Here is a 57,671-nt window from a genome sequence, read left to right as displayed (position 1 = left end):
GCTCGTTCACGGCGGCTAGCAGCGAAGCGGCTTCATAGCGGAAGCCTTCGGCAAGCGGAACGGAGACAACGCGCGCATCCATCAGGTGCGCGCCGAATTCATATTCGCTGAACGTCGGGGAGGGCGCCACGATCTCGTCGCCGGGCTCGAGGAACGTTTCGGAGAGCAGCGTGATCAGCTCGTCCCCCCCGTTCGTCACAACCAGCTGCTCCGTCCGCAGCTGCAGCTCCTGCGCCAGCGCTTCCTTCAACAGCACCGACTGCGTGTCGGGATACCGGTGAATGTCCGGGAGCGCCGCTTGGATCGCCTCCAGCGCCCGGGGGGACGGACCGAGCGGATTTTCGTTGGAAGCGAGCTTAACGACGCGTTCGAGTCCAAGCTCCCGCTGCACCTCCCAAATCGGCTTGCCCGGCGAGTAAGGCTTCAAGCGGTCCAACACTTTGCGCGGCCGCACCTCGCCCTGTGCCGGCGCTTCTGCCTGCATTCGTTGATCGTTGTTCATAGCGTGATCGAGACTCCTTTTCGCATAATCTGCTTTATTGCTTTACTTCAATAAATAAATATTACATTAATGCGTTAATAAAGTAAAGCATTTGTTTATAGGCATACCCGGGAAGCAGACAACAAACACGCAGCGAAAGCCTCCTGCATATGATGTACCATCCGGTACAAGCAAAGGAGGGACATCCATGATTCCGGTACGTCCCAGTTATAAGTTCGGCATCATCGGTTATTTGCTCGCTTGGTTCGTCGGCAGCTTTTGGTTCGGGGGACTCCTTAAAAGCGGCACGGTAACCTCCGTACTCGGCGTCCATATGGCCGGTTTGGAGCACTACGCTTATTACGCATTAGCCGGCGCCATCGGCGGCACGCTGTACGCTTTGCGCTTGCTGCATGAATATTACGATCAACTGACCGAGCGGTGGCTGGTCTGGTATTTGCTGCGCCCGATCAAATGCGCCGGGGCTTCCGTCATGACGATCGTGCTGTTTCAAAGCGGCATTATGCTGCTGCAAACGGGTAACAGCGTTTATGCCAAAATCGGCATTGCGTTCCTGGTTGGCTTCGGCTACGGCAAGCTGATGGATAAACTGAAGTCGCTCACCGAAGCGCTGTTCAACGGCTCCAAAGAGCAGACTCCGGACAACAAGCCACCCCAGTGATAAAAGCTTTGAAAAACCGTTCGGACGAACGGTTTTTCAAAGCTTTCGCCACGAAGCACCTGAACACGAGGGCCGCAACGCCGCTCACGCTTGGAGCATTGTGCGGTTGCGACCGCCGCCGTCCTTGACGTTCCGCTCTTCGACTCACGCTATTTTCAGCCTATCATGGCGTTATTCTCTCGGCTGACGACATCGCTTCGTCCTTCAAACCCGCGCGAAACCATACGTTCCTGTAATCGGCCCAACCCAGCGCATTAATTGAAACCCCCTCCAGCTCCTGCGGAAAAGAGGCAGTCTGCCGCCAGCGGTACCAAGGTACGACAAACCGCTCTTCGATAAGCTTGGTCTCGATCTCCCTCAGTTCGCGCAAGCGCCGCTCCCGGTTCGCGTGCCGAAGCGCATATGTAACCCGCTCCCCGACCTCCCGTTCGGTCGAGACGGGCAAGCAGCGCCGGACCGGGCCGCCCGGATTCGCCAGAATCGTAAGCAGCGTCCATTCGGCGTCTTCTCCGACGGGCTGCTCCAATAAGAAAAGATCGGCGCGGGCGAGCGTTTCCTCATCCAGCAGGCGTTCGTATTCGACCTGTTCGACCTCTGCGGCAATTCCGAATTCCACAAGTCTGCCTTCAAGCCATTCGGCGTCCCGTTCGTGGCCGGCCCCCGGGTAGGTCACAATGCGCAAGGGGCGATCCGGACGGACAACCGTTGTTGCCGGTTCGATTTGTTCAGCCGGTTCGGCCTGCCGGGCTCCAACGATCCATTCAGTCTGCATACGGCCGGTTAACTCCGTGCCCGTACCCGTACTCGTACTCGTGCTTGTACCTGCATCGGTGACTTTACCCGTATCCGAATATGGAGCCTGTCCATTTGCTTCTTCGTACCGGATGAACGTATCGGCGAAATCGCCGCGGTTGCCGCCCAGCTGCCGAACAAAGGCCGGATCGCGGAGCGCGCGAAAGATGCATGCTCTCATTGCCGGATCGTTCAGCGGACCGGGCTTGCCCAGGTTTAGGCACACGTATTTGCAGCCGCGGTCTATCCGCTCCACCTCGCGCCACCGAGGGCCGAGCGCCGCCTCCTCCCGCTCCCGATAATGGCGAAAATTCAACTCGCCCACTTCGTTATCGCCCTCAAGCCTAACGGCTCCGTCGTTCGATCGGATCGGCTGCCACCGCCACATCTCCACCCGGTCCACATGAGCCGGACGCAAGTAATAATCCGCGAACGCCTCCAGAATCAGGCCGCGGGCGTTGGGCCGTTTTAACCGAAACGGCCCCGTTCCGACCGGCAGCGAAGCAAAGTCGGCAGGCAGCTCCGCCGGTACAATCGACGCGGCCGGAGAAGCCAGCAGCGAGCCTAGATAGGGCGCAGGCGCATGCAAGCGGACCAGCAAACGATGCTCGTCCAAACATTCGATGCCGCTCACTATGGCGAACAACGAGGCGTATGGAGACCCGGCGTCCGGATCGGTAAGTCTGCGCAACGTAAACGCTGCATCCCTTGAGGTGAACGGCTTGCCGTGGTGAAAGCGGACGTGCTTCTGTAAATAAAAGACCCATCGGTCTCCGGCCTCGTTTCGCTCCGCCTCGTGAGCCAGGCCCGGTCGGAATCGCCCGGAAAGTTCGTCGTAGACGAGCAGCGTATCGAACAATTGCCGCAAGAGATGCAGCTCCGTTCGCCGGGTCGTGTAAGCCGGGTCCAGCGCGGCGGGAATCCGATAAGCCGGAAAACGCAGCACGCCTTCGGCGCTTGTTCCGCTCCCCGGCTGCAGGCGGTAACCGAAAGCCTCCCGCAGCAAAACGTCCATTCGGGCCGCGCCCTCGTCCGTAAAAACCCCCCGTTCGGTCAATGCCATCACTTCTTGAAAGCGGCCTTCAGCCAGAAGCCGTTCCGTCTCCGCCGCCAGTATCGACTCCGGGTCGACCGCGAACGTCAGTCTGGAACGGTGACCGCGTCCTAACCCGGCGCGCCATTCGATCCACAGCCGCTCCCGCATACGTCGAAGCAGCAGCTTCACGTTCCGTTCCGAGCAATGCAGCAGCTGCGATAGCTCGGGAAGCGTCACCTCCGCCTGACGATCCGTCAACCGGAGCCGCAGGCCGCGATACAACTCCAGGTAATGTTCCTCCAGCCTCATACGCCGCTCAACTCCTTCACCGCCCTGCCGAGAAAAGGGGGAAATTATTTACGTTTAGTTTACCCTTTTCGTACCCTTTTTTCTACGTACAATAAACCATATCACTTCACGCAGAAAGCGGGTTTCGCCAATATGAACGATACACGACACGCGCCTATCGCGATCGCCTGGATTACGGGCGTCTGCTTGTTGGGCGACTCCATGCTGTACATTGTGCTGCCGGTCTACGGTATGCAGCAGTACGGACTGGATTCCTTCTGGCAAATCGGCCTCCTGCTGTCGGTCAACCGGCTGGTCCGGCTGCCGCTCGGTCCGTTGATCGGCTGGCTGTACGCCCGGATGCCCATCCGCGTCGGCATCACCGCAGCCGTCGCAGCGGCCAGCCTGACCACATTGGCGTTCGGCCTGGGAAGCGGCTTTGCCCTGCTGCTCGCGGCACGCGCCTTATGGGGGGCCGCCTGGTCGCTGCTGCGGATCGGCGGTTACCTCGTCATCCTCGATGCGTCCGCCCCCGGCGGCGGCGACAATCGCGGACAACTGCTGGGCCGGTACAACGGCATTATGGGCATGGGCAGCCTGGCCGGCATGCTGTTGGGTGGCATGCTGGCCGACGTGCTCGGCGTGCGCCTCGTCGCAGCGGCTCTCGGCGCTGTTATGCTGCTCGCTCTGCCGCTAGCTTGGCGCCGCTTGCCTGCGCGGGCCGCTCACAGCAAAGCTGGCGCGAAACAGCCCGAAACGCAGCCGCCCCAGCGAACGGCCGCCTCCCTGCGAAGCTCACGCTTTGCCGTGCTTACACTAAGCTCCGGCTTGGGGATGGGGTTCGTCTTCTTCGGCATCCTCCTGGCCGGGCTCAGCCCCCTGCTCGCCTCCCGCTTGCCGAATGGAACGGCGATCACGCTGTTTGGCGCGAGCTTGGGCGCCGCCTCCCTCGCCGGGATCGCGCAGGCGATCCGCTGGGGCTGGTCGCCGCTGCTCTCGCCGTGGATCGGCAAGCGCTCCGACGCCCTGCCCGACCGGCGCGGACTTTATGCCGCCGTGCTAGGCCTTGGCGCGGTCTCGTTCGCGCTGCTGGCCGCGCCGGTGCCGCTGCCGCTCTGGCTGCTCGCGCTGCTCGGCGTCATGCTGGCCAGCACCGCGATCACGACGCTGACCGACGCCATGGCTTCGGATGCAGCTGCAGGCCGATCCGCCGTTACCTTCATGACCACGTATACCGTCGTCATCGACGTCGGGGCCGCGCTTGGGCCGCTGGCCGCCGTCGGTCTGCTCGCTGCGCTCGGACCGGACGGCCTCAGCAGCGCCTGCGCAATCTGTTTGGCGCTGCTGACGGCGGCATGGCTTATTTTCGGCGGCAAGCGTGATGTGGTATAATGCCTGTCAAACACACGTTCGCTGGTTGAGAGGTCAGCCGGGCATCCTGCTCAGCGATTTTTAAGGGAAGTTCAGGAAGATGGGGAAGCGAGATGGAAAGAGGGAGCGAGGGAGATGCGCAAGATGGAGTTTGAAGCCAAGCTTCACCGACCGGAAGGAATCGGAACATGGACGTATGTGAAGGTGCCGTTTCAGGTGGAAAGCGTGTTCGGCGCCAAGGGCCAAGTCAAGGTCAAAGGAACCGTGAACGGCGTGCCTTACCGAAGCTCGGTCATGCCGCAGGGCGATGGCATACACTACTTGGTCGTGAAACGCGAGCTGAGGGAGGCTGCAGGAGCCGCATCCGGAGATACCGTGAAGGTATCTATGGAACGGGATACGGAAGAGCGAACGATCGAGGTGCCGGACGACTTGTCAGCCGCTCTGCGCCAGCATCCGGCAGCTGAGTCCAGGTTCGAGCAAGCTTCGTATTCCCATCGCAAGGAGTATGTCGACTGGATCGTCTCCGCCAAGAAACCGGAAACCCGTGCCGGACGGATTGAGAAAGCGATCGGCATGCTCGCTGAAGGCAGAAGGCTGAAGGGCTAATCCGGGTAAGGCTGCCGGACGACGTAAACCGGAACGCGGGCTAAACGTTACCGGAGAAGGAGCAGCATATCGCCGGTGCCTGTTATTCCTTGAAGCTTTACAGGATCTGGCGCTGGTGAGGATTACACCCGCTTGATGATCTCGTTAACCATGCTCAGCGGCAATCCGGTGTGCTGGCAAATGTCGATCAAGCTGGCTCCCGGATGCAGCTGCAGATAATGTTTGATCTGATGCGAAACCTCAATGTGTTTCTTCAAGCAATCTGTGCATAACGTTTCGAAACGGCCGGTTTGCAGTTTGCCGCACCCGCTGCAATTCGACAATTGCATATTATTAAAGCCCCCTCTTCGGACAAGCCGAATGTTGTTTTACAACATTCGCGGCCTTGTCGACGGTTGAGGGGGTTTCTTTTTGTAAAATATCGCTTTTTTTGCTATTTTTCTCATTTTAATCAAAACTTGATTCCTTAGGCCTATGTATTCATGGTATAAAAGATCTAGGGATACATAATTAGGGGAGCGGTGTCGATGAGCGCGAAGGTTGTCGTATTGGGAGGCGGAGTCGCCGGTATGAGTGCGGCCCAGGAATTGGCGGAACGAGGGTTTGAGGTAGCCGTGTACGAGATGCGCAGGCTGCCCGGGGGTAAAGCCCGTTCCATGCCGGTGCCGGGAAGCGGTACGGAGGGACGGAAGGATTTGCCGGGAGAGCATGGATTCCGGTTTTTTCCGCGTTTCTATAAGCATATTGTCGATACGATGGAACGGATTCCTTACGGGGATAACGAGCAGGGCGTCGCCGGCAATTTAGTCGAAGGCACACGGCTCGGACTGGCTCGGGTGGACGGGCCTCCGGTGGAGTTTCTCACCGAGTTTCCACATTCCATTGAAGATGTGAAGGACGCATTCAAGTCGCTGTTCGACAATAATCTCGGACTGACCGATGAGGAGATCCGCCTGTACATGGAGCGCATCTGGCAGGTCATGACCAGCTCCGACGATCGCCGGCAGCAGCAGTACCAGAACATCCCGTGGTGGAGCTTTATCAACGCCGATGAGCAGTCGGCCCAGTTTCGCCGTGTATTCGCCGGGATGACGCGCATTCTGGTCGCAGCTAAAGCGCGGGAAGCCAACACCAGCACGGTCGGGGCCGTTGGCGCCCAAATTATGCTTGACATGGTCGTGCCCGGCGGCAGCGCGGATCGGCTGTTGGACGGACCGACGAACGAAGTGTGGCTTCACCCGTGGCTTGAGTATTTGCAAAGTCTCGGCGTCGACTACCATCTGGAAGCCAAGGTCGAGCGCATTCATTGCGAGAACGGCGTCATCAGCGGGGCGACGATTACGGAGAACGGGCAAACCTGCGAGGTGCAGGGGGATTATTACGTCGCGGCTTTCCCCGTTGAAGTGATGGCGCAATTTGTCACTGACGAGATGCTGCACGCCGACCCGACGCTCGACGGAATTCGGCAGCTGGCGGAAGATGTCGATTGGATGAACGGCATCCAGTTTTATTTGAAGCGGGACGTTCCGATCATCCACGGCCATATGATCTATATGGATTCGCCTTGGGCGCTGACCAGCGTGTCGCAGAAGCAATTTTGGCCTGATTTCGATTTGGCCGATTATGGCGACGGCATGGTTCAAGGCGTGTTGTCCGTGGACATTTCGGACTGGGAGGCACCGGGCGTCCTCTTCGGCAAACCCGCGAAGAGGTGCACGCGCGAAGAAGTGATGCAAGAAGTGTGGACGCAGCTGAAGCAAAGCTTGAACGTGAACGGAGCCGTCGTCCTGGAGGACGACAACGTGCATTCGTGGTTCCTCGACGAGGATGTGCATTTGCCGAATCCGGACGGGGTTGCGGTCAATTTGGAGCCGCTGCTTGTGAACAAGGTTTACACGTGGAATTTGCGCCCGCAGGCATACACCGCCATCCCCAACTTGTTCCTCGCCTCGGATTACGTGAAAACAAATACGGACCTCGCCACCATGGAAGGTGCGAACGAAGCCGCCCGGCGGGCCGTCAACGCGATTATCGAACGCTCCGGGCTCGATGTGCACAAGTGCAAAGTGTGGGAGATGTACCAGTTCCCTCTGCTGACGCCGTACCGAATCCACGACGAGTCACGGTTTAAGAAAGCGCTGCCGTGGGATGGTAAAATTTTCAGTCCGATCGGGTAACCGGTAGGAGGACGAACGGGCCATGTCGAATTAGGGAGCTTGAGGTGAGGGGATGAAAGAAATCGTATTGGGCGCAGAGCAGCAATTTCAAAAGCTGCCTGTCGAGGTCGAGGTCGAACAACGTCCCTGCTTTCTTCTGAAAGACCGTGACGTTTACCGGCTCGTCTCCCGCAAATGCCCGCACGCCGGCCAGCTTGTCGACATCGAGGATGAAGAGTTGGTCTGCCCGATGCACGGCTGGTCTTTCGATCCGCATAAGGGCGCTTGTCTGAACGTACCTGCCCGCAGCTTGGCTGCTTATCCGGTCGTAGTCAGGGACGGGATGCTGATCGCTCAGGTGGATGGCTAACTTAGGAAGGCGCGCTTGGGATCGAGCTTGCGTACACTGTAACATCTCGGAAAAAGGAGATGTTGGTTGTGCCTACCTATCGTATCATTATAGATCTTTCGGATCGAAAGCTGCACGTGTTAGAAGGGAACCGCGTTTATCGGACGTATCCGGTCGGCATCGGCACCATGTTGACCGGCACGCCCAGCGGCGAATTTACCATTATTAACAAAGAACCGAACCCCGGAGGGCCTTTTGGCGCCTACTGGCTAGGGTTATCGAAGCCGCATTACGGAATACACGGCACCAATAACCCTTCCTCCATCGGAAAACTGTCCTCCCACGGCTGCATCCGCATGCACAATGCAGATGTAATCGCGTTATCCAGGCTCGTCTTCGTGGGCGACCGCGTTACGATTCGTCCATAGTCCGCTCCGGAAATTACTTCACGTCTTTTGCGCTGACGCTTGTCCCCCAGTCGTTCTCCACGCCCAACTCCCGGTAAAACTGCGCCAGGAACGCCTCCATATACCGATGACGCTCTTCCGCGAGCTCACGGGCGGCCGTCGTGTTCATCTTCGTCTTCAGCTTCAACAGCTTCTCGTAAAAATGATTAATCGCCGTACTCGGCTGCTTGCGGTACTGCTCTTGACTCATCGAATCGCGCGGGCGGAGGTCCGGGTCGAAAATCAGCTGCCCTTTCCAGCCCGAATAGGCAAAGGTTCGCGCGATACCTACCGCACCCAACGCATCAAGCCTGTCCGCATCCTGAACGATACGTCCCTCCAGGGTAGACAATTGCCCCCCATGTCCGCCGTTGTAAGACATATTGGCGATGATGTCCATCACATGCAGGCGATCCGGCTCAGCCGCGCCATTCTCGATCAGCCATGTATTCACTTTATCCAATCCGGCTTCCTTGCTCGGATTCAGCTTCTCGTCCGCAATGTCGTGCACGAGCGCGGCCAGCTCGCATAGGAAGGCATCCGCCTGCTCACGCTCTGCGAGCAGGCGTGCCGTGCGGGCCACCCGGGCCGTATGCTGCCAGTCGTGACCGCTGCTGTCTCGCCCCATTTCCTCCTGCGCATACGTTCGTGCGCGTTCCAGCAGTCGCTCTCGGTACGTTTCGTTCATTTCGTTCATCTCCCGTTCATCTTCCCTTCCTTCCATCAATCTCCGCCGCCGCCACCGCTGCTGCTTCCGGTATCTCCACCACCGCCGCCACCGCTGCTGCTGCTTCCGGTATCTCCACCGCCGCCGCCACTGCTGCTGCCATTGTCTCCTCCACCCCAGCCGCTTCCGCCGCCGTCAGCCCCGCCGCCCCTACTGCCTGAATCGGTGGAGCGTCTCGAATCGAGGTCGCCCGAACCGCTATAATGATGATGATGACGGCGGGCCATGTCGTCCTCCAAAGACGACGACACAGGCGGGAACATGAAGCTTTCCCCGCTGCGATGCCGCCTGCCCGGCCCGGAATGCCCGCTCCTTCTACCTATCGAGCTTACGATCACGACGATTGCGAACACCGCAAACAGGATAAAAATAATGCTCATGGATTCCGCCTCCTTCTGTACTTAGTATAGACTGCCGAAGCACGGAAAGAGTTTCGGACTTTTTACAAAAAAGGACAGCAGCCCCTTTATTTTGCGCAAAGCCTTTGAAATTGCCCAAGCAACGCACTATATTTCTTCTATATTTGCACCGGAAGGGGTGAAGAATTCCGTAGAAACGCAAAAAGCGCCTGTTACACAGACGTCGTTCGTGAGCAGGCGGGTGTGAAGATGGGTTCGACTGCCCATTTTCAATGGCTGCGCGGCATTCGCCCATCCAGCCGAATGCCCTGCGACATAGTATGATTATGTGTTAATGAGCTCACGCTCCACAACAACAACAACTCTAGAGGAGGAATGAACAATGGGTGGTTTCTCTTGTTCTTGCGGAGGTTTTACATCGACTGGTGTCATCTTGGTTCTCTTCATCTTGTTGGTAATCGTAAGCCGTGCATGGTTGATCTAATCTGACTAAAAGCACAAAACTACGGCCAAAGGGAAACCTTTGGCCGTTTGCATGTTACGGCGAAGACGTACATATGGTGGTAAGGTATAACTTTTGAGAGAGGTGAGGAGAATGCCTTCGGGTCACACAATCGACCGCAGCGAAGCGAAGGAGCTTTCGGTCAAGGATTGGATCTTGACGATGATCATTCTGGCCATTCCGATCGTCAACATCATCATGCTGTTCGTCTGGGGGTTCGGAGAAGGCACCAACCCGAACAAGCGAAACTATGCGAGAGCCGCCTTAATTATCGCCGCGATCGCGATCGTCCTTTATTTGATCTTCGCTATCGTGTTTTTCGTTGTGCTGAGCGCCTCGATGTCCATGTCATGACGAAGAGCCGGTCCTCCTCCAAGGGGAAGGCCGGCTCTTGAGCAAGTCTGGTCGTGGAAGTATCCCGAGTTGTTCAACCTATACGGCCGCTATTCATAGAGCGCCCCGGCCGTCGATCCGTCCGGATACACGATATGGGTATAAATATGCCGCTCTCCGTTATCCGCTCGGGACGTATACCACAAATCATAACGGTCTACTTGGCCTTCGCCGTTCCAACGAATGAACAGCTGTGCGTCCAAGTCTCCCCGCTTCAGTCCTTGCACGTCGGTCTCGTTCAAGCTCCCGAAGCGATAATCGGTCTTGGCTCCGAGATCATACCGCCAGATCTGCTGGCTCGAGCTATCGATCCACGTCACTTGAGACGGGTCGCCGAACCATCGCTTAACGTCCTTGCTCCCCATGCCCCGCTCCAACCTATACTGCGCAGCCCATACTTTCCGCTCGGCCTCCGTCCCGCCTACAGGCTCCTTCACGACGGATACGGTTCGCGTCTTCTGATCATAAGCGGCGCCCGCTCCAAGCTCTTCCGTCATCAAGCGCAGCGGCACATACGTATGCCCCTCGTAATTGAGCACCGTAAACCGGGACTCGATGTCACGGCTTTCGCCGTCGAATTGAAACTTGACCGGAAACAACAGCGCCCAAACCCCGTCTGCCGCATACAGCGTTGTGGAAGCGGTCAGCGCCGCACCGCACATCATGCCTAACAAGAACTTTTTCAAAGGCGTAAGCTCCTTTATTCTGATAGTCACCGATAGCTCTAGTATACATGACAACCAGAAAACGCGAAAACCGCCCGGCACAAGACCGGACGTCGCTTCGGAGTCCGGCGGTGCGCCGGGCGAGCTCCGACTTCTTATTTATTCAACCATTCGCAGCTGTCGGCACAGTCGCACAGCGCCTTCTTCACGGAACACCATGAACGCTTAGCGTAATAAATCGGCACTTCCTGATCCTTCGCCTGCTGCTTGATCACTTTGGTCAAATTGTGGTTGACGTAATCGGTCAGCACGAGCACCGCGTCAACCTTATCCGGAATACCTTTACGCACCATTTGGCACTTGCGACCCGACATATGCACCACATCATCAAATCCGATTTCCGCCAAATGTTCGGGCATATTGCCCAAATGATCGGCGCCTACGACCAATATCGACGGCATGCTCTAATCTCCCTTATCTATGTATTTATCATCAATGATAATCATTCTCAATTCCTTATAAATCAATGATAATGGTTCTCAACGCTAATGTCAACCTTACCCGGCTTATTTTTCTAGACTCCCTGGATAATGGCCAAAAAGCCGCATCGCGGGAAATTCGCGATGCGGCGAGGACAGTCTCGTCACTTAGATGAAATAGAGACCGGCAAACAAGATGATGACAAGCAAAATATAGAGAACCAAAATAACGCCCGTTGTCGTAAAGTAACCGCCGCCCCATCCGAAGCCTGCACCCGCAGCACCCATTCGCGATCCACTCCCTCTGTTGAGTTAGCCGTGGGTCACTCTCCCGCGAACATGGTTCAATATATGTCCTGAGCGGGAATCGGTATGGACAATTAACGGGGGGTCTCTAAATAATGGCCCGTTTTATAAGAACAGAATGAGGTAAAATACAATCGCTAACACAAAACGGTAATACGCAAACCACGATAGGCTCAGTCGTTTAATGATGTTCAGGAAGGTCACCACGGCGATCATCGCGACGATGAAGGAAGCGGCCAGCCCTGTAACGAAAAGACCTAAGTCGTCCATGGACAACAAATCCCGGCTTTTGTATAAATCCAGGAAGGTCGCGGCGAACATGATCGGCACGGACACGATGAACGTAAACTCAGCTGCCGCCTTCTGGCTCGTCCCGAGCAATATCCCTCCGGAAATGGTCGAGCCCGAGCGTGAAAAACCCGGCCATAACGCTAAACATTGAAATAAGCCGATCCCGAACGCCTGCTTATATGTAATGTCGTCCATCGTCTCGGCCGTCACGCGCACGCGGGCCCGATCGGCTATAATAATCAGAATTCCTCCGGCCACCAGGCTTATGAGCACAGTTCCCGGTCCGAACAAATATTTCTTGACCAAATCGTGCAGCGCCAAGCCCACGACGACCGCAGGCAGCATGGCCAGCGCGATATGAATCAGGTTGACTCGACCGCTGTTCGAGAGGCTTTGCTTCAAGTTGAGAAAGCCGAAAAACCTCCGCCAATACAAGACAAATACGGCTAGAACGGCACCCAGTTGTACAACGATCTCGAACGTCTTCGCCTTTTCGCCCGTGAAACCAATCAAGTGCGCCGTCAAAATCATATGACCCGTCGAAGATACGGGCAAAAACTCCGTCAATCCTTCCACAATGCCCAGAATGACGGCCGACCAAAAGTCGTTCAATTTCCTCACACTCCCATATACTCTCTATTGTCCACCATTCCTCATTATAGAGGATCGGGAGTCAAGAGAGAAGCGGAAAAAGACAGCTGATCCCTGGTTGGCCATTTTGCCAAGCAAAACCGGAACAGCCGGACCATCAAGGCCCGGCTTGTCGAAGGTGGGAATTAGAGCTTCATCCGCTGCAGGCGCAGCGCGTTCAGCACGACCGAGACGGAGCTGAGCGCCATGGCGGCTCCCGCGAGCCAAGGGGCGAGAAAGCCGCTTGCTGCGATCGGAATGCCAATCACGTTATAGGCGAGCGCCCAAAACAAGTTTTGGCGGATGTTGCTCATCGTTTTTTTACTTAAAAAGATGGCGTCCGGAATACTGTTAAGATCGCCCCGCATCAACGTTACGTCAGCCGCTTCCATGGCGACGTCCGTTCCGGTGCCGATCGCCATGCCGATGTCCGCTGTCGCAAGCGCAGGCGCGTCATTGATGCCGTCGCCGACCATCGCCACCTTGCGGCCGGCGTCTTGCAGCTTGCGCACTTCGGCGGCTTTTCCTTCCGGCAGCACCTCGGCCAGCACCCGGTCGATACCGGCTTTCGCGGCAATCGCCCGAGCCGTCCGTTCGTTGTCGCCGGTGATCATCATGACTTCGATCCCGAGCGCCTGCAGGCGGGCAACCGCCTCTTTCGATGTCTCCTTGATCGTATCGGCGACGGCCACCATCCCTGCATAGGTACCGTCCACGGCGACCAGCATGGCGGTTTTGCCAGCCTCTTCAAGCATGCTCATCGTCTCAAGCGCCGCGCCGGGGCTAACGCCAAGCTGCGTCATAAGCTTCCGGGTGCCGATGGCAATCTGCTTGCCTTCCACCTCGGCGCGAATGCCGAAGCCGGGAATCGCCTCGAATTGCCCGGCTTCCGGCAGGGCAAGGCCCTGCTCTTGGACGCCTGCCACAATCGCCTCGGCTAGCGGGTGCTCGGAGTTGCGTTCCGCGGCGCCCACCCAACGCAAGAAGCTGGATGGGTCGATGCCTTCGGCAGGCAGCACGTCGGTCAATTCCGGTTTGCCCTTCGTTACCGTGCCCGTTTTGTCCAGGACGATCGTGTCGATTCTGTGCGTCGCCTCGAGGTGCTCGCCGCCCTTGAACAGGATGCCAAGCTCTGCGGAACGCCCCGAGCCGGCCATGATGGAAGTCGGCGTCGCTAGTCCCAGCGCGCAAGGGCAGGCAATGACGAGCACGGCGATCGCCTTCTCCAGCGCCCCGGCGAATTCGCCCGGTTCGACGAAGAAGAACCAGACGAGGAACGTGACGAGGGCGATCCCGACAACGATCGGCACGAAGATGCCGGAGATGACGTCCGCTACCCGTTGAATCGGCGCTTTGGAGCCCTGCGCTTCCTCGACGACTTTAATGATTTGCGCCAGTGCGGTTTCTTTGCCGACTTTTGTCGCCTGGATTTTAAGCATGCCGTTCTTGTTTAATGTAGCTCCGATGACACGGTCTTGGGCGTTTTTTTGCACGGGAATGCTTTCTCCCGTCAGCATCGATTCGTCTACGGAGGACGTTCCTTCAAGCACGAGGCCGTCCACCGGAATTTTCTCGCCCGGCTTCACGATGATCACGTCGCCGGCCATCACTTCGTCCACCGGGATTTCCAGCTCTTGCCCTTGGCGGAAGACAAGCGCCGTCTTGGCTTGCAGCCCCATCAAAGATTTAATCGCTTCGGAAGAACGTCCCTTGGCCAGCGCTTCGAACAGTTTGCCGAGCAATATTAACGTGATCAGGACGGAGCTTGTTTCATAGTACAACTCGACTTGATGCCCGTGAGCGTTCAACGATTGGACCGTAAGATAAAGGCTGTAAAAATAAGCCGCTGAAGTGCCCAACGCCACCAGCACGTCCATGTTGGCGCTGCCGTTGCGCAGCGCTTTGTAAGCGCCGGTATAAAACTGGCGGCCGATCGCGAATTGTACCGGTGTGGCCAGCGCGAGCTGGAACCACGGGTTCATGAACAGAGCCGGCACCCAGATGAAGGACGTGAAGGAGAAGTGACCGACCATCGCCCACAGTAAAGGCAGGGAAAGGAGGGCTGATACGAGCAGCTTCATCCGCATCTTGCGGATCGCCTGCTGCCGGTGGTCCCCGCTTTCCCGGGACTCTTGCTTCAGGGCGGCGGTGTAGCCTAGCTGCTCGACCTTGCGCACCATGTCGGTTATCGACACTTGGGCCGGATTGTACTCGATACGGGCGGTCTCGAGCGCCAGGTTCACATTCGCGCGAGTGACGCCGCCGAGCTTGCCGAGCCCTTTCTCGATGCGGGTCGCACAAGCCGCGCACGTCATGCCGCCGATTTGGAAATCGGCCGTTTCTTTGACGGTACCGTAACCAAGCGCCTCGATTTTTTGCTCCATATCCTGGAGCTTTATTTGATCCGGGTCATACGTGACCGACGCTTGTTCCAGTGCGAAATTAACGGTTGCTTCGATGACGCCATCGAGCTTGCCGAGCCCCTTCTCAATCCGGTTGGCGCAAGCGGCGCAGGTCATCCCGGTAATTTGCAAAGTCGTCTGCTGCTGCGTTCCTGCCTGGTCGGTTTTCTCCATATCTCTGCTCTCCCCTACACACTTCCTGGCCTCTCTTGCAATCGCCGCTTTACATCCGGTTATGTCGATTCTGTTGTCGAGTTATATAGGAAAGAGAGAGCACACCAAGTTAATACCCAGGTGCTCTCTTTCGCGCGATTCGTCGTTACACGACATCATAGCCTTGATCTTCAATCGCTTCTTTAATCGCGTTCAAGGAAACCTTGCTTTCGTCGAATTCGACGGTTACCGATTTGGCTGCAAGGTCTACTTTGCCGACAGCGCCCAAATTTTTCAGCGCTCCCTCGACGGAATTTACGCAATGGTTGCAGGACATGCCCTCTACTTTCAACGTAACGTTCGACATGCGGTATCCCTCCTTCGCTGATATTATTTCATTAATTTGTTAACCGTAATCAGGAGTTCGTCGATCACGTTGCTTTCGCCGGCTTCGATCCGCTCGATAACGCAGCTTTTCATATGGGCCGCGAGCAGCAGCTTGCCGACTCCATTTAAGGCCGCTTGCACCGCCGCGATTTGGTTCAGCACATCGTCGCAGTACGCATCCTTCTCGATCATGCCTTTAACGCCGCGAATCTGACCTTCAATGCGGTTCAATCTCGCAGTCAGGCTGGCCTTTTCTTTCTCGAAATGATGGCTCTTTCTTTCATCGTCCGGCGGGTAGCAGAGAGTATCGCTGCAGGACATCGGATCTTCGACTTCGTGAGAACTGTTCATCATGGTGGGCACCTCCTGTTCCGATACCGATATCATACAGTACCCCCCTACCCTATGTCAACGGTTTTATAAAGTCGTTTATTTGACTAAATCTCCTCCTTTTACTGAAAAATAAGGGCTGACGACATGCAGCTTATCGTCAGCCTCCTCCTTTTATTCAGATGATTCACGGCGGGCCGGAATGAGCTTCAGCAGCGCCTTCATGTCGGACGAATCGACCTTCCCGTCCTTATTCCAATCGCTGAGACTCTTCGCCTGCCCGATGACATACTCCAATGTCGCCGCGGCCCGAACCGAACTGTTCCGTTTACCGGACTCGACCGCCACCACGTGTACAGGAGTCGTATGCCCGATTGTCGGCTTGGCTGCCGGATTGTAAAGAAGCGACTCTCGTCCCGGTTCTGTTCCGTCCAGCGAGTAATAATAAGATATGCCGCTCACGGAAGGCAGCACAAGCTGAGATTGTTCGTTGAACGAAACGATCGGCTCAGCCGCCGTATCGGCTTCGAACACCCCGTACGTGGAGAAGTGCGAGATGTGCACCGTGACTTGACGGGTATCCGGATCGATGGATGTTGGTAAAGCTTCCCATTGTTTTGTCGATTCGTTGTAGTCGAATACTCCGACTTTGGATAAGTCCGCCGCGGCATTCACCGGCAAGGTAAGGGCAACGGTACTGCCCGGAGCCAGCGTTACGTTGGACAGTGAAATATGTGCCACGCTGCCTGCTACTTGCATGCCTGGTCTCATATCGTCCGTTGCGCCGGCGGTCACCAATACGGTTGCACCGCTGCCCACGCTGGCACCGGCCAAATTAAGGATGATGCCGCCGTTAAATACCATAGGCCAGTTGGTATCCGCAGTTACAGGCTCACCCATAAGATACGGGGCCCTTTTTACAACGGTAACCGTAAATAGTTGTTGAACGCTTGCCCCGCCCCGGCTAATCGTAGCCGTTAAGGTAACCGTCGTATCGCCCGCGCTGTAAGCCGGTCGATTCACCGTACCGTCATTACCGACCACCGCCGTATGGCTCGAACTCCATGAAATCGATGAACCTTGCGCTCCTGTCGCAGGTAACTGCATATTCGTCGTAATACCGCCCAGGTTATAGGACGTATGGATGAACTCCGTCAACTCGACTTTCGCTCTCTCTACGGCTGTCTGGTCTTCCGCCCCTGTCGGCTCCAGCTTCAGCACCTTCACCGCAAAAAGCTTCTCGCTGTATGCTCCGCCGCGGCTAATGACCGCTCTCAGCGTTACTAAAGCATCGCCCTGGCTGTACGACGGTCGCACGACGGTTCCATCCAGCGCGATAACCGAAGGTTGGCTCGAGCTCCACTGAATCGTTGTTCCTTGTACACCTGCGGATGGGAGGTACACGCTTGACGTCACGCTATCGATGTCCGTGTTCGCCTGGCGAAGCTCCAGCCAAGTTAAGGCATGATAGGCCGCGTTTACCGCGACGGCATCCGTGTCCGTCGCCAGTTCTTCCTCAAGAACGGTAAGGGTGAACGGCTGCAGGGCGCTCGCGTTGCCCCGTGTCAGCTTTGCCGTCAGCGTCACTGTAATGTCGCCCGAACCGTAGGCGGCTCTCGTGACCGTTCCGTTTGGTGAAATGACGGACGATGCGCTGGAGCTCCATGTAATCATCGTTCCCCTTGCGCCTTTCGTAGGGAGGGCGAGATTCGAAACCACTCGATCCGGCGCGCTGTTCCAGCCGCGGATCGACTCCCACGTCAGCGCCGCCTTCGCGGCTGCGACCGCCGCTTCATGGTCGGCCGTTGCCGGCTCGGCCTTCAGCACCGTTAACTCAAATGTCTTTGTCTGCCATGCGTTTCCTTTACGAATCGTCGCTGTCAACGTAACATTCGCGTTTGTCCCGTAAAAAGGCGGGCGATGGACGGTACCGTCCACGTCCACAACAGCGGTCTGATCGCTTTGCCATTCAATCGTCGTACCGTGCAAACCGATAACCGGCAAATGCACATTTTGCGTGACGCTCGCCAGACTCAAGTTATCGCTTTTAATTTCGTTTTCGTCTAATGCCGCTTTCGCTTCCAGCACCATATCCAGCGCGCTCAGCGCCGGACGCGCGATGCGAACGTCATAGTGCCTGGTCGTACCGTCCGTCGCCGTTGTTGTCAGATGAAGCGTCGAAACGCCCTTCGGAAGCGGATCGATCGTAATCGTTTTATCGTTCACCGTATAACTCAAAGCAGCCGGCGATGTATCGTGGACCCTAAACGAGCTGCTGCTGTCGCTCATGATAACCGACAGCATGACGCTTTCCGCCTCCACCTCTGCCGACCAAGCCGGGGGCGTCGTGCTTGCATCGTATTCGAAGTCGTTTTCCCCTACCCGAACCTTGGCGATATCCGCGTTGCCCGCCACTTCGGCCAGCAGGTAAGGATCGCCGGCAACGCCGCTGCCGGTCGTCTTGCTAACACTCGGCTTCAAATACACAACCGGACGAACCGCGGACGGGGCGTCCGAGTAGCGTACATGGCCCAATGGATCTACGGCCAATATGAAATGAGCATTTTCGGACTCCGCCCGAATCGGATTCATCAGAAAATACGTGAACTCCGATTCGTAAGCGGACAGCTCCGCCTTGAGCGCTTCATACCGTTCAACCCCCAGCAGGCCTACATTCGCTACAACCTTACTTTCGAACGAGCTTCTCGTCATGTCGGCAAGCGGAGCTTCGTAATTTAGCAAATACAGGGTTTGATCGAAAGGATGACGCTGAACCAGGCTCTGATCGGCACCCAGCTCCCCCCAGAACATATGGTTCAAATAATGGGCGATACTCCCCGGCTGCTCGGGCCGGAACACATAACCATCCGCTTCTGCGCCCTCAAAGTACCATGAAGAACCGCTGACGCCCCAATGGCAAGTACCGTCATTGTCCGTCGAGTCAGGGCAGCCCGTATCGACCTCTTTCAACAAAAGCTCGCGGCGGTCTTTATCGACGACGATCCATTCTTTGGAGCCTAGAGACACGATATCTCCATTGTTGATGCCGATCAGCGGAGACGATTCACGGAAAACCGTCAGTCCGTATACGTTGTGATCGGCACCCTTGGAAACCGTAATCGTGATTTCGTTCGAGCCCGGCCTCAGCGAAGGCAGCGTAATTCGACCGTTCGCATCCAGCACATCGGGCGATACCGAGAGAACGGCGTCTGGATCGTTCGTCTCGGGCGTCAAACTTAGGGTGCTTACATCGTTCGGCACCTGGATATAGTAATGCTGAGCCTCATCCGAAACTTCGGGAAAAACAGCGTAACCGCCGTCCACAGCCAACGAAGACAAGTTCAATTCGCTGTACTGGATAGTTGCCGTATAAGGGTCGCTTTCGTTCCCCGCCCAGTCCGAAAATTTCAGATAAAGGGTGTGAACCGGATCGCTCCCTCTGAGCAAATAATCAATCTGAGGCACATACGGGTAATTAGCCGTATGCTCAAATTCGGGATCCTCCGATACGATGACGCCGGACACGCCGGACCCCGTTCCATCCGTTGCGCTCAAATCCAAGGTTACCCGGCGGGAGAACGTCTTGGCCGCTCCGCCATTCACCGTAAAGCCGCCGGTCGGTTTCGTTTCGTCCAGCTCATAGATAACGGGGAAATAGTCCAAAACCTGTTTTTGATCATCGGTGCTTACCCCAATCAGCAAAGGCTCTGCGCTTTGCCAGCTGTTGGCAATGCCCGCCGCGGGGCTAAATTCCAGCGATACCGGGCTGTCGGCTGCAATGATCTGATCCTTCGCAGGCGTTAAATAGTACACGCCGTTCCCATCCGATCCGATGTGCTGCAGCGCCGTATCATTTAACCGGACCGTTTCGGCCGCCTCGTTGCTTATATGGAACGGCACTTTCAAATAAATCCGGTTATGCTCGCTGATTTCGCTTCTCGCCGTATAGGTCAACCTATAGGCGACGTTCTGCGCACTTGCCGTCAGATTGGAGGCTGCCACGTTTAACGAGCTTGGCGCTATCGTACCGTAAGCGACAGCCGGAGTCGTGTCCTTGCTCGTCGTCACTTGAAATTGAACGCTGCCCATCGTCGGCGGGTTACGAAGAGCTCCTTGCTTCAAGACAACGTTAGCCGTCGAAGAAGCAGGCATCTCACCGAGCCAAATTTCCAGAACGTCCTCGTTCGAAGTGTTTGTCGTAAGGATGACGGCGCTGGCAGGAATGTCGTTCACCGTCACCGCAGGGAGGCCGCTCCAATAAATCCTGTTGTTTTCTTTGAAATTGAAAGTAAACCCTGGCGTCAGGGCCAAATAAATCTTATCTTCGTGCGTCAATGGCTCCGTAGGCGTAAAGGAGAGGCTCCATTCGGTCTCGTTATACACCCTTGCAGTTTCCGGCGACGCCGTTACGCTCAAATGATCAACAGCGCTCGGAGCAGCACGGTGTACCCGGATCGTATAGGACACATGCAGGTTGCCGTCATTCGAAGTCGTCGTGATGACGAATGTGTTGGATCCGCTTGTCAACGACAAATGGTAAGGGATGCCCGGTTCCATCGTTTCCGTACCTAAATGCAAAGTGATGGTCGACTGCAACATGCTATATGCGGTAATGTCGATGCTCTCCTGACCGTACGGGACGTCTACATCGAATTCAAAATGCGGATCGAAAGCATTGAGACGAGAAGTCAGATCTTCGGTTCCGACGATTAATCCGGTCAAAGACGGATTTTCCACGATGCTGACGGGTTCCGATTGCCTGTTTACCTTGAAGGCATACGTGCCCGCTCCCGGGTTGGTTAATCCGGCTGTCGGCAGCAGCGTGACATCATTCTGCTCGTGCGCTGCGATCGGCAAATCCGTACCCGTTCCGCCGGAAATCGAAGCAGCCGCGGATTTATCGGACACGGCCATCGGCAAAATCAACAGCAGCGCGAAGAAGAACGGCAGCAGCCACCTCATCCGCATCCGCGGCTTTCCTCTCTGCCGTATGTAATGAAACTCATCCCCAAACATGCGAGCTTGCTCCCTTCGGATCGATAAATAGTAGTATAATTATACCATAAAAGGAGAGATAGGGATTGACTTTCGAACTATTAACGGGCCGAATTGACCAAGCATATAAAGTTTTTCCCGGTGCCGCCCATGACGACATTCCGTCCATCGCCCAAACCATTAACTGCGTCAAACTTTAATCCGATTAAGGATGAAAGGGGATGCCGGGCATAGCTTAACAGCTTAAATATTCATGTACGTTATGGTTACTGTAAATGATTGTTAAACAAATGAAACGTGTGCCCTCCGGCAAGAAACTCTCCATGGCGAACAGTACAAGCCGCTTCCGGGTTTCAAGGAAATCAGCCTCGAACGTCGAAGGATATAGCACGACCTTCCCGCAGCTGTTCCATCGGGTAAGCCGATGCCGGTTGCCGGTTTAACCGGTCGATGAATTGGAGGCTTGTAAGGATGAACCGTATGCTGCATTCCCTGGATTTATGGAAAGGTGACCGGTATTTGGCGCCGCTGGCCAGAGACGGTACGTACGAAAAAATAGAAATGCTCAGCCTGGATATCTTCGATACGCTGCTGCTGCGGGCGTGCGACCATCCCACCGACGTCTTCAGGAGAACGGCCGAACGCGCGGTTTCGTCCGGCTCGTTGAAGCGGTCCGTCAGCCCGCACGAATTCCGCTCGATGCGCGGAACGGCCGAACGCCGGGCCCGGGATAAGCAGCTGCGGCTGCAAGGCCACGACGAGATTACATTGAGCGACATCTACGCCGAAATGCCGGCGCATCTCGGCCGTCCGGAGGAGGTTCTGCGCATCGAACTCGCCACGGAGGCCGAGACGTGTTATTTGAACCCGAACGTGGCCTCCCTGCTGCGTTGCTGCAAGGCTGCGGGCAAACGGATCGCCCTCCTGTCGGACATGTACTTGTCCTCGGAGCAGCTGCTGGACCTGCTGGCGGCGGCGGGGCTGGAGCGCACGGAGATCGACGTGCTGCTCGTCTCAGGAGAGCAGCGCCGGAATAAGTCGACGGGCGGCTTGTTCGAACGGCTGCTGGAGCTGTGCCCCGGCCTGTCGCGCGAAGCGATTGTACATATCGGGGACAACGAGCGGGCGGACGTGCGAGGCGCTGCGCTGCAGCGCATTCGCGCCATTCACTATGCGGTCGTGCCCGAGTCCTTCGACAGCGCTTACCATTGGGAGGCGGTCCGGCATCGCGACGTGCTGCCGCCGTTGAAATCGCTGCGCAAGCTGGCGGGGGTCAGTCAGCGTCAGCCGGAGACCGGGGCGCCTGCCGCTGCTGAGGCGGCAGCCTTTCACGAGATCGGCGCGGGGATGGCCGGTCCGTTCTTGACGGCGCTGTGCGACTGGGCGATTGACGTATGCATCGCGGAGAACCGCACGGAAGTGCATCCGCTGATGCGCGAAGGGGTGCTGCTCACACCTATGCTGGAGCAGGCTGCTCGTTCGCGCGGCATTCCGCTGCGCGTTGTGCCGCTTTACGTATCGCGCCAAGCGACGTACTTGGCTTCGCTCAGGCGCTTCGACGAAGCCGAGCTTGAACGCTTGTTCCGTTCCGGCGACGCGAAGGTCGGCGAATTGCTGCAGAAGCTCGGCCTGGCCGAGGAGGCGCACGCGTTCGGGGAAGCGCTGGGCCTCTCGCTGCAGGAATGCCGCACGATGAAGGATGAGCAGGCCGGCACGCTGCTTGAGAAGCTGCGGCGGTTTCTGCTCGAAGCGCGAACACGCGCGAAAATCGACGCCGGCATCGCGCACCACCGGCAGCTGTTGTGCGATTACTTGAAGCAGACCTGCGAAACGCCGGAGCGTATGGTGACGTTGGATATCGGCTTTCACGGCAACATCAAAAAGTCGCTGCACGCCGCGTTGAAATACGGTCGCGTTCGTCCGGAACATCCGGACAAATCGGAAGGCGCGGCATCGCGGGCCGGGGAAGATCCGCCGACGATTCATCTGCTTGCCGTCGGCGGCGCCGGAATCGGCGACCTGCTAATGGAGGGAATCGATATTCGTTCGTTCCTCGGCAGCTCGGGCGAGAATGAGGAGCTCGGCAAAGCGCTGGTGCGCAGTCCCGCCTTTCTCGAAGAATTGATGATGGGCGCCTTCGGCTCGACGACGGGATACGCGAGGGACGAGCAGGGCCGTGTACAGCCGCAGTTGGCGCACGTATCGCTTAGCGGGGAGGAGCTCGCCTATAAGCGCGCTTTTCAGGAGGGGGCTCTGGCATTTCAACGTTATTATTACGCGTGGAAAGCGGAACGCCCGGATTGCCGCCCGGCGCTGGGCGCCCGCGAATCCTTCAAACCGCTGCATCGGCTGATTGACATGCCGACGCCCCAAGAAGCCTCGCTGCTCGGCAATCTCCGGCATCAGGATAACCATTTCGGAACGTACACGCGCATATGCGAGCCGGTGGACGAGCGCTGGTTCGAGCACGGACGCCTGCATTTCCTCGATCACGGGAGCTATGACCCGTCGGTCGTTAACGTATACTGGCCTCAGGGCACGCTGACGCGGCGGCATCCGTATGAGCTGTACCTTCATCACCTCCGGCAGCAGGACGCGACAGGCTATCAAGGCTTGCTGCTCCGGATGTGTCTGGCGGCGAAGGAGCAAGGGGCAGCCGCCCTGCATCTGGTCGGATCAGGCGCTTTCCTGGAAGCCGCCAAACGCGCCGCCTTCCTGCACAAGCTCGCCATCGCCGAAATCGTCGATCCCCGGCGGGAGGAGAGCTGGGCCGCCTTCCTGCTTGCGGCGAAGCGTGCGGAGTCCAGCGGCGGGCGGCGGCATATTTGGCTGGCCTCGGTGTCCGAGGCCGAGGTCGTCGCGTGGCGCGAAGCGATCGCGCAAGCCGTTCGGGGGAGCGGCACGTGGGCAGGAACGTGGGCAGGAACGTGGGCAGGAACGGAAGCCGGATCGGGAGGCACAGCGGAAACCGGAACGACGATTGCCGATCCGTTCCTCGCGCCGGTGTTGACTCTCCTTACAGCGCCTCGACTTCCAGCTCGGACGTAAAAATCGTGCGCCCGTCCTGCTCGCTCCGCCCCTCGATATAAATCAGGCCCGCTTCCGCCAGCGCGGATGCGTCGCGGAAGAACGATATCGTATCGCCGGGCAGCGCTTCCTGGACATAGTTGACCTGGATCGACTTCACCCGGCAGCTTCGATATTGCTCGATGGAAAAACAATCGACGATGAAATCAACATACTTGGAGTTGTTCAGGTGGCCGTTAACGTCGATGTCGCTGATGCCGATCACCCGCTTGTAAACCGGCTCCGGCGTACCGGACGGCTTGATTTTGCCGAGTTTGCACAGGATGGCTCTCTTCGTCTCGAACGCCGGGAGATCGATCGCCACCGAGTCGGACTTCAAGAGCTCCCTCTTATCGATGTCCAGCAGGACCCAGGTGGAAACCGCCCTCAGCAGGACGTTCCCCTCGTTGTCCATGACCGCATAATCCCGCTCGAACTCATATTTCTTCGGCGGCTGCGGCCAGGTCTCGATTCGAATCTCTTCATTCCACCGGGGGCGGCGCAGCAGCTCGACGCGGATGCGGGTTAATATCCACGCCGCATTCCGCTTGAGCTCGACAGCCTGAATACTCAAGCCGAGATGATCCGCATGTCTGCTTGCGATCTCTTGAAAAGCGTTGAATACGGCGCTCAGCTTCATGCTTTTTAGAAAATCGACATCACCCAAAGCAATACGGTACGTGTTCGTGTACACAGCGCGCTTCTCCATCTTCGATCCGTTCCCTTTCGTCAGGAAGCCCCGAATGCCTTCGATTCGGCCGCCTCAGTTTACTCGCCTGCCTGCAGCAAGCTTTCCGAAGCATACCGGACCGTTGTCCGTATGTCAACGGCCCTTGTCCCTATTTGTTTCCTCTCCCGAGAACCGCACACGCGGCAGAAATGTAACGCATTTGAAACATAGCGATGATATTCTCTTAACATTCATAGGTTATGATTTAGTTAACCCCCCTTTTTTCATATAGTAAGCTTTAGGCCCGCCGCGTGCGGGCCGTTTTCTTGCCCCCGGGAACGCAAACGACCGACTCCCGCCGGACGTACCGGAAACGACGGATATGGAAAACTTCCGCGAACGAAGGTCTAGGATGCGATGGATACGCAAGTGGACGGATCATAAAAAAACGCCGCTCCATCCAGGAGTGACGTTAAATGAATGATTTTGTGTTAAATCGAAGCGGACTACCCGATCAAATGCCCGGTCGCATCAAACTTCCATTCCCGGGCGGCGCCGGTCGCTTCCATCATCGGATGAGCTTCTACCTCCGGAAGCAAATTCTCCGAGACGAGAATGTCCTCCAAGGCCAGCGTATGCTTGATCCTGACGACCTTCACCTGATCGTATTCTCTTCTTCCCGCCGTGCAGACGGCTACGGATATGGCCTCTTCATCATTGTGAAGAACGAGGGGCAGCTTCCCTCCGCCTATTTCCATCGCGGTAATCACGTTCGTATACATGGTCGCAAAGTCGATTTGCTCCACAACCCGGCGTGTTGTAAAATCGGCCAGGCCGATGCCGACCGCGCTTCCTTTCGTTTCCTCCGTTAAGCCTCCGACTACAATTTTCCGGATCGCCGGGCCTTCCCCGAACGTCCTGCTCGCGCCGGAGCGCCCGATAATATTGGGGTCCATGCCGCTGCCGCTGATGTTTTTCCCGATTTCATCGACGATCAGAACATCGATGTCATTCAGCCAAAAGCGGGGCATCAACCGTTTCGCCTCGGCGAGCAATTGTTCTTCCCGGTGCGGAAGCTGCTCCTTCGGCACAAATTCAATATGCGCCGTTTCATGGTACGCATCTTCGACGATGCCCACGCCGCCAAGAATGGGCGTCCGCTCCATCATCAGCGCTCCGACAGCCGGCAGAAGGGTGCCGAAGCGTTCCATGCCGAATTTGTGCAAATAGCTGGCCCCTTTATGTTTGCCAAGGCCGATGCCGAGCATCTTGAGAATGCCGCTTTCGATCGGGCCCTTAAAGTCGGTATGGGGCTTAATCCGCGCAACGACGATAATACCGTCCGCCTGCTCGTAAGCGATTCGATCGAAGTGAACCTCCACACCGTCAAGCACGGTGCCCAGATAGACGGTATCCATCGAGGCCCGGACCGGCGCCCCCACATTCTCTTCGTGAATGCCATACCCGGCGAGCAGCCGCTCCTGGCCTTCCGCTCTTCCTCCGCCATGACTGCCCATGGCCGGAACGATGAAGGGCACCGCGCCCAGCTTCTTCAGTTCCTGAACGACTGCGCGGACAATGAGCGCGAGATTCTCGATCCCCCGGCTCCCGACGCCTACGGCAATTCGCATGCCGGGCGTAATTTTACCGCGAACGTCTTCTCTCCGGAACTGACCGCCGATGATTGCTTCCATGTCCTCCGGATCGATGCGCCTCGCATCGAACCGCTGTCTGACCGGAACCATCCGAGGCAGCCGGACAGGCTCCATCGCCGCAAGATTCACGCGCCCCAAGTTCAAGTGTATCCCTTCGCCCCGGCCGTCCGACGCACCATTCATAAAGCGGACTCCTCCCGAATCTTGATCGCTTTCAGCCTGTGCATGACAAAGCTGCGCCCCGGCTAGCGAAGCAAATTCGCCGGTTCTTTACCCGCGAACACATCAAGCAGCGCTTGCGCCGTAACCAGTCCTACCCGGCGGTACGTTTCAACCGTTTCGGCTGCCGTATGCGGCGTCGAAATCAGGTTGTCGAGTTGAAATAACGGATTATCCCCCGACACCGGCTCCTGCTCATATACGTCAATAGCCGCGCCTGCTATAGATCGCGTTTGCAACGCACGGTGAAGCGCCTTCTCATCGACAAGCGCACCCCGGGCCGTATTTACGAAAAACGCGGTTTTTTTCATCATCGAAAATTGCTCGTCGCTCATCATATGATACGTTTCTTTCAAGCTCGGCAGATGCATACTGACCACGTCGCTGCGCTTCAGCACATCATCCGAAGAAACCAGTTCAACCCCATATTCTTTCGCTTTATCTGCGTTCGGATATTTATCATAGGCGATGAGCTTCACATCGAAGCCCTGCAGCTTCTTCGCCGTCATCTGCGCGATATTGCCGAATCCCAGCAGCCCGACGGTTTTCCCCTGAATTTCCTCCCCCACATAGCGGTCCCAATACCCGCGTCTGGCGGACTGATGCAAGGCAGGGATGTTGCGGATCATGGACAAGATCAGCCCTACGGCCAGCTCGGCTACGGCGTTCGCGTTGCCTCCCGGCACGTTGGTCACCTGAATGCCGTACTCGCGCGCTTTGGCCAAATCGATGTTGTCGACGCCTACGCCGAAACGGGCGATCGCCTTCAGATTCGGCGCCAGCTTGAACACGGCTTCATCCCAGGTATCGACGCCTGCAATGACGCCGTCGATATCCGATACGAGAGGAACCAGCTCCTCGAACGTATGCGGACGTCCCACCCGGTTCTCGATGATTTCGCAGCCGCCCTCTTCCAGAAGACGCTTCGCTTCCGCGCACAGCGTCGAATAATTGGTCGCCGTAACCAGCACCTTGTTCAATCTTGTCATTATTTAACTCCTCCTACGGTCATGCCGCTAACCATATATTTTGAAGTGAACAGATACATGATGATGACCGGAATGGAAGCAATGATGGAACCGCCCATCAGCGGACCCCATGCAAAGACGTCACCCACGATCATGTCGGACAATCCGAGCGTAATCGTCTTGTCGACACTTTTGGTCACGACGACCAGCGCGTACAAGTATTCGCTCCAGCACAAGGTGAACGCGAAAATGAATGTAGCCGCAATCCCCGGAGCGGACAGCGGGAAGATGATGCTCAGCATCGTGCGGGCCCGTGTGCAGCCGTCGATCATCGCCGCCTCTTCGATTTCAACGGGAATCGATTTGAAGTACGAGATCAGCATCCAGGTCGCATACGGAATCGTAATGGTCGGATAGATCAGCATCAAACCAAAGATCGAATCATTCAATCCAATCGTGGAGACCAGCATGTACAGCGGAATGAACAGCACCGCCCGCGGCATTAAATAGGCATACAGAATGCCTTTGGAGATCATGGTGCGGCCCCGGAAGCGCAGCTTGGAGATCGCATAGGCCGCCAGCATGCTGACGACAATCGACAGAAAAGCAACGATCAGCGAGACCAGCAGGCTGTTCTTGATGTTGGTAAGAAAACCTTTCTCCATAATCAGCTTCACATAAGCCGACCACGTGAAATTTTTAGGCCAGAAGGATGGCGTCATATTATAGATTTCGCCTTGCGATTTGAAGGACGTATTCACCATCCAATAAAGCGGAAACAGCGCGCATATTAAGAGGACGGCCAGCGTGACGTAAACGACAATTTGTTTGCCGATCGATTTATTTTCCATGCGCATTCACCTACTCGTCGGACGAAAGCGAACGCTTCGTGACGAAGTTGATCAGCATGATCAACGGTGGCATCGTCAGAATGGCAATGGCAATCGCTTTCCCCAAGCTCATATTTAAAAACCCGATCGTATAGCTAAGTGTGGATAAAACCTGTGTGCCGTTGGATGGGCCTCCGCGTGTCAGCAGCCAAATGATTTCAAAGTCGTTAAGCGTCCAGATCGTCGTCATCACGGCAGCCAGCACCGTCACTTCCTTGACGGAAGGCAGCGTCATGTAGATGAACCGCTTGACCGCGCCCGCGCCGTCCAGCATCGCCGCTTCGTACATTTCCTTGGATACCGTCTGCAGACCCGCCAGAATGGCAATCCCCATGAACGGAATCCCTCTCCAGACGTTCACCAGAATAACCGAGAACATGGCAAGATCCGGGGTAGCCAGCCAGCCGACCGGAGCGCCGATCAGTCCGGTCTTCAGCAGCAGAAAATTCAGCACGCCGCCGACATCGGAATAAATCCACTGCCACGTGAATACCGACACGATGGTCGGAATCGTCCACGGGAGGAACAGCAGGACCCGGAACACATTGCGCAGCACGATTTTCTCATTCAAAACGAGCGCCATGATCATGCCGAATACCGTTTTGCCGATAACCGCCACGACCGTGAAGATGATCGTATTCCATACCGCTTTCCAGAACAACGAATCCTTCATGAGCTCGATATAGTTGCTCAAGCCGGTAAACGTTGCCGGTACGCCCACAACCTTATTCGTAAAGCTTAAGTACAGCGCCCAGCCGAACGGAAGGACCATAACGGCAAGTAAATAAATCAGCACGGGACTCATCAGCATATAGGCAAGTTTGTTGTCCGTATTCGTTCTCAAAGCTTATCCCCGCCTTACTTGTGAAGCTATGGAACGACCGCACTGCGCGATCATTCCATAGCGTGAAATGTAAAGATTACTTTTTGTTGTAAACTTCCTCAATCTTCGTGTGCAGATCCTTAACCGCCGTCTCAGGCGTATAATTCGGCTCCAGGAGCAGCTTCTGGAACGCGTCGTTCACGATGCGCAGGTTGAATATTTCTCCGGCCTTCGGATTGTACTCGCCCGGGAAGCCCAAGAAATTGAAGCCTTTGACCGACTCGACGAAAGCTTTATTCTTCTCTTCCTGCCAAACCGGCTCGGTCGTTAATTTGGTATAAACCGGTCCTGTCAACGGCGCGCCCTTCTCGATCCATGTTTTATACCAGTCGGCATTCAGCATGAACTCGACAAACCGCTTGGCCAGATCCTTGTTCTTGGAATCTTTGAAAATCCCCAGGTTGTTGCTGATTCCCGGAATGAAGGTTCCCTTCGGTCCTGCCGGATAAGTGGCGATCCCGGTTTTCTCATACAAATCCGGGTTATCCTTCTTAATGGTGGCCAAGGTGCTTCCGACGTTGAAAATCATCGCCGCCTGGCCGCTTAAATACGCTTTGTTGTTCCCGCTGTCATCCCATCCGAGCGCGCTCGGCGGCGTGCTCTTGTCCGTCAGGAAAATATCGCGGATAAATTTCGTCGCTTCGACCGATTCCGGCGAATTCACGATGACCGTTTTGCCGTCCTTCGTATCGAGGGAGCCGCCGTAGGACCAAATAATGCCGCGCGTCAGGAATTCCGCATCGGAGTTGCCTTTGCCGTAGCCCATGCCGGCGCCGTATACGCCTTTGCTCGGATCGGTTAACGCCTTGGCCATTTTTCTGAACTCTTCCCACGTTTTTGGAGGGGCGTCGAAGCCCGCGTTCTTCAGCAGATCTTTCCGATAGTAAAGCACCTGGGATTCCGTCCAGAACGGCACGGCGTATTGCTTGCCCTGGAACGTGACCGCCTTCTTCATGCTCTCCTGGATTTCGCCGTTCGTGCCCTCCAGCTTCTTGACCACGTCGCTCAAGTCCTCCAGCACGTCTTTGCCGTAGAACTGGCCGACCTCCTGGTAGCCGAAGTACGAAACGTCAGGGGTTGTTTTCGACTCGATCGCCGCGGACCATTTCGGATAAAAATCTTCATAAGCGATCAGCTCGATGTTTACGTTCACATTTTGGTCCACTCCGAACTGCTTGGCCCGTTCCAGAATCAGCTTGTTCTGATCCTCGAACAGCTGCTTTTTCATCCAAAAGGTCAAGGTTGGCTTCTGCCCGCCGCTTCCCGCGCTTCCGCTTCCTTCCTTGGTCGTCCCTGTTCCGGTTGTGCCGGCGCTTCCGCCGCTGCTGCAGCCCGCTGCAAGCGAAGCCATCAATGCGACGGCCACCGTTCTTGTCATCCATGTTTTCATACGAAGAAAGACCTCCCGTGGTAATCTCGTTTAGGCGGCTATCGCCTCTGCGCGATTAGCCCCTACATCCATAGTAAAGCGTTTACTTGCGCGTTAAAATGACAACAATTTAACCCCGATGGCACATTCTTAACGTGATCTGCGATTCGCTGCATGAAAAGGAAAAACTTTGCCAAAGACGAAGAAAAACCCGCCTTCTGATGAAGGCGGGCTGCACGGAAGACGACCAGAGCTACTGGTCTTCGCCCTTGTCCAGGTTTAAGCGGAACTCCTGCGGAGTTACCGAATAGTACTTTTTAAACACCTTAATAAAATAGTTCGGATTTTGATACCCCAGCTGCAGCGCGATCTCATAGTTTTTCAACGCGGGGTTGGCAAGCATGGCGGCAGCCTGTTCCATCTTCAGCCGCAGTACGTAATCGCTTAGATTTTCTCCGGTTTCGAGCTTGTAAATACGCGATACATGAACCGGATGCATATACATATGATCCGCGATGGCCTGCAGCGAAACGTTCTCCACCAGATGCTTCTGCACAAAATGCTGGATTCTCCGCACGGCGTTCTCGCGCTCGTTCCTCGTTTCGTTCTCCATGCACTGCTGAAGCAGCCTGAACGATTGAAAGATCCATTGATGCAAAGCTGTGATCGAACGGCACGGCGTCAAACCGGCCACATCGGATAAAACCGGGCCAATCATATCGGCCAGCTCGCGCCCGTTTTTATGAGCGTAGGAGCTGAAGGAAGCGTAGATGGAGAAAAACACTTCCACCAGATGCTCGTGGGAATCCGCCCATTTCCGGTTTAGCTCCTCCCAGATCGCCGCTAACTTCTCCTCGGTCTGCTCCCAATTGCCGGACTCGAGCAAATGCACGAGCAGCGGGGGCTCGTAAAGCCGCTGCAGCGCATGTACTGGCATCTGCTCCATCTCGTCAGCGACATAAACTAACAGCCCGCTTTGACTGCCCACCCGTCTGCGGAGAGAGAACAAGCTGTCCTCGTACAGCCTCTTCACATCATGCGGGAACACCCCCCACTTGCTGATTAACGCCGAGACGGTCCCCTTCAAATAGTGGTTCACACTGAGCTGCAATTGGGAGGCCATCAGCCGGAGCTGGCCCGCCGCTTCTTCCATGAAGCGCTCGGCGGAAGCCTGCTCCGCCTTCTTCTCACCGGATAACGTCACCACGAATGCCAAATATCCATGTACGTCCTTGCATGACCAGAGCCGGAACCCGTCTTCGAATATTTCCTCCGCCATGTTCGCGACCGCGTATTCCATGAGAGATAAGCTGTATAGATCAAGCTCCGACAGCTGGCCTTCCATCCGGACGAGCAGCAGAGCGAACGGCTCCTCGCGCACAATGTCCATTTTCAGCATATCCAGCTTCTCCGCCAGGCGCGCAGCCGAATAGTTCATGCCCTGCAGCAGCTCATTCAACAATTCGCCCCTGAGCTTGGGGAGATTCTCCTCCAGGGTCTTGACCACCCGCTGGTAAGATTGATTCTCGTCTCGTTCCTTCTGCAGCGCTTCCACGGCGTTGCCAACCTTCAGCAGTACCTCTTCGTCGCTGATCGGCTTCAGCAAATACTCATAGGTATCGTGGGCAATCGCTTCCTGCGCATAGGAAAATTCCGCATGCCCCGAGAGCAGGATGCATTTGATCTTCTTCCAGCTGCGGCGAACCCGCGCGAGCAGCTCCAGCCCGTTCATGCCCGGCATCCGAATGTCGGTCATCATAATATCGATGGAATTCGTATTTAAAATCTCCAGCGCTTCACTGCCCGAATATGCCTTGAATACGGTTCCGATTCCAATCTCATGCCACGGAAGGGTGTCGGCCAGACTGTCGACGACGCTGGCCTCATCGTCGACGAGCAGCAACTGAAGCATGTCTATTCCTCCTTGGATAAAGCGGTCTTGTCCTCCCAAATCAGTTCAACGCGAAATCCGTTTAGCGGTGATTGCGAGAAATATAAGCCGGACGTTCCTTCGTACAGGTGAATCAACCGCTGATGAATGTTCCACAAGCCGCAGCCCGTTTCTTCTTCCAAAGGCTCGGCGACTCTTCGCTGCAGCTCCTCCAGCTTGTCCGCCGAAATACCGACGCCGTTATCGTCGACAATAATCTTGTTGATCCCGTTCACCCGTTCGCCCTTCACTTGAATCACGCCGAATTGAAGGCTGTTTTCTACCCCGTGGATCACCGCGTTTTCAACCAACGGTTGAATCAACAAGCGCGGAATTTCAAGCGTCTGCATCTCCTCCGGGATGTCGATTTCGTAGTGTAAGCGCTGTAAGCGGAGCGTCTGGATCATCAAGTAATTTTCGATCAGCTTGACTTCTTCCTTGAGCTTCGTCATCGTGCTCTCCAGCCTTGTCGTGTACCGGTAATATTCGCCCAGGTTCAGCGACATCGCCACCACCGCTTCCTTATCGCCCAGATTAGCCATGTTCTTGATATAAAATAAACAGTTGTACAAAAAGTGCGGATTGATTTGCGATTGCAGCTGCTTCAGCGTAGCTTCCCTCGAGCGGAGCGTTTCCTTATATACCTTCTCGATAAGCTCTTGAATCTTCTCCGCCATTTCGTTGAAGCTGATGAACAGAAAGTCGAATTCATTGTTCGGCTGCTGCTTGAGCCTGGCGGAATACTGGCCGTCCTTAATGCGCTGCACGCCCCGTATCAGCAGCTGAATGGGCCGCTGCACGTTTCGGTACAACAGCAGGGTAACCAGAAGACTCATCGCCGTCAGCAAGCCGATGGACGTATAAAATAAATTTCGGCTGGTAATGATGGGCGCGAAGATGCTTTCCAGCGGGACAATATCGACCAGATACCACCCGAGACTTTCGGAGCGAATATAATTGACGATATATTTCTGCTTGTTGAGCGATACGGTAATACTGCCGCTGTGCTGAAGCTCCTGCCGGTCCAACTGCTCGACGACCCGGCCGACCAGCGTCCGGTCTGCCGTGTAGTTCAGGATCGGCTCCATCCCGGATTGATACAGGAAAGGCTCCCGCTTGTCCCCCTGCTTCAATAAATTCAGCATGTTCTTGATGTTATCATCCGTAAATCGAATCTCAATGTACAGGTTGGGAATATCCGATTCCTTGATTCTGGAAAAAAACGTTTGGTACATCCCGTAAGTAAGCGCGCTGCGATGCGACCACTTCTTCAACTCCGGATTCCGGAGATAGTTCTCGTCGTATTGGACCGAGTAATCGGTAGAGATGATCTCCTTGGAATCGAGCAAATATAAGATGATCTGATTGTTCCAGGCGCTTGTCGCAATTTGCATGTTCAGCATGTCGACAATCCGCATTTGCCGCTGCAGCTGAACGAGCGGCTTGCTCGTGTTCCGCCCGTCCAAATATTCTTTAATGCTGTAATCCCGACTGGCTGTCACCGAATATTTGGTTAATTGGTCGATCATCATCTCCATTTGGCTCATGAAGAAGGCAAGCCGGTTCCGGTTTCCTTCCTCCACCGTTTGGCGGACTACATTAACGCTTACCTGATTCGAATACATGTACAAAAGAATAATCGGAATAAGCAAAGAAATGACGAGCGTGATGACTTTTCCGAACGTATTCATCGGCTCTTCTCCTTGTCGATGAGCGATTGAAAGCTGATGTTGGCCTTGTCCGCGGCGGCCTTGATATCTTCACCCAGCAAGCCCTGAATGACAATATCCCCGATGATCTCGCGGGCCTCGCCTACATTGATCACCTGCGGGCGGTCGTGCCCCACTCCGACCCGCATCGATTCCGTAACAACAGGAATATACGCAGCCGGAAACCCCGAAACGCCTTGAGGATCGTTCCATACCGACTGGCGGGCGCCGGGATTTCCCCGCTGCTGGGAATGCATCACGAGGTCTTTGCTCGTCGCCCACTGGATGAAGCTCCATGCCGCCTCCTTGCGGCCCGATGCGGCGCTCATCGCCAACCCCCAAGCGGTTATATTAAAAGGCTTGGCGCCGGCTTGTCCCGCAGGAAACATCGCATACCCGATCTTGTCGCCGATCGCCGATTGACCGGAATTGATGACATTGGTATATATCGCGCTGGCATCGGTATACAAAGCCGCTTTGCCTAACGCGAAAACGCCTGCGGCTTGCTGCCAGCCCATATTAAAGACACCGGGGGGCCCATAATTTTTCAACAACCGGATATATCGGGTCATCCCCCTGATCGCTTCCGGCGTATTGATCGCCGCAAGATCGTTCTTCTGAAAATCCCCGCCCTCGGAATACAGGAAGGAGGAGAGCTGCGTAACCAAAGCGTTTCTTTGGCCCCTGGCGACAAAGCCGTAAACGCCACTGGCCGGATCGTGCAGCCGGCGTGCCGCCGCTTCAAGCTCATCCAGCGTCCGGGGAACGGCCAGCCCGGCCTGCTCGAATAAATCCTTCCGGTAATATAAAATTTGCTGCTCGGTAGACAGCGGGATCGAGGTTAACCGCCCCCCGGTTGTCGTCGAATCGATGGCCGATTGAAAGAAATCGTCAAAGTCATAGCCCGGATCTCTTCGTACGTATTCGTCCAAGGGCTGCAGCCATCCGTTCTTATCAAACAGCCTGAGCTCTTCCAGCGGGCGGATCATGAACACATCGGGACTTGAACTGCCCGCCGTAAGCTGGACCGAGAGCTTCTGGCTCAGCTGTTCATTGGTAAAGCTGAGCAGATCTACTTTAAGGCCGGTTTGGGCTTCAAATTCCGGAAGCAGGGACTTGATCGTATCCGCGGCCGCGCTGTTCCCCATATAGACCGTGATGCTTTGTCCGGTAAACGGGTTGCCTGCTGCAGGGCTAGTAGGATCCGAGACGTCACGGTCCGCGGCGGCGCTGCAGCCGATCACCGCACCTGCCGTCAGCAGCATGCAGCTAATTAGAGCGATCCGGCGAGTAGCCTTCATAGACATCGTACCTTTTGGCCTCCTAAACATGCTTACTATTCATTTTATGGGCTTTCTTAAATTTAGATATGCTATTTATTTAACAATGGGGATATTAAATTAGCAACGTGGAACCGGCAGGAAACATTCTCCATATGCGCACCCGTCCAATAAAAGAATGAAAACGCCGCCCCCCTAGGGAACGACGTTCGATTACAAGGAGCGGTCCGCTCTAGCTTCCGCCTTAGCCGCGCACCGGGCGTACTGCTCCGGATCGTTAAAGCTGAGCGCGAAATCGATGTCCAATCCGGCTGCGGCCAGCTCCTGTTCCGTCGCGAAGTCAGCCCCGATCTCATGCAGCCAGCGAATCAAGCCGGTGGAGCCCCCGCGGATTCGCGCTTCCACGGACGGCAGGCACGTTCTGCGGTACAGCCCGTGCAGCGGATGCGCCTGTTCCCCGGCGCACGGGATGACCGCCGGTGCAGCGCCCGCTTCGAGCCGCCGCAGCAGCCACGCCGCGACCCTCGACGAGACGAACGGCATGTCGCATCCGACGACCCAATGATAATCGTGCGACGAACCCGACAAAGCCGCATGCAGGCCGCTCATCGGCCCCTTATGCGGGATGATGTCGGCGATCAGCTCCGCGCCAGATCCGACCGCTGCAGCGTAAAGCTCCGGTTCGTTCGCGACGACGACGACGCTGTCGCAAACCTTATGCATCTCCGCAACCGTACGCCCGATCAGAGGCTGCCCGGCGATCGGCATCAGCCCTTTCGCCTGCCCCATACGCGTATTAAGGCCGCCGGCCACGATGACGCCCTTCAACATACGGCGCTTCATCGCTTCTCCTCCTGCCCGCCCGCGATATCGAGCCCGAATTTGTCCGCAACGACGCGAAGCAGCGCCTCCGTGTCGTCGATCGCCACGATAGGCGTTCCCCCTGCATGGGGGGCGGCCTGCTCCGGAGCAAGCCATGCCGCGACGGCGAGCGGATGGGATACCCGGCCGATCAACGCCAGATCCCCGGCTTCCCGGACGATCACGATTTTCGGGTAATCCTCGGACTTAAAGCCCTCCACCACCACGATATCCAGATGCGCCATCCGCTGTACCAGCTCGTTCAAGGCAAGCGGCCGCTGCTCCAGGATGAACGTCCGCCCTCCGCCGTCCGAGGTGATGGCCACGGCCTCCGCTCCCGCTTCGCGGTGCTGCCATGTATCCTTGCCCGGCAGGTCGATCTCGAAGTCGTGCGCATCGTGCTTGATCGTACCGACCGAATACCCTGCCGCGCGGAACAGGCGGATGAGACGGCACGTGAGTGTCGTTTTGCCCGTATTCTTATACCCGACGACTTGAAAAACCGCTTTCGTTGCCATCCGATTCCTCGTCCTTCCGCCTCTAGCCTAATAGCAGCACGTCGACCAAATCCCCCGGTTGAAGCCCGCTGCCTCCGGCCGGGATCACGATGAGCGCCGTCGTATCTTTAATGGAAATGAGGCTGCCCGATTGATTGTGCCGATGCGTGACCGCATATACTCGCCCTTCGGCAAAAGACAGCGTCCCCCGCACATAACGGGGATAGTTGTTCACCTTCGGAAACCCTTCGCCCAGCAGCGCGCGGATGCGCTGCAGCGCCGGACCGGCCGTTCCCTGCATCGCCGCCAAGGCCGGACGCACGAACAGCTCGAACCCGACAAAACAAGCGCCCGGGTTGCCCGAAAGCGCGAAAATCAGCTTCCCGTTCAACACGCCCGCACTGGTCGGACTGCCGGGGCGCATCGCCACCTTCGTAAACAGCGTCGTCCCCTCCCAGGAGACAAGCCAGTCGGCGAGCACGTCGTAATCCCCGACGGAAACGCCCCCGCTCGTAATAACGGCGTCGGCTTGCGCCAGCGCTTCAAGGATCGCGGCCCGCACATGCTCCAGCTCATCCGCGGCCGTCTCCAGCACGAGCGGGATGCCGCCCAACGCGCGCACCCGATCGGCCAGCATCCAGGCGTTGCTGTTGCGGATTTTGCCCGGTTCCAGCGGCGCGTCCGCCGGCAGCAGCTCGGAGCCCGTGGACAGGATCGCGATCGTCGGACGGCGGTATACCGGCACTTCCGTGATGCCGAAGACGGCGAGCAGCGCAGTCTCGCCTGCGCCTATGACACGCCCTTCTTCCAGCAGCAGCTCCGCTTCGCTCACCTCCGAACCGATCCCGGACACGTTCGTGCCCGAAACAAGCGGCTTCATAACCGAGATGCAGGCCGCACCGTCCCGCTCGATCGTCTCCGTCATCTCAAACATGACGACCGTATCCGCTCCTTCGGGCAGCATGGCCCCGGTCATGATTCTCGACGTTTGGCCGCTGGCCACAGGGCGCTCCGGCACGCAGCCGCACGGGATGTGCTCGACGACCTCGAGCACGACGGGCGTGTCTCTGCTAGCCGCGGCGAGATCCGCCGCCCTTACCGCATAGCCGTCCATCCCCGACCGGCGGAAGGCCGGATACGGATGCGGTGCGGCGATCCGCGCCGCCACCCGTCGGCCGGACGCTTGCGCCAGTGGAACCGTCTCCGTCTCCAGCACGCGAACATGCGCTTGAATGCGGTTCAGCGCTTCTTCCACCTGAACGGTGTCCCGGTTGTATTTCCCGCTTAGGTTCGGCATCCTTCCGTTCCCCTCTTCGCTTTCTTCGACTTGTTAACAAAATTTTATCATTCCGCTTGGTAAAAGGACAGCGTTTGTCGCACAAAATGTTGCCGGCGTATGCCGCTGCAAACATAGCGGAGCTGCGACGCTTGGTTAGCGTATCCTCCGCCCTTCGCTTTGCTTCTTTTCAACCCGGCTCGCCTTCCCTTTCTTCCCGGTCGCAGTATACATGCATCGCTTTTTGCAAGAAAGCGGCATATCCCGGCTTGTTCTTATCGAGATTGGCGGTAAACCGACCATCGGTCACGTACAAATCCCCGAGACCGCGGAAAATCTCCAACGTACAATCGTAAAAATGTTCGGTGATGTACTGCCTCAGCTCTCCCACGCCTTCCTGTACCTCCGGGTCGGCCGGGCCGCGCTCCATGGCGGCGATAATTTTCGCGTTGATGGCCTCGTTCCTTGCCGTTATTCGCGCCCAATCTTCCTTCGTGTACGCGTTGGTCCGTTTCTCGACCGCGTCCATCGTCGCATCGCCGTATGTTTGCCGCGCTTCCGCGGCGTACTTTTTCTTGTGCTCCTCAATCGGCGTCATGTCGAAGCCCTCGAACAGTTCCTTGTCGCTCATTGCGCTCCCTCCTTCAATGGATTGGATCGTCCGGGTCACAGTGTCGATCATACCGTCAAGCCGCCGTTTCTTCTCCAGCAGCAGCTCCCGGTGCGCCTCGAGCGCGCTTTTCCGGTCAAAGCCGGGGCTATCCAGGATGGCTTTAATTTCGTTCAACGAGAACCCGACTTCACGGAAAAATAAAATTTGCTGCAGCCGTTCCATTTCCCGTTCCGTGTAGAAACGGTAGCCGGCCGAATTAACCGCCCCCGGCGTCAGCAGACCGATCTCATCGTAGTGATGCAGTGTGCGTACGCTCACCCCGGCGATCTCGGACACTTCCTTCACTTTATACGGCATCTCGTTCACCTCCCCCATTCATCGTAATCCATCACGCAACGTGAGGGTCAAGGATAAGAAAAAAGCAGAACCGTATTTCCGTATAGGAAATGCGTTCTGCTTGCTTCTTCGTCCAATCTTACTTAAACGCAGGCACAACCGCGCCATTGTATTTATCGTTAATAAACTTCTTCGTATCTTCGGAATTCAGCGCTTTCGCCAGCTTCTGGATCGCCTCCGAATCCTTGTTGTCCGGACGGGAGACGAGAATGTTCACATACGGCGAATCCTGGCCTTCGATGAACAGCGCGTCCTTCGTCGGCACGAGCTTCGCTTCAAGCGCATAGTTCGTGTTGATGAGCGCCAGATCGACTTCACCGAGCACGCGCGGCAGCATAGCGGCCTCAAGCTCTTTAATGGTCAGCTTTTTCTTGTATTCGACGATATCCTTGACAGTCCCCTTGACGCCGACGCCGTCTTTCAGCTTGATCAGGTTGTTCTTCTCCAACAGCGCAAGCGCGCGGCCTCCGTTGGACGGGTCGTTCGGGATCGCGACGGTGGCGCCGTCTTTGAGCTCCTCGATTTTCTTAATCTTTTGCGAGTAAGCACCGAACGGCTCGATGTGGACGCCGGTGACGGTGACGAGGTTCATGTTTTTATCCTTGTTGAACTGCTCCAGGTAAGGCGTATGCTGGAAGAAGTTGGCATCCAGCTGCTTTTCGAACACCTGTACGTTAGGCTGCACATAGTCGGTGAATTCTTTCACCTCGAGGTTAACGCCCTGCTCCTTCAGCTTGGCTTTGACCGAGTTCAAAATTTCAGCATGCGGCACAGCGGTTGCGCCGACCTTCAGTGTGACTTCTTTCTTCTCTCCGCCTGCGGCGCCCGCAGCGGGGGTGTTCGCGCTTGGCGCTGCTTCCTTCTGGCCGCAAGCGGCGATTGTGAAGGCGAGTACAGCGGATAATGCGGTAATCATGACTTTTTTCATTTCGAATTCCTCCCCATTTTTAACTGAACGATATCTATTTAGTAAATCCTTATTTCCGCTGGTATCTCCGCACGAGCCGGTCGCCCAGAGTTTGCAGGATTTGAACTAACGCGAGCAAAACGAGCACGGTGACGATCATCACCGTCGTTTGGAACCGCTGGTACCCGTAGCGAATCGCGAGATCGCCAAGACCGCCGCCTCCGATAACGCCCGACATCGCCGTGTAGGAGACGAGCGTCACGGCCGTGATCGTGATCGCCGCGATCAAGCCGGGACGGGCTTCAGGCAGCAGGACGCGGCTCACAATCTGTCCGTACGACGCGCCCATCGCCTGCGCCGCTTCGATAACCCCGCGGTCGACTTCGCGCAGCGCCGTTTCGACGAGCCGCGCGAAGAAGGGCGCGGCTGCAATCACGAGCGGCGGGATTGAGCCGGGAACGCCGATCGAGGTGCCGACAAGCAGCTTCGTGAACGGAATCACCATGATCATCAGGATGATGAAGGGTACGGACCGCAGCACATTGACGACCAGCGAGAGCACGCCGTACACCGTCCCGTGCTGAAGCATCTGGCCGCGCGAGGTCAGAAAGAGCAGGATGCCCAGCGGCAGCCCGATCAGCACCGTGAAAACGGTAGACAGCCCGAGCATGGTCAGCGTATCGAGCGTGGCACGGCCGATCTCCGTCCAATCGAGCTCCATCAGCTTATCCATAGCGGATCACCTCCACATCGAGACCGCGGCTGCGCAGCAGGGCTACCGTCTCCTCCGCGTCCGCCCGGCCGCCTTGAATTTCGACCACCATCTGTCCGTATGGCGTGTCCTTGATCCGGGAAATCGTCCCCTGCAGAATAACGAGCGGCACGCTGGCCTCCCGCATCGTTTCATACAGAATCGGCGCATACGTCTGTTCGCCCAAATACGTGATCCGCACGATCGTCCGCTCGTGCGCCGGCGAAGAGGCGGCCTGCAGCGGCTCCGAGCTGTCCGACAGCTGCTCCACGAACTCGCGCGTCGTCGGATGCTGCGGCTTCAGGAACACATCGGTCACGGGCCCGAGCTCTACGATTTTACCGCCGTCGATCACCGCCACCCGGTCGCAGATGGAGCGGATCACGTGCATCTCGTGCGTGATGAGCACGATCGTAATATGCAGCTTGCGGTTAATATCGAGCAGCAGCGCCAGAATCGAATTCGTCGTCTGCGGGTCCAAGGCGGACGTCGCCTCATCGCACAGCAGCACCTTCGGACTCGTCGCGAGCGCACGGGCGATGCCGACCCGCTGCTTCTGCCCGCCGGACAGCTGCGCCGGGTATTTCGCGCCATGCTCTTCCAGCCCGACCAGCTGCAGCAGCTCGCGCACACGGCGCTCCACCGCGCCCGGCTGCTGCTTCGCGAGCCTTAACGGGAACGCGATGTTATCCGCAACGGTAGCGGAAGAAAGCAGATTGAAATGCTGAAAGATCATCCCGATCGAGCTGCGCTCCTGCTGCAGCCGCCGGCCGTTCAACGCCGTCATCTCTACCCCGTCGACGAATACTTGTCCGCCTGTCGGCTGCTCCAGCACGTTAATCGTGCGAATCAGCGTGCTCTTTCCGGCGCCGGAGTGCCCGATAATCCCGAAGATTTCGCCTTTATTGACCGTGAGATCGATATTCCGCAGCGCCGCAATGGAACGGTCGCCGACCTGGTAGGTTTTCGATACGTTGCTCAGTTGGATCATGTCTTGTCGCACCTCATATGTTAAAGCACTGGCGTATAATTCCTAAGGGTTTGGCTAAATGGTGCGCCGATCTCATAGAATTTATACGCGAAGGGTATCCCCCATGCCATATGGCCCTTGGGCCATTAAATCTTTGATATGATACTAGCAAATCAGCCACCTGTCAATACCCTAGATTTTCCAACAACAGAAAAGACATTCCCGGGTACGAGAATGTCTCCGCTGTACGGATGACTTAATTCATACTAATTTAATAGGAATAGTGATATAATAGCACCGCGCATTTTCCCCTGTCAATAGACCGCTTTACCGCTGTTCCGCAGTTAACCGTTCATACAGGAAGTCCACGACGTGCTCCGCCTTCATCCGCTCCGTCATGCCTTCCAGCACGTGGCTCACATCCTTCACCCGCTCGGCAAAATCCTTCGCCGCCTCCGCATACGCCGGATCGTCGTGCAGCAAGTGCCGTACTATCGCGGGATACAGAGGCAGGGGCGTTGGAGCCCCGCCTACGGGGACCGGACGCAGCCGGGCGGGCAAACGCAGTCCGTCCACGGAAACGGCTTTTAGTAAAATGTGTAAATGATTTGTTACATAAATGAAATCTAATTTTCATCTGTCTTTAAGCTTCCCCGCCTATAATAGAACTCGACCCCCTTTTGATATATAAACTTTTAAGACCCGCAAGCCTTGCGCTCGCGGGTCTCTTTCTGTCTTGCCCACCTGCTCGTTCTCTGTGCTCTGTTGTTTTGTTGCCCTGCCCCTCTGTTTCTCTATTCCATCATTCCCCATGACGTCCTGGGCGAAGATCGCAACCCGACGATAGTCTTGATATAATGAACAGTAACTTACCACTGTGCAAAGGATGAGATAGCGGCGCATGGCATTCGGAATTAAACGAGAAGAATTGACGGCGTGGAAGGAAGCGGTGACGCGCGGGGAAATCGCTTATTTGACGCATTATTGGCTGGACCCGCGGTTTCCGGGCATTACGTCGGTGACCAAGGTAGGTTGTGCGGATCTCGAACGGCTCAAGGCATGGTGCCGCGGCCACGGCCTGAATCCCGCGTATATCCATAACCGCCCGCCCTATCCGCACTACGATCTGATCGGACCGAAACAGAAGGAAATATTGCGCCGGGAGCGGTTATGGGATCATTTGGAGCGCTTTAAGCTGTTATAAACCAGACACGGGGCCACGGCGGGGAGCAGGCGGCAAGAAAGGCAGCTCCGGCTCACTGTTCTTCGCTCGGCACAACCCTGGCCTTAATCGTGTCGAAAGGAACCGGTGTATAGTCCCAATGCTCGACGCTAACGTTGACGTACTGTGTCCCCTCGTACTTTTGCCCGTGGATGTGACCGTGAATGTTCACGTAGGGCATATGCTTGTTCATGTACATCGGCTCGTGGGACAGGAAGAAAAATCCGCCGTACACGATCGGATACTCGCTTACTTCATCGAACCCGGCGTCGAGCCACCAGCGGCGGCCGCGGCCCCGGTCGTGGTTGCCGAGAATCAGCACTTTGTACCCGTTAAGAGCGGACACGATCTGCTTCGTTTTCTCCATATTTAAGAACGAGAAATCGCCCAGATGAAACACCTGATCGTCCTTCCCCACCACAGCGTTCCACTTCTCCGTCATGACTCGCGTCATCTCTTCGCTACCGGTAAACGGCCTCGATTCGAAATCGATAATGTGCTTGTGGCCGAAGTGATGATCGGAGATCATAAATACGTTCGCCATCGTATCCCCCCTGTCGATCCTTAATACTGCCTCTAACCATCGGTTCCCTCATTCGATCCGGAATCGCATCGCAGCCCGGCACCGGCTACGCCCCTACCGGAGGCAGCTCCTCGCCCCGCTTGATTCGCTGCACGCCGTCCTCGCATACCCCGTACGGCTCCCAAGGGCAGCCGGCGCAGATCCGCCCGATGTCGCCTGCCTCCATCGTCTCATCGACCGCGCCGCATACGTCGGCCCAGCTCATCTCGCGGCCGACCCGCAGCCCGAGCTTCTCCAGCACGCGCGAATCGCGATGCGCTACGCTCGTTTCTTCGCAGTGCGGGGGCTTGTCCTTCGGATATGCGGCGCAGATGTCGTCCGGCCCCTCCACCAGCACGACCCGCGTCTGCGGCTGTTCACGAAGCCGCTCATAGATCGCCGTCATGTTGGTGCAAAAGTCGGGCGAGTAGCCCATCCCCCGGTAGCCTAGCAAACATAATAAATGATGCCCTCGAAGTCGAATCATCCGGTGTCCCATCCTTCCCCTTACTTGCGGTCCGTGGTGTCATGAAACAACAGGCTGCCCCGCGGGCAGCCTGATCTTCTCTTACTTATATTGGCGCCAGTCGAGACCGCTGTTGTTCAGCAAATGATCAAAGTCGTTCTCGAGACGCTTCTCTTCGGCCTTGCGGGCTTCCGCCGCTTTTTGCTTGGCGGCTTCCTCGCGTTTAGCCGCTTCCGCTTTCATATCGTCCGCCTGCGCCTTCAGCTTGTTCACGATATCCGGATTCAGAAGATCCTTCAACGTGGCCGGTTTATCGGAAGTAGCCGGCTGAGCGGCGGATGTCGGCCGTTTTTTCTTGACCATATCCATCACCTCGGTTTCATCCACATTATAGCAGGTTTCACCGGGTCGCACTACTGCGCGGTCCCCCGGCAATGGTTCGCATTTACTTATTAAAAATACATCGCTTGCTAAAATATAGTGAATTCATTACTCTTAGATTTAGAACATGAATCGGAGGTGCGAACCATGAAACTCGGAATTTTGGATCAATGCCAAGTCGGCGAAGGACAAACCGCCGCGGATGCGTTGAAGGAAACGACGCGGCTGGCGCAAGAAGCGGACCGGCTCGGCTATGCCCGATACTGGGTATCCGAGCATCACGGCAGCAGGATGCTGGCCTTCTCCAGTCCGGAGGTGCTGATCGCTCACCTGGCCGCGGCGACCTCGCGCATCCGTGTGGGCTCGGGCGGCGTGATGCTGCCTCATTACAGCTCTTATAAAGTGGCGGAAAACTTCAAGCTGCTTGAGGCGCTTCATCCGAACCGCATCGATCTCGGACTCGGCCGCGCACCGGGAGGCATGCCGCTGGCGACGCGAGCGCTGCAGGAGCATAAATATGTAGACACGGACCGCTATCCCCAGCAAGTCGCCGATTTAACGGGGGTCTTGTACGAATCGCTGCCTCCCGATCATCCGTACGCCAAATTGCAGGCGGCGCCTTCGATCGCAACTGCTCCCGACTTGTGGCTGCTCGGTTCAAGCGACGAGAGCGCCAAAATCGCGGCCCAACAGGGGACAGCCTACGGATTCGCGCAGTTCTTCGGCGCGCCCGGTGGGGAAGCGGCGATCCGGTATTACCGGGAGCACTTTCAACCGTCGAGCTTGAACGATCGTCCGCGAGCCCTTGCTGCGGTCCTGGTCGTATGCGCCGATACGGAGGACGAAGCGAACCGGTTGGCGACAAGCTCGGATCTGTTCTTCCTTCGCTTGGGCAGCGGCCTCGACCAGCATGCCTTCCCTTCCGTACAGACGGCTATGGACTATCCGTATACGGAATACGACCTGCTGCGCATTCGCGGGGCCCGTGAGCGCCGCTTCGTAGGCACGCCCGACCGCGTCAAGGCCCAACTGCTCGATTTTGCCGAGCGGTACGGCACCGATGAACTGATGATCGTCTCCCCGATTCACAACTTCGGCGCACGCGTACACTCCTACCGTCTGCTGGCCGACGCCTTCGGGCTTCCGCAGACGCCATGAACCGAACAAGCGACCGCTCCCCGATACAGACCGGGAACGGTCGCTTGCTCGATCTATCCGGTCCCGGCGACTTCCGCCCGGGATAACCGACTCTCTTTTAACCTGTGTATAACCTCGATTGTGGATATGTTAATGAATGTACTAAAACCTATGCACAGGAAGATGAGATAGCCTGTTAGTAATGTGTATAAGCCTGTGAATAACGCAGGTCATTTCCTTGTCAGATGCGGACGATCGTCTTGCCGCCGACCGGCAGCCGCCCCATGGACTGTTCACAGCTTCCTTACATTTCGGCTTGCTGGCCCGCATCCTGCTGCACCGCCGATTCCGGTTTGGCCTCCCGCCACGCCGGTACGCGCTTGCTGTTGTGCGCGCCGAGCATCATGCCGGTGCCGAGAGCGGTACATTCAAGCGGATGCTCGGCAATATGTACGGGAACCCCGGTCTCCTCGCGGATCCGTTCATCAATTCCTTCCAGCAGAGCACCGCCTCCGCACAGCAGAATCCCCTGCTCCACCACATCCCCGGCAAGCTCGGGCGGGCACCGCTCCAACGTCGCGCGAATAGCTTCGACCAGCAGCTGCAGGAAATCATCCACCACCGTGTAAATTTCCCGGGAGCTCAACTGGATCGAACGGGGCAATCCGTTAATCACATCCCGCCCCTTAATGCCGAGAGTACGTTCTTCGGAGGAAGCACGGGCCGTTCCGATTTGTTTCTTGATTTCTTCCGCCGTTCGTTCCCCGATCTCCAGGTTGTACTGCCGTTTCACATAATCCATAATATCTAGGTCAAGAGACATCCCCGCCCGGTTCACCGTATGGCTGGCCACAATGCCCCCGAGCGACAAGATGGCCACTTGACAGCTGCCTCCGCCAATATCGAGCACCAAATGACCGATCGGCTCGTCAATCGGAAGTCCTGCCCCGAGCGCAGCAGCCAGCGGTTCCTCGACCGCAATCGCCCGTTTGGCTCCCTTATGGACGATCGTTTCTTCAACGGCCCGCTTTTGCACATTGGTAATGCCGCAAGGCACGGAAATATATACTTGAGAGCTTCGCAGCAAAGACGAGCGGCCTTGTATTTTTTTGATAAAATGCTGAAGCATGCTGCTGGTCAGATCGAAATTGGCGATGACGCCATTCCTCAAGGGATAGGTGATGTCGACATGAGCGGGAGCTCGTCCGATCATCGCTTGCGCCTCCGCGCCTACGGCCAGCAATTCGCCGGTGCTTTGATGAAAGGCGACTACAGACGGTTCGCTCAGCACGATGCCTTTACCCTGCTCGAAGATCACCGTGTTTGACGTTCCTAAGTCAATACCGTATAACTTGTCAAATCGTTTAAACATGAAACTTCTCCTCCTTTATTGGAAACCCGATGCGCGATTTGGAGGTGGATCAGCCGGATCTTCTATAGTATTCTGCTTCACTTGCAAATTTGAGGGGTAACTAGCAAAAATCGTGAAAATCTTCAAATATTTTTGACAAAATACGACAGATCGTTTATTTTTAAATGATATAGAACTAAATACCTACGGCAAACTCGTTCGAAAGGCGGGGACGCAAAGCCACAGGTCTTCCGCAGTTTCTGCGATGATGGCTGGGTTGCAATTTAAGACACTACCTTTCGGTAGTGTTTTTTGCTTAGTGGGCGGTTTGTCATTCACAAGGTATGGATCAAAACTATCGTGGATGGGAGCAGCTATTTTGTTTACAAGAACTTCTTCACCTGTCGTTTCATTCTTTTACCTGGTCCTGTTGCTGGTCTTGGCTTGTTTGGGAAACATCATGAACCTGTCTCTATTTTATGGAGTCGACTTTATATTCGGCAGCATCTTTGTATGGCTCATCATGAAGCTCTATGGATTTAAATGGGGATTGATCGGGTCTGTTCTCGCAAGCAGCGCTACCTTAATTTTATGGAATCATCCGTATGCTATGCTGGTCTTTATTGCAGAGACGATATTCGTCGGCCTCTTCTACCGGCAGAAGATCAGCAACTTCGTCTTCCTGGTCGCGTTGTTCTGGATCCTGCTGGGCATGCCGATGATCTGGTTATCCTATCATTATGGATTGCAGATGGACGCTACGGCTACGTTGACAGTTATGCTTAAGGATGCTGTCAACAGTATTTTAAATGCTTTGATTGCAAGCCTTATCCTCACTTATTTGAGGGCTCCCATGGGGACCGGTCAAACCTCCAAAAAAACGTCCCGTTCTTTGTACGATATTCTTTTTAACATTTTTGTCGCCTTAATCGTCTTTCCCCTGCTGCTTGTCATGATCATGGTGAGCCGAGAGGAGATTAAGAAAACCGATGCGGCGATTCAGGAAGCGGCGGAACGCCAATCGGAAATCATTGAGAACGATATCAGCAACTGGAGAAACGTTCATGTGTCGGCTGTCGAGCAATTTTCCAATCTCGCGGCTGAAACTGATCTGAACGATGCAGAGGCTCTGCAGAGGCTTACTGCTCATTTTAAACAAATTTTTCCTGATTTTCATAATATGTTCATCACCAATGCTGCAGGAACAACCGTAACCTTCTATCCCTTACATAATATGAACGGCCAACCTACGCTCGGTTTGAACTTCTCGGACAGGCTGTACTTTATACAAAACAAAGAAAGCTTACAGCTTGTCATTTCCGATGTTTTCGCTGGAAGAGGCGGCGTGTCCGAACCCGTCGTAAATATCAGCGCTCCGATCATGAGCGGCCGGCAGTTCCAGGGCATTGCCGGCGGGGCCCTGGATCTCGGTTATATTAGCCAAAGAATTCAAGCACTCACAACATATACGAACATCCATGTTACCATCGTGGACCGCAACCGGCACGTGATCGCCAGCACCCGTTCCGCGAATGCCGTTATGCAGGAATATGACTGGAAAAAAGACGGCGAGATTCACGACTTGAAGGACGGCTTCTACTATTGGCTCCCCAAAAATATCAAAAATCCGATGAAACGGTGGGGAAACTCGTCATACATCAAGATCACGCCGTTATCAGGCCTTGGGGACTGGACCGTCATCGTGGAATCGTCGTTTGCGCCTTATCAGAACGGATTGTACAAGTCCTATATCAAAACACTTACGATCCTGTTGATTTGCGGACTGATCGCAATCATTACGTCCTTCTTCATCAGCCGTTCGATCGTAAGGCCGATCATTCGGTTAGCGCATACGACAACGGACTTACCCAATAAAATATTGGAGAAAAACGCCGTTCATTGGCCCAGCAGCCTATTGACCGAAATTACGATTCTCATTGCGAATTACCGGATCATGGCCGAGAGACTTCACTACATGTTTCGTGAAATTCAGCATCTTGCCTATTACGACCATTTAACAGGCCTTCCCAACCGGGTGCTGTTCAATCAGGAATTGGAAGTTTCGTTAGAGCAGAGTAAACGTAACGGGCAGACGGCAGCCATCCTTTTTATTGATTTTGATCGTTTTAAAGTGATTAACGATACCCTTGGACATCGGAACGGCGACCTTCTGCTGCAGCAAGTCGCGGAAAGGCTGAAAGGCAGCATCGAAAGCAATAATTTCCTCTCTCGTATGGGCGGAGACGAATTTACTGCGGTATTCCCGAACATGACCCGTGAACAAGCCGCCCAAGCCGCGCAAAGCATGCTTGATCTGTTTACCGCTCCTATCCTGATTAGCGGTCACGAAGTGTTCATCACCCCCAGTATCGGAATCAGCATGTATCCGGACGACGGGGAAGATCAGGAAACGCTTCTTAAGAATGCCGATCAAGCGATGTATGCCGCCAAAGACAAGGGCAAGAACATGTATCAATTTTATACGTCCGAAATGGATGAGGCTTCCTGCAATCAAATGACGCTGGAAACCATGATGCGTAAAGCGTTGGATCATGGCGAATTCGAGCTTTACTATCAGCCCAGAATGAATGTAAGGTCAGGAACGTTCAGCGGGCTGGAAGCCTTGATTCGCTGGAGACATCCGGAACGCGGCTGGATTCCTCCGACCGATTTTATTCCTCTGGCTGAAGAGACGGGGCTGATCAATCCGATCGGAGAGTGGGTTTTATATACGGCTTGCGCGCAAAATAAAGCTTGGCAGGATGCCGGATATCCGCCATTTTCCGTTTCCGTCAACCTGTCCGTCAGACAATTCCGGGAACAAAACCTTGTCGAGCTCATCCCCCGGGTACTGCGGGAATCCGGACTGAAGCCGCAATATCTGGAGCTGGAAATTACGGAGAACCTCAGTATGCATCATATGGAATATGTGCTGTCGATATTACATGAGATCAAAAGGTTGGGCGTCAAAATATCCATGGATGACTTCGGGACGGGCTATTCTTCGCTCAGCTATTTAAAAAAGTTTCCGATCGACCATCTTAAAATCGATCAATCCTTCATTCGGGATATCCAGGATCACAAGGAAGACCATTCGATTGTTAAAGCGATTATCGATATGGCGCACAGCCTTGGGATGATTGTCGTGGCGGAAGGCGTAGAAACAGAGGCTCAATCGGCCTTACTGCGCGAGATGAAGTGCGATGAGATTCAGGGCTATTTGATCAGTAAACCTAGTTCAGTAGAGGACATCGAGCACTTCCTGCAAACGGTCAAATTCTGATATCGCGACAAAATAAGAGGCAATCAACGCGTTTCCACATGATTGCCTCTTATTCATGAAGAGTTGGTTTAATCAGGCATGGCTTTTCTCTAAAGAAGCATCGTCGGCAACGGTTCTTTGTTTGCTTACTTCGATACGCCGGATACGATGGCTATCCTTCTTTAAGACAACGAAGGTCAACCCGTCATAAGTCCAGGATGTGCCGACTTCGATATCCGGATTGGCCGCGAATAGCCATCCCCCGATGGTGTCAACGCCATCGTTCTCCAAATCGCTACCGAACAGGTCGTTCACTTCACTCAAAAGCACCTTGCCGTCTAAAATATATTTGTCATCCTCGATTTTTTCGATTTCCTTGGCTTCATCGGCATCGAATTCGTCACGAATTTCTCCCACAATCTCCTCAAGGATATCTTCCATGGTGATCAGTCCCGACGTACCGCCGTATTCATCCACGAGAATCGCAATGTGAACCCGTTCTTTTTGCATTTTGGCCAGCAGCGTATTGACTGGCATGTATTCGGGTACCGTAAGTACCGGATGGACCAATTTATTGAAATCGAATGAATCAGGATTGTTATCATAAAGCAGGAAAAAATGTTTGGTGTTCACTATTCCCACAATATTGTCCTTGCTGTCCTTCGCTATAGGAAACCGCGTGTATTGCTCGCGGCGAATGATTTCCAGGTTTTCCTTCAATGTATTATTCGTATACAGACAAATCATGTCCGTTCTCGGAACCATGATTTCTCTTGCCAGCATGTCATCGAAAGCGAAGATGCGGTTCACGTAACCGTACTCCGTTTTATTGATTTTCCCGCTTTGATAGCTTTCCGAAACAATAATCTGAATCTCTTCTTCGGAATGCGCTTCCTCATGTTCCTTGGCCGGCTTTAAACCGACCATACGAATAAGGGCATTGGCCGACCCGTTTAATAACCAGATGAACGGATACATGATTTTATAAAATAACATGATCGGTTTCGCGACCAGCAAACTGATTTGCTCCGCCTTCTGAATAGCTAACGTTTTCGGCGCCAGCTCGCCAAGCACGACGTGAATATAGGTCATCAGAACGAAAGCGACAAGGAAGGATATTAAGCTGCTTACTTCAGCCCCAAGACCGAACGCATCAAACAGCGGATGCAGCAATTTCTCAACGGTCGGTTCACCCAGCCATCCAAGTCCCAAAGCCGTAATCGTAATCCCCAATTGGCACGCGGAAAGATACCCGTCGAGATTACTTTGAACTTTTTGCACCGCGATCGCATTATTTCGTCCTTCCGAGACCAACTGGTCTACCCGGCTGCCCCGTAACTTAATAATGGCAAACTCCGTCGCGACGAAAAATGCGGTAAGCAAAATAAGAACGGCTACAAGAAACAAATTTAGGCCCATATCAACCTTCCTTAGTCTATAATATTAGGATCACTCACATTTGAGAGTTCTTATGAACTTATTATATATTACGTCTTATGAATAATAAAACGGTATATGGGGCTGAATTCACCCTGTTTACGTTCTTTTCGTATTAAAGTTAACCCTAACAGGCATTTTTCATTCATTATCTCCCTTTGACAAACTCATACGAAACGTTTTATGATGAGTTCAATTGAACTCATAAAGATTGAAATGATGTAGAAGGAGAAGTTTTCATGGAGACTTTCACATTAACGCGTAAAGAAATGGCGATTATCCTCCTCTCCTTGAAAGGAAGAGCTACCCGATCTCCCCTCACTGTTCTGCAGGAGGCATGGAAAAAAAACCACCAGGCGGACATGGAGCACGGCACATCCCTATCCGCTTTTCTTTCTACCCATCTTCCCCCCGTGCTTGAGAAAATGATCAAGCATAATCGGGTTGAAGGCTTTTCTCTGCAAGACATCGTCTCTCTTGGCAATCAAATCGAATATACCAATATGTCCATTACCTCGATGCAGAATTGGGTAAAACGAGATTTCAAGGATTTTTTAGGTTCTCCCAAAGTAGGCAAAAAATATTCGGTCGATCAAGCCGCCATGCTTTTTATCATAGACGATCTAAAAAACTGCCTGGATTTCGAATCCATCCGGAAGCTGTTTGAAATTATATTCCAGCAGCCTGACGACGAGACTGACGACCTGCTGGCGCCTGCTGACTTATATGCGACCTACTCCCGTCTGTTCGAAGAGCTTGATGCAAACAACGACCAGCTGCTCGACGTTCAAGGACATGACTCGGGCAAGCGCAACCATGACGCTTTAACGGAATCGACCATTCGCCAGAAGGCGAATCAATTTGCGTGCAGCATGGAACATTTGAACCCTCAGCAAAGGGAAGCCGTCCGAAACATGCTGATGATTGCCATGGTCTCTGTTCAGACCGCTTATTTCCACTCCTTGGCGAGAAGGTATTTAAACGCTACGTTATTTCTTCATAACTTGAATTAACCGAAACTTTACGCGATGACTCCGTATCCGCAAGCAGTAAGGAAAACACAAACATCCCGATCCGCTTGTTACCTGGCGGATCGGGATGTTTGTTTGGATAAGCTGTGAGCCGCTGCGGCTTGTATGCTCCGTATTAGGAACGAACCTTGTTTGTGACAACGCCCAACTGCGGACTGCGAATTTCGATCTTGTCTCCCGGCTGAATCTCAAACGGGCCTGCGGGTGTCCCCGTCAGAATAATATCCCCCTGCTCCAAGGTAATAATGGAAGAAAAATAAGCGAGGATACGGGCAAAAGAGAAGCCCATCTCGGAAGCGGACGCCGATTGCTTTAATTCTCCGTTCTGGTAACTTTCGATACGAATGGAAAGCGGATCGTCCACCTTAACGAATGTCCCGAGCGGGGTGAACGTATCATAAATTTTCCCTTCGCCCATCACCTTCGGACCGACGGCCGTTAAATCGTTGGCGATTGCGTACCCGCCAACCGCGGACAAATCGGCCATTTCCTCCTCGGTAACGTTACGCAAGGTACGATTGACCAGCAGGGCAATTTCCACCTCTGCAATCACTTTCTCAGCCTGGCTCGGGATTTGAATCTCCTGACCGTCGCGTACAATCGTTGTCATCGGCTTCAGGAACAGATGAGGAACGTGATCCGGCGGGAAATTCTTCGCTTTCAGCAATGCCGGATAATGGGGCCCGATGCCGATTATTTTTGCCATGGTCTTGTCTCCTTTCATAAATCAGGAAAAAATCGAAATGAAAACCTCTTTAGGATACACTTATTCTTCGCCAGGCTGCAAATTTTTTTCAATATGGGCTACCGGGCCATCCCCTTCGTTGACTGATCCTTAAGCGTTGTCTACGGCAAATCGCTGAACTTCTTCCAGCGTCGGCAATGAACTTTGCGCGCCCGGGCGAGTGACCGTGATGGCCGCTACGATTTGCGCCTGCTTGACCGCCATATCGATATCCCGGTTCTTCACGTAGCTTGCCGTAAAGCCGCCGATGAAGCTATCTCCTGCAGCCGTCGTATCCTTTGCCTTCACTTGATGGGCCGGATACAGCTGGAAACGGTCTTTATCCACATAGCAGCACCCCTTGTCGCCCAGCGTGACCAGAACCGCTTTCACTCCTTTGGCCAGAAGGGACCGGGCCGCTTCCTGGAGACTACGTTCATCCGCAATCTCCATCCCGGATATTTCCGACAATTCATGTTCATTGGGGATCAGGATATCGACGTTCTTCAACATCTCTTCCTCCATGATTTTCGCTGGAGCCGGATTTAAAATGGTTGTTTTGCCGGCTTCCTTCGCCAATTGAAGGGCGCAGTTTACGGTTTCCATGGGAACTTCCAGCTGCAGCACGACCATCTCGCATTGTTCGATAACGTGTCTTTGGTTCCGGATATCGTCCGGCGTCAGGTCAAAGTTCGCCCCCGGGACGACAACGATATGGTTTTTCCCGCTTTGGTTCACCGTCACTAATGCGACTCCCGTTCTATTCGGAGAAGTTAGAATATGCCGGGCATCTACATTACTTTCTTTCAAAGAATCGAGCAGGGCGGAAGCATAAGAATCCGCTCCGACTTTGCCGATCATACCGACCGAGGCCTGCAGCTTTCCGATCGCTACCGCTTGATTGGCGCCCTTGCCGCCGGCTATTTCCGAGAACCCTGTTCCCAGAATGGTCTGGCCTTCATGAGGCATTTCCTCGACATTGATCACAATGTCCATATTCAGACTTCCAATAACTACGATATTTGGATTCATAAGCTCGTGTCCTTTCTTGTTGAATCTCTCGGGATTAAGGTTACCTCTAATTCATGAACCTTATTTTCCACATCGACCCCATTGACTTTCTGAATAAGCAGCTTGGTTGCTAACGCGCCAAGTTCATAGATCGGCTGGGCGACGGTCGTGATTTCCGGTTCGACAGCCTCTGTCAGATGAATCCCGTCAAACCCGCAAACAGCCACTTGCTCCGGTACCTTGATCCCCATCCGAAGCAGCGTCTTTAATACGCCTACCGCCATCAGATCATTACCTACGAAAATCCCGTCGACATCCGGGTGCCGCTGCATTAACTCTTTCGCAGCAGACATTCCGCCGTCCAGACGAAAATTCCCCGGCACCATCAAGGTCGGCGTGTACCACCCAAAATCTTTAACCGTCTCCTCGTATCCTCTAAGCCGCTCTTTGGCCGTCAAGATATCCTGCGGACCGTAGATATGCGCAATCTTCCTGGATCCCCTATCCAGTAAATGCCGGACGGCCATCCTGGCCCCTTCCAAATTGTTCGAACGAACAACGCTGCACGCTTCTCCAGCAGGAGCACGATCCAGCACCACGAATGGGATCTTGTTGCTTCTCAAGCGGACGACGTCATCCCTTTGCAGCGTATGTGAAGAGAAAATAATGCCATCGACATACCGCTGCTTCAAAACCTCGATGTACGACTTCTCCTTGTCTCCCTGATCGTCCGAATTGCCAAAAAGTACGGTATACCCATACGAACGGGCCACATCCTCGACAGCTCTCGCCAATTCGGGGAAGAACGGGTTCGTTATATTCGGGAGTATTAGGGCGATCGTTCCCGTCTTTTTACTCGCCAGCCCTCTTGCAACAGCATTGGGTTCATACTGCAATTTCTGTATGGCCTGTTTCACCTTTTGTTCGGTTTCTTGATTCACATAGCCATTCTTGTTCAATACGCGGGATACCGTTGAAGCGGACACCCCGGATAATTTCGCTACATCCCGGATCGTTGTCACTGACAGCCCCCTTTCCCAAACGGGTGCATGATAGCCCCAATAATATGAAACCGGTACCATACTTTATGTTTACGAGTATACGTTGGAATCATTTTACTGTCAACACCTATCCATGAGGCTGCCCATACCACTGGTTTCCCTTAGGGAACCGGTACCACATCAACGGCACAAGCGGAAAATGAAAAAGCCACTTTCAACAAGTGGCTTACGGAAGTATTATTCAGGACGCTCCATGACAAACATGGAGCCTAGCTTGGCATAATAATTACCTGCCATGCGACTGACCGGATTCAGTTTGCCGGGATCGATATAACCGTTCACATAGACGTCCTCCGCCAGGTGGAAGCGGACGACGCGGACGATCAGCAAATCGCAGGCGGGTTGACTGCCGGCACCGCCAAGCGGTATCGCTTGTTCGAGCAAGCATTCCATACGGATTTTGGCTTCCTTCACCCCCGGTACGCCGATCGTTTCACTGGCAACCGGCGTGAAGCCCGCCCTTGCAACTTCGCTCTCGAACGGGGGTAAATTGGCCGCCGTTTCATTCACTTGGCCGATGATCGATTCGTCCGTAATATGAATAACCAGGGCGCCGGCCTCAATCGCGTTCCTCGCCGTATCTTTCATCGCGCCTTGGTTCCGCTGAACAGCTACTGAGAGCATAGGCGGCTGGCTCGCTACAATCGAAAAGTAACTGAAAGGAGCCGCATTCAATACCCCGTCCTTCGATAGCGTAGTCACCAACGCGATCGGCCTGGGGACGATACTCCCGATCAACAGCTTATAATTGTCCCGCTCGCTCTGAGCGGCCGGATCTATAGATATCATCGTTATCTCCCGTCGATATCGGAATATTCGGTGAAGTGCTTGCGAAACCATAACGCGGCCGCGGCCGCTTCCGTAGACGTCAATTGATGTCCGTAACGCTCCCAATGTACCGTAACGGATGCGCCCGCTCCGCCGAGAAGCTCTTGAAGCTCTTCGGTTTCCCGCGCCGGACATATCGGATCATTAGTCCCGGCGCCGATAAAGACCGGAGTACCGGACAAATCCGGAATCGGAATCCCTCTCCGCGGAACCATCGGATGGTGGAGAATGGCGCCTTTCCAGGTGTGTTCATAATGGAAGAGCAGGCTGCCTGCGATATTCGCTCCATTGGAGTACCCTACCGCCACGAGATTGCCGCGGTCGAACCCATATTGACTTGCGGCCTGATCCAGAAAATCGTGCACTTCCTTCGTACGGAAGATCAAATCCTCCTCATCGAATACGCCTTCCGCCAAGCGCCGGAAAAAACGCGGCATCCCGTTTTCCAGCACATTGCCCCTAAGGCTGAGAACGGAGGACTCTGGCGCGATATGCTTGGCTAGCGGCAGCAGATCGCGTTCCGTTCCCCCGGTGCCGTGGAAAAGAACCAAGGTCGGCGCCTCTTGGCGGGTCCCCTTGTCAAAAATATGGTTCATTTCTGCTTCTCCTCCAATACCCGTACTTCGATCGGGAGCAGGTTCGCCTCAATTTGGGAACGATGCGGCTCAAACCACTCCGGCAGCATCAGCTTCTCGCCTAACGCGTCGGCAGGCTCATCTAAAGCAAATCCCGGCGGATCCGTAGCGATCTCGAACAGTATGCCCCCGGCCTCGCGGAAATAAAGCGCATTGAAATATTGGCGGTCTACGATAGGGGTCGGGCGATAACCATACTTCTCCACCGAATTTCTCCACTCCGCATGCTGCTCGAAATCGTGGGCCCGCCAAGCGATATGATGAACGGTTCCGGCGCCGTCGCTGCCTCCGTTCATGGCCGAGAGCGGCACATCGATAACGTTGCCGATATCGCCGAACGACCGGTAACGGGCATACGCGACATCTTCGGCGACCTTGCTCAAACCAAGCAAATGTTCCAACGCGTCCATCGTTCTCTTCGGGTTGACGCTGAATAGAACGGCGCCGCCAAAACCCTTGATCGCCTTATCAGCCGGAATGCCGCCGAACGACCAGCCGCTGTTCGGTCCCTCTTCACGTTCGACGAGTTCAAGGCCTAAGCCCTCATTGTCCGTGAATTGAAGGTAGTTCTCCGAGAACCGGGTTACATTCTTAACCGGAACGCCGAAGCCTTCCAGACGACTCTCCCAGAAGCCTAGCGAGCCTTGCGGCACGACATATGTCGTTATGCCCACTTGGCCGCCTCCGATTCGTCCCCTGCGCGCTTGCGGCCAAGGAAAGAACGTGATAATGGTTCCGGGGCTTCCTGCTTCATTGCCGAAGTACAGGTGATACACTTCCGGAGCATCGAAGTTGATCGTTCTCTTCACCAAGCGAAGTCCGAG

Annotated in this window: 54 protein-coding genes and 1 riboswitch (2 of these 55 running past the window's edge); of the genes, 13 read left to right on the top strand and 41 right to left on the bottom strand. The window is 55.2% G+C overall.

Going from position 1 to position 57,671, the window contains the following annotated elements; genetic code table 11:
• On the bottom strand, positions 1–502 hold the start of the coding sequence (gene hisC, locus FKP33_RS05815) for a histidinol-phosphate transaminase (RefSeq protein ID WP_236595700.1). Its footprint begins 641 nt before the window's first position; 502 of the gene's 1,143 nt are visible here — the first part of the coding sequence; it begins with the start codon at positions 500–502; the stop codon falls past the left edge of the window.
• A 187-nt stretch (positions 503–689) separates the two neighbouring features.
• On the opposite strand from hisC, the gene FKP33_RS05810 reads away from it, so the two are divergent.
• On the top strand, positions 690–1,163 hold the full coding sequence (locus tag FKP33_RS05810; RefSeq protein ID WP_054797561.1) for a hypothetical protein: 474 nt from the start codon (positions 690–692) through the stop codon (positions 1,161–1,163).
• A 163-nt stretch (positions 1,164–1,326) separates the two neighbouring features.
• Here FKP33_RS05810 and FKP33_RS05805 read toward each other — a convergent pair whose 3' ends face one another.
• Positions 1,327–3,300, bottom strand: a complete 1,974-nt coding sequence (locus FKP33_RS05805) for an ABC transporter substrate-binding protein (RefSeq protein ID WP_141334158.1) — start codon at positions 3,298–3,300, stop codon at positions 1,327–1,329.
• A 132-nt stretch (positions 3,301–3,432) separates the two neighbouring features.
• On the opposite strand from FKP33_RS05805, the gene FKP33_RS05800 reads away from it, so the two are divergent.
• A complete protein-coding gene (locus FKP33_RS05800) occupies positions 3,433–4,671 on the top strand; it encodes an MFS transporter (RefSeq protein WP_181410055.1) in 1,239 nt (412 codons plus the stop codon).
• Between the two features lie 114 nt (positions 4,672–4,785).
• Positions 4,786–5,259: a YdeI/OmpD-associated family protein gene (locus tag FKP33_RS05795; protein WP_141334157.1), complete on the top strand. Its 474-nt coding sequence runs from the start codon at positions 4,786–4,788 to the stop codon at positions 5,257–5,259.
• 122 nt (positions 5,260–5,381) lie between these two features.
• Here the strand turns inward: FKP33_RS05795 and FKP33_RS05790 are convergent, their stop codons facing one another.
• Positions 5,382–5,588: a hypothetical protein gene (locus FKP33_RS05790; protein ID WP_141334155.1), complete on the bottom strand. Its 207-nt coding sequence runs from the start codon at positions 5,586–5,588 to the stop codon at positions 5,382–5,384.
• Positions 5,589–5,786: 198 nt separating this feature from the next.
• On the opposite strand from FKP33_RS05790, the gene FKP33_RS05785 reads away from it, so the two are divergent.
• The 3 genes from FKP33_RS05785 to FKP33_RS05775 all read left to right on the top strand — a co-directional run bounded on the left by FKP33_RS05785 (position 5,787) and on the right by FKP33_RS05775 (position 8,192).
• Positions 5,787–7,436: a hydroxysqualene dehydroxylase gene (locus FKP33_RS05785; RefSeq protein WP_141334153.1), complete on the top strand. Its 1,650-nt coding sequence runs from the start codon at positions 5,787–5,789 to the stop codon at positions 7,434–7,436.
• Positions 7,437–7,488: 52 nt separating this feature from the next.
• On the top strand, positions 7,489–7,785 hold the full coding sequence (locus tag FKP33_RS05780; RefSeq protein ID WP_141334152.1) for a Rieske (2Fe-2S) protein: 297 nt from the start codon (positions 7,489–7,491) through the stop codon (positions 7,783–7,785).
• Between the two features lie 68 nt (positions 7,786–7,853).
• Positions 7,854–8,192 (top strand): L,D-transpeptidase, encoded by a 339-nt coding sequence (locus FKP33_RS05775; protein ID WP_141334150.1) that lies wholly within the window; start codon positions 7,854–7,856, stop codon positions 8,190–8,192.
• A 13-nt stretch (positions 8,193–8,205) separates the two neighbouring features.
• Here FKP33_RS05775 and FKP33_RS05770 read toward each other — a convergent pair whose 3' ends face one another.
• Positions 8,206–8,898, bottom strand: coding sequence for an HD domain-containing protein (locus tag FKP33_RS05770; RefSeq protein ID WP_306439337.1), 693 nt, complete (start codon positions 8,896–8,898; stop codon positions 8,206–8,208).
• 35 nt (positions 8,899–8,933) lie between these two features.
• Positions 8,934–9,317, bottom strand: a complete 384-nt coding sequence (locus FKP33_RS27000) for a hypothetical protein (RefSeq protein ID WP_181410053.1) — start codon at positions 9,315–9,317, stop codon at positions 8,934–8,936.
• 361 nt (positions 9,318–9,678) lie between these two features.
• Here FKP33_RS27000 and FKP33_RS27605 point away from each other — a divergent pair, with 361 nt between their 5' ends.
• The gene (locus FKP33_RS27605; protein WP_127606794.1) at positions 9,679–9,780 is read left to right on the top strand and encodes a sporulation protein YjcZ; all 102 of its coding nucleotides are present in this window, start codon (positions 9,679–9,681) and stop codon (positions 9,778–9,780) included.
• A 111-nt stretch (positions 9,781–9,891) separates the two neighbouring features.
• Entirely contained in the window at positions 9,892–10,152 is a 261-nt protein-coding gene (locus tag FKP33_RS05755) for a hypothetical protein (RefSeq protein ID WP_127606791.1), read from the top strand.
• A gap of 89 nt (positions 10,153–10,241) precedes the next feature.
• Here FKP33_RS05755 and FKP33_RS05750 read toward each other — a convergent pair whose 3' ends face one another.
• The 8 genes from FKP33_RS05750 to FKP33_RS05715 form a co-directional block, all read right to left on the bottom strand.
• A complete protein-coding gene (locus FKP33_RS05750) occupies positions 10,242–10,877 on the bottom strand; it encodes a stalk domain-containing protein (RefSeq protein ID WP_141334147.1) in 636 nt (211 codons plus the stop codon).
• A gap of 134 nt (positions 10,878–11,011) precedes the next feature.
• Positions 11,012–11,317, bottom strand: a complete 306-nt coding sequence (locus tag FKP33_RS05745) for a DUF2325 domain-containing protein (RefSeq protein ID WP_054795782.1) — start codon at positions 11,315–11,317, stop codon at positions 11,012–11,014.
• A 186-nt stretch (positions 11,318–11,503) separates the two neighbouring features.
• Complete coding sequence (locus FKP33_RS05740; protein ID WP_127606787.1) at positions 11,504–11,623, bottom strand: sporulation protein YjcZ; 120 nt, start codon at positions 11,621–11,623, stop codon at positions 11,504–11,506.
• Between the two features lie 123 nt (positions 11,624–11,746).
• The gene (bacA, locus tag FKP33_RS05735; RefSeq protein WP_141334145.1) at positions 11,747–12,544 is read right to left on the bottom strand and encodes an undecaprenyl-diphosphate phosphatase; all 798 of its coding nucleotides are present in this window, start codon (positions 12,542–12,544) and stop codon (positions 11,747–11,749) included.
• A gap of 164 nt (positions 12,545–12,708) precedes the next feature.
• Complete coding sequence (locus tag FKP33_RS05730; RefSeq protein WP_141334144.1) at positions 12,709–15,138, bottom strand: heavy metal translocating P-type ATPase; 2,430 nt, start codon at positions 15,136–15,138, stop codon at positions 12,709–12,711.
• Between the two features lie 145 nt (positions 15,139–15,283).
• Positions 15,284–15,484, bottom strand: coding sequence for a copper chaperone CopZ (gene copZ / locus FKP33_RS05725; protein WP_054799133.1), 201 nt, complete (start codon positions 15,482–15,484; stop codon positions 15,284–15,286).
• Positions 15,485–15,507: 23 nt separating this feature from the next.
• Complete coding sequence (locus FKP33_RS05720) at positions 15,508–15,825, bottom strand: metal-sensitive transcriptional regulator (RefSeq protein ID WP_127606858.1); 318 nt, start codon at positions 15,823–15,825, stop codon at positions 15,508–15,510.
• A 183-nt stretch (positions 15,826–16,008) separates the two neighbouring features.
• Positions 16,009–20,802 carry a cadherin-like beta sandwich domain-containing protein gene (locus FKP33_RS05715; RefSeq protein WP_181410052.1) on the bottom strand — a complete coding sequence of 1,598 codons (4,794 nt, stop codon included), beginning with the start codon at positions 20,800–20,802 and terminating at the stop codon, positions 16,009–16,011.
• 498 nt (positions 20,803–21,300) lie between these two features.
• Here FKP33_RS05715 and FKP33_RS05710 point away from each other — a divergent pair, with 498 nt between their 5' ends.
• Entirely contained in the window at positions 21,301–23,877 is a 2,577-nt protein-coding gene (locus FKP33_RS05710) for an HAD family hydrolase (RefSeq protein WP_141334141.1), read from the top strand.
• Here FKP33_RS05710 and FKP33_RS05705 read toward each other — a convergent pair.
• The 17 genes from FKP33_RS05705 to FKP33_RS05625 form a co-directional block, all read right to left on the bottom strand.
• Positions 23,846–24,604, bottom strand: coding sequence for an acyl-[acyl-carrier-protein] thioesterase (locus FKP33_RS05705; protein WP_054795775.1), 759 nt, complete (start codon positions 24,602–24,604; stop codon positions 23,846–23,848). The two genes, FKP33_RS05710 and FKP33_RS05705, sit on opposite strands and share 32 nt — an antisense overlap.
• Positions 24,605–25,071: 467 nt before the next feature.
• A complete protein-coding gene (locus tag FKP33_RS05700) occupies positions 25,072–26,403 on the bottom strand; it encodes a nickel pincer cofactor-dependent isomerase, group 22 (protein WP_054795774.1) in 1,332 nt (443 codons plus the stop codon).
• A gap of 62 nt (positions 26,404–26,465) precedes the next feature.
• Entirely contained in the window at positions 26,466–27,428 is a 963-nt protein-coding gene (locus FKP33_RS05695; RefSeq protein WP_141334139.1) for a phosphoglycerate dehydrogenase, read from the bottom strand.
• Positions 27,428–28,258: a carbohydrate ABC transporter permease gene (locus tag FKP33_RS05690; RefSeq protein WP_127606772.1), complete on the bottom strand. Its 831-nt coding sequence runs from the start codon at positions 28,256–28,258 to the stop codon at positions 27,428–27,430. The genes FKP33_RS05695 and FKP33_RS05690 overlap by 1 nt, the downstream gene beginning before the upstream one ends.
• 10 nt (positions 28,259–28,268) lie before the next feature.
• Complete coding sequence (locus FKP33_RS05685) at positions 28,269–29,141, bottom strand: carbohydrate ABC transporter permease (RefSeq protein WP_230876177.1); 873 nt, start codon at positions 29,139–29,141, stop codon at positions 28,269–28,271.
• Positions 29,142–29,217: 76 nt separating this feature from the next.
• The gene (locus FKP33_RS05680) at positions 29,218–30,570 is read right to left on the bottom strand and encodes an ABC transporter substrate-binding protein (protein ID WP_141334138.1); all 1,353 of its coding nucleotides are present in this window, start codon (positions 30,568–30,570) and stop codon (positions 29,218–29,220) included.
• A gap of 232 nt (positions 30,571–30,802) precedes the next feature.
• The gene (locus FKP33_RS05675) at positions 30,803–32,461 is read right to left on the bottom strand and encodes a response regulator (protein WP_141334136.1); all 1,659 of its coding nucleotides are present in this window, start codon (positions 32,459–32,461) and stop codon (positions 30,803–30,805) included.
• Between the two features lie 2 nt (positions 32,462–32,463).
• Positions 32,464–34,170, bottom strand: a complete 1,707-nt coding sequence (locus tag FKP33_RS05670) for a sensor histidine kinase (RefSeq protein ID WP_127606768.1) — start codon at positions 34,168–34,170, stop codon at positions 32,464–32,466.
• Entirely contained in the window at positions 34,167–35,495 is a 1,329-nt protein-coding gene (locus FKP33_RS05665) for an ABC transporter substrate-binding protein (RefSeq protein ID WP_230876176.1), read from the bottom strand. Before FKP33_RS05665 ends, FKP33_RS05670 begins: the two co-directional genes overlap by 4 nt.
• A 186-nt stretch (positions 35,496–35,681) precedes the next feature.
• Positions 35,682–36,311 (bottom strand): molybdenum cofactor guanylyltransferase, encoded by a 630-nt coding sequence (gene mobA / locus FKP33_RS05660; protein WP_164751774.1) that lies wholly within the window; start codon positions 36,309–36,311, stop codon positions 35,682–35,684.
• The gene (gene mobB, locus FKP33_RS05655) at positions 36,308–36,847 is read right to left on the bottom strand and encodes a molybdopterin-guanine dinucleotide biosynthesis protein B (RefSeq protein WP_141334133.1); all 540 of its coding nucleotides are present in this window, start codon (positions 36,845–36,847) and stop codon (positions 36,308–36,310) included. The genes mobA and mobB overlap by 4 nt, the downstream gene beginning before the upstream one ends.
• 22 nt (positions 36,848–36,869) lie before the next feature.
• Positions 36,870–38,123, bottom strand: coding sequence for a molybdopterin molybdotransferase MoeA (locus tag FKP33_RS05650; RefSeq protein ID WP_141334131.1), 1,254 nt, complete (start codon positions 38,121–38,123; stop codon positions 36,870–36,872).
• 169 nt (positions 38,124–38,292) lie between these two features.
• The gene (locus FKP33_RS05645; protein ID WP_141334130.1) at positions 38,293–39,072 is read right to left on the bottom strand and encodes a MerR family transcriptional regulator; all 780 of its coding nucleotides are present in this window, start codon (positions 39,070–39,072) and stop codon (positions 38,293–38,295) included.
• Between the two features lie 118 nt (positions 39,073–39,190).
• Positions 39,191–40,039, bottom strand: coding sequence for a MetQ/NlpA family ABC transporter substrate-binding protein (locus tag FKP33_RS05640; protein WP_127606760.1), 849 nt, complete (start codon positions 40,037–40,039; stop codon positions 39,191–39,193).
• 49 nt (positions 40,040–40,088) lie between these two features.
• Positions 40,089–40,751: a methionine ABC transporter permease gene (locus FKP33_RS05635; protein WP_054795768.1), complete on the bottom strand. Its 663-nt coding sequence runs from the start codon at positions 40,749–40,751 to the stop codon at positions 40,089–40,091.
• Positions 40,744–41,760, bottom strand: a complete 1,017-nt coding sequence (locus tag FKP33_RS05630) for a methionine ABC transporter ATP-binding protein (RefSeq protein ID WP_054795767.1) — start codon at positions 41,758–41,760, stop codon at positions 40,744–40,746. Before FKP33_RS05630 ends, FKP33_RS05635 begins: the two co-directional genes overlap by 8 nt.
• Before the next feature lie 306 nt (positions 41,761–42,066).
• Positions 42,067–42,315, bottom strand: coding sequence for a hypothetical protein (locus FKP33_RS05625; RefSeq protein WP_141334128.1), 249 nt, complete (start codon positions 42,313–42,315; stop codon positions 42,067–42,069).
• 325 nt (positions 42,316–42,640) lie between these two features.
• Between FKP33_RS05625 and FKP33_RS05620 the strand changes: the two genes are divergently transcribed.
• Positions 42,641–42,943, top strand: coding sequence for a hypothetical protein (locus FKP33_RS05620; protein WP_141334127.1), 303 nt, complete (start codon positions 42,641–42,643; stop codon positions 42,941–42,943).
• 52 nt (positions 42,944–42,995) lie between these two features.
• Here FKP33_RS05620 and FKP33_RS05615 read toward each other — a convergent pair whose 3' ends face one another.
• The 3 genes from FKP33_RS05615 to FKP33_RS05605 form a co-directional block, all read right to left on the bottom strand.
• Positions 42,996–43,505 (bottom strand): metallophosphoesterase, encoded by a 510-nt coding sequence (locus FKP33_RS05615; RefSeq protein ID WP_127606754.1) that lies wholly within the window; start codon positions 43,503–43,505, stop codon positions 42,996–42,998.
• 85 nt (positions 43,506–43,590) lie between these two features.
• Positions 43,591–44,010 (bottom strand): DUF1284 domain-containing protein, encoded by a 420-nt coding sequence (locus FKP33_RS05610; RefSeq protein ID WP_127606752.1) that lies wholly within the window; start codon positions 44,008–44,010, stop codon positions 43,591–43,593.
• An 81-nt stretch (positions 44,011–44,091) separates the two neighbouring features.
• The gene (locus tag FKP33_RS05605; RefSeq protein WP_127606852.1) at positions 44,092–44,352 is read right to left on the bottom strand and encodes a YqkE family protein; all 261 of its coding nucleotides are present in this window, start codon (positions 44,350–44,352) and stop codon (positions 44,092–44,094) included.
• Between the two features lie 165 nt (positions 44,353–44,517).
• Between FKP33_RS05605 and FKP33_RS05600 the strand changes: the two genes are divergently transcribed.
• On the top strand, positions 44,518–45,528 hold the full coding sequence (locus FKP33_RS05600; RefSeq protein WP_141334125.1) for an LLM class flavin-dependent oxidoreductase: 1,011 nt from the start codon (positions 44,518–44,520) through the stop codon (positions 45,526–45,528).
• 283 nt (positions 45,529–45,811) lie between these two features.
• Here FKP33_RS05600 and mreB read toward each other — a convergent pair whose 3' ends face one another.
• The gene (gene mreB, locus FKP33_RS05595; RefSeq protein WP_127606748.1) at positions 45,812–46,879 is read right to left on the bottom strand and encodes a rod shape-determining protein; all 1,068 of its coding nucleotides are present in this window, start codon (positions 46,877–46,879) and stop codon (positions 45,812–45,814) included.
• A 177-nt stretch (positions 46,880–47,056) separates the two neighbouring features.
• A riboswitch (cyclic di-GMP riboswitch) is annotated at positions 47,057–47,143 on the top strand.
• A gap of 94 nt (positions 47,144–47,237) precedes the next feature.
• Here mreB and FKP33_RS05590 point away from each other — a divergent pair.
• Complete coding sequence (locus tag FKP33_RS05590; protein WP_181410051.1) at positions 47,238–50,141, top strand: EAL domain-containing protein; 2,904 nt, start codon at positions 47,238–47,240, stop codon at positions 50,139–50,141.
• A 72-nt stretch (positions 50,142–50,213) separates the two neighbouring features.
• Here FKP33_RS05590 and FKP33_RS05585 read toward each other — a convergent pair whose 3' ends face one another.
• Complete coding sequence (locus FKP33_RS05585) at positions 50,214–51,539, bottom strand: hemolysin family protein (RefSeq protein ID WP_127606744.1); 1,326 nt, start codon at positions 51,537–51,539, stop codon at positions 50,214–50,216.
• 257 nt (positions 51,540–51,796) lie between these two features.
• Between FKP33_RS05585 and FKP33_RS05580 the strand changes: the two genes are divergently transcribed.
• A complete protein-coding gene (locus FKP33_RS05580) occupies positions 51,797–52,570 on the top strand; it encodes a DUF1836 domain-containing protein (protein ID WP_127606742.1) in 774 nt (257 codons plus the stop codon).
• Between the two features lie 133 nt (positions 52,571–52,703).
• Here the strand turns inward: FKP33_RS05580 and FKP33_RS05575 are convergent, their stop codons facing one another.
• From FKP33_RS05575 to FKP33_RS05550, 6 genes are all read right to left on the bottom strand, one after another.
• The gene (locus FKP33_RS05575) at positions 52,704–53,294 is read right to left on the bottom strand and encodes a fumarylacetoacetate hydrolase family protein (protein ID WP_054799122.1); all 591 of its coding nucleotides are present in this window, start codon (positions 53,292–53,294) and stop codon (positions 52,704–52,706) included.
• Positions 53,295–53,423: 129 nt separating this feature from the next.
• Positions 53,424–54,344, bottom strand: a complete 921-nt coding sequence (gene rbsK, locus FKP33_RS05570; protein WP_054795759.1) for a ribokinase — start codon at positions 54,342–54,344, stop codon at positions 53,424–53,426.
• Positions 54,341–55,345 carry a LacI family DNA-binding transcriptional regulator gene (locus FKP33_RS05565; protein WP_141334121.1) on the bottom strand — a complete coding sequence of 335 codons (1,005 nt, stop codon included), beginning with the start codon at positions 55,343–55,345 and terminating at the stop codon, positions 54,341–54,343. The genes rbsK and FKP33_RS05565 overlap by 4 nt, the downstream gene beginning before the upstream one ends.
• 216 nt (positions 55,346–55,561) lie before the next feature.
• Complete coding sequence (locus FKP33_RS05560) at positions 55,562–56,173, bottom strand: flavin reductase family protein (protein WP_141334120.1); 612 nt, start codon at positions 56,171–56,173, stop codon at positions 55,562–55,564.
• Between the two features lie 2 nt (positions 56,174–56,175).
• Complete coding sequence (locus tag FKP33_RS05555) at positions 56,176–56,808, bottom strand: alpha/beta hydrolase (protein ID WP_127606734.1); 633 nt, start codon at positions 56,806–56,808, stop codon at positions 56,176–56,178.
• Positions 56,805–57,671, bottom strand: the 3' portion of a protein-coding gene (locus FKP33_RS05550) for a ring-cleaving dioxygenase (protein WP_141334118.1). The gene runs 84 nt beyond the window's last position; the window shows 867 of its 951 coding nt (coding positions 85–951); its start codon lies off the right edge, out of view; its stop codon occupies positions 56,805–56,807. The genes FKP33_RS05555 and FKP33_RS05550 overlap by 4 nt, the downstream gene beginning before the upstream one ends.

It is taken from the genome of Paenibacillus sp. tmac-D7 (genome assembly GCF_006519665.1).
Classification (GTDB): domain Bacteria; phylum Bacillota; class Bacilli; order Paenibacillales; family NBRC-103111; genus Paenibacillus_G; species Paenibacillus_G validus.
This window is presented reverse-complemented; position numbering and strand designations above follow the sequence as displayed.

What these genes read in the sequence shown, in the direction of transcription:
- FKP33_RS05810 (WP_054797561.1), top strand. Translation starts at nt 690, where the DNA reads ATGATTCCGGTACGTCCCAGTTATAAGTTCGGCATCATCGGTTATTTG.
- FKP33_RS05805 (WP_141334158.1), bottom strand. Translation starts at nt 3,300, where the DNA reads ATGAGGCTGGAGGAACATTACCTGGAGTTGTATCGCGGCCTGCGGCTC.
- FKP33_RS05800 (WP_181410055.1), top strand. Translation starts at nt 3,433, where the DNA reads ATGAACGATACACGACACGCGCCTATCGCGATCGCCTGGATTACGGGC.
- FKP33_RS05795 (WP_141334157.1), top strand. Translation starts at nt 4,786, where the DNA reads ATGCGCAAGATGGAGTTTGAAGCCAAGCTTCACCGACCGGAAGGAATC.
- FKP33_RS05790 (WP_141334155.1), bottom strand. Translation starts at nt 5,588, where the DNA reads ATGCAATTGTCGAATTGCAGCGGGTGCGGCAAACTGCAAACCGGCCGT.
- FKP33_RS05785 (WP_141334153.1), top strand. Translation starts at nt 5,787, where the DNA reads ATGAGCGCGAAGGTTGTCGTATTGGGAGGCGGAGTCGCCGGTATGAGT.
- FKP33_RS05780 (WP_141334152.1), top strand. Translation starts at nt 7,489, where the DNA reads ATGAAAGAAATCGTATTGGGCGCAGAGCAGCAATTTCAAAAGCTGCCT.
- FKP33_RS05770 (WP_306439337.1), bottom strand. Translation starts at nt 8,898, where the DNA reads ATGAACGAAACGTACCGAGAGCGACTGCTGGAACGCGCACGAACGTAT.
- FKP33_RS27000 (WP_181410053.1), bottom strand. Translation starts at nt 9,317, where the DNA reads ATGAGCATTATTTTTATCCTGTTTGCGGTGTTCGCAATCGTCGTGATC.
- FKP33_RS27605 (WP_127606794.1), top strand. Translation starts at nt 9,679, where the DNA reads ATGGGTGGTTTCTCTTGTTCTTGCGGAGGTTTTACATCGACTGGTGTC.
- FKP33_RS05755 (WP_127606791.1), top strand. Translation starts at nt 9,892, where the DNA reads ATGCCTTCGGGTCACACAATCGACCGCAGCGAAGCGAAGGAGCTTTCG.
- FKP33_RS05745 (WP_054795782.1), bottom strand. Translation starts at nt 11,317, where the DNA reads ATGCCGTCGATATTGGTCGTAGGCGCCGATCATTTGGGCAATATGCCC.
- FKP33_RS05740 (WP_127606787.1), bottom strand. Translation starts at nt 11,623, where the DNA reads ATGGGTGCTGCGGGTGCAGGCTTCGGATGGGGCGGCGGTTACTTTACG.
- FKP33_RS05730 (WP_141334144.1), bottom strand. Translation starts at nt 15,138, where the DNA reads ATGGAGAAAACCGACCAGGCAGGAACGCAGCAGCAGACGACTTTGCAA.
- copZ (WP_054799133.1), bottom strand. Translation starts at nt 15,484, where the DNA reads ATGTCGAACGTTACGTTGAAAGTAGAGGGCATGTCCTGCAACCATTGC.
- FKP33_RS05720 (WP_127606858.1), bottom strand. Translation starts at nt 15,825, where the DNA reads ATGTCCTGCAGCGATACTCTCTGCTACCCGCCGGACGATGAAAGAAAG.
- FKP33_RS05715 (WP_181410052.1), bottom strand. Translation starts at nt 20,802, where the DNA reads ATGCGGATGAGGTGGCTGCTGCCGTTCTTCTTCGCGCTGCTGTTGATT.
- FKP33_RS05710 (WP_141334141.1), top strand. Translation starts at nt 21,301, where the DNA reads ATGAACCGTATGCTGCATTCCCTGGATTTATGGAAAGGTGACCGGTAT.
- FKP33_RS05705 (WP_054795775.1), bottom strand. Translation starts at nt 24,604, where the DNA reads ATGGAGAAGCGCGCTGTGTACACGAACACGTACCGTATTGCTTTGGGT.
- FKP33_RS05700 (WP_054795774.1), bottom strand. Translation starts at nt 26,403, where the DNA reads ATGAATGGTGCGTCGGACGGCCGGGGCGAAGGGATACACTTGAACTTG.
- FKP33_RS05695 (WP_141334139.1), bottom strand. Translation starts at nt 27,428, where the DNA reads ATGACAAGATTGAACAAGGTGCTGGTTACGGCGACCAATTATTCGACG.
- FKP33_RS05690 (WP_127606772.1), bottom strand. Translation starts at nt 28,258, where the DNA reads ATGGAAAATAAATCGATCGGCAAACAAATTGTCGTTTACGTCACGCTG.
- FKP33_RS05680 (WP_141334138.1), bottom strand. Translation starts at nt 30,570, where the DNA reads ATGAAAACATGGATGACAAGAACGGTGGCCGTCGCATTGATGGCTTCG.
- FKP33_RS05675 (WP_141334136.1), bottom strand. Translation starts at nt 32,461, where the DNA reads ATGCTTCAGTTGCTGCTCGTCGACGATGAGGCCAGCGTCGTCGACAGT.
- FKP33_RS05670 (WP_127606768.1), bottom strand. Translation starts at nt 34,170, where the DNA reads ATGAATACGTTCGGAAAAGTCATCACGCTCGTCATTTCTTTGCTTATT.
- FKP33_RS05665 (WP_230876176.1), bottom strand. Translation starts at nt 35,495, where the DNA reads ATGTCTATGAAGGCTACTCGCCGGATCGCTCTAATTAGCTGCATGCTG.
- mobA (WP_164751774.1), bottom strand. Translation starts at nt 36,311, where the DNA reads ATGAAGCGCCGTATGTTGAAGGGCGTCATCGTGGCCGGCGGCCTTAAT.
- mobB (WP_141334133.1), bottom strand. Translation starts at nt 36,847, where the DNA reads ATGGCAACGAAAGCGGTTTTTCAAGTCGTCGGGTATAAGAATACGGGC.
- FKP33_RS05650 (WP_141334131.1), bottom strand. Translation starts at nt 38,123, where the DNA reads ATGCCGAACCTAAGCGGGAAATACAACCGGGACACCGTTCAGGTGGAA.
- FKP33_RS05645 (WP_141334130.1), bottom strand. Translation starts at nt 39,072, where the DNA reads ATGCCGTATAAAGTGAAGGAAGTGTCCGAGATCGCCGGGGTGAGCGTA.
- FKP33_RS05640 (WP_127606760.1), bottom strand. Translation starts at nt 40,039, where the DNA reads ATGAAAAAAGTCATGATTACCGCATTATCCGCTGTACTCGCCTTCACA.
- FKP33_RS05635 (WP_054795768.1), bottom strand. Translation starts at nt 40,751, where the DNA reads ATGGATAAGCTGATGGAGCTCGATTGGACGGAGATCGGCCGTGCCACG.
- FKP33_RS05630 (WP_054795767.1), bottom strand. Translation starts at nt 41,760, where the DNA reads ATGATCCAACTGAGCAACGTATCGAAAACCTACCAGGTCGGCGACCGT.
- FKP33_RS05620 (WP_141334127.1), top strand. Translation starts at nt 42,641, where the DNA reads ATGGCATTCGGAATTAAACGAGAAGAATTGACGGCGTGGAAGGAAGCG.
- FKP33_RS05615 (WP_127606754.1), bottom strand. Translation starts at nt 43,505, where the DNA reads ATGGCGAACGTATTTATGATCTCCGATCATCACTTCGGCCACAAGCAC.
- FKP33_RS05610 (WP_127606752.1), bottom strand. Translation starts at nt 44,010, where the DNA reads ATGATTCGACTTCGAGGGCATCATTTATTATGTTTGCTAGGCTACCGG.
- FKP33_RS05605 (WP_127606852.1), bottom strand. Translation starts at nt 44,352, where the DNA reads ATGGTCAAGAAAAAACGGCCGACATCCGCCGCTCAGCCGGCTACTTCC.
- FKP33_RS05600 (WP_141334125.1), top strand. Translation starts at nt 44,518, where the DNA reads ATGAAACTCGGAATTTTGGATCAATGCCAAGTCGGCGAAGGACAAACC.
- mreB (WP_127606748.1), bottom strand. Translation starts at nt 46,879, where the DNA reads ATGTTTAAACGATTTGACAAGTTATACGGTATTGACTTAGGAACGTCA.
- FKP33_RS05585 (WP_127606744.1), bottom strand. Translation starts at nt 51,539, where the DNA reads ATGGGCCTAAATTTGTTTCTTGTAGCCGTTCTTATTTTGCTTACCGCA.
- FKP33_RS05580 (WP_127606742.1), top strand. Translation starts at nt 51,797, where the DNA reads ATGGAGACTTTCACATTAACGCGTAAAGAAATGGCGATTATCCTCCTC.
- FKP33_RS05575 (WP_054799122.1), bottom strand. Translation starts at nt 53,294, where the DNA reads ATGGCAAAAATAATCGGCATCGGGCCCCATTATCCGGCATTGCTGAAA.
- rbsK (WP_054795759.1), bottom strand. Translation starts at nt 54,344, where the DNA reads ATGAATCCAAATATCGTAGTTATTGGAAGTCTGAATATGGACATTGTG.
- FKP33_RS05560 (WP_141334120.1), bottom strand. Translation starts at nt 56,173, where the DNA reads ATGATATCTATAGATCCGGCCGCTCAGAGCGAGCGGGACAATTATAAG.
- FKP33_RS05555 (WP_127606734.1), bottom strand. Translation starts at nt 56,808, where the DNA reads ATGAACCATATTTTTGACAAGGGGACCCGCCAAGAGGCGCCGACCTTG.